Raw genomic sequence first — 56,033 nt, 5'->3', positions numbered from 1 at the left:
CCGTCCTCGCGCTGTTGCACCGGCGCGGAAGCGGGGGGAACCGCGCGAGAGTCAGCGGCCGCCCCGGGCGAAGGCTCGCAGGAGGCGACCACCCACGGCGCGGGGGCGGTCCAGGTGGTCCCACGTCCAGCGAGCGACCTGCCAGCGGTGGTCGCGCAGCTCGTCCTCCCGACGCTTCTCCTGGAAGACGACCTCGCCCGGCTCCTGCCCCGGCCGGTGCAGGCGGCCGTACTTGACCTGACCGTCGAACTCCCCGACCGTGCGGTGCTCCTCCCAGCCGAAGTCGCAGCGCGCCATGATGCTGCCGTCGCGGCGGCGGACCCGTACCTGCAGGTCGGGGACGGCGAGCCCGAGCCGGTGGATGAGCACCCTGCTGCGGCTCTCGCCCACGCTCTCGCTCAACGGGTCGGCGAAGTCGACGACGCGAGCGGCGGCACGGGTCCCGGGGACCCGTCCCATGTCCGCGATGCAGCCGACCAGGTCCTGCCGGGTGGTCCCGCCCATCCGGAGCGCGCGGTCGGCGACCACGACGGCGGACTCGAAGGGCGTAGAACGGGCGACGTCCACCACGGTCCGGGTGACGCTGGTGGCCGCGAGGCCGTCGACCACGGTCAGGTGCTCGTCGGGCACCCGGCCGACGTGCTGGTGCAGGCGCCTGCTGCCTGAGCCGTTCGTCGGCGGGCGACGAGTGACGTGGACCCGGTCGAGACGCACGCCCCAGACGGGCAGCCCGTGCAGGACCGCGGCCGAGAGGTGGCTCACCACGGCCGGTGAGCGGAGTCCCCGGATCGTGGCCAGCACCGTGAGGCGGTGACGCGCGACGGCGTCCGTGGGGAGTTCCGCGGGGCTGTGCGCGTACGTGCCCCGCTGCAGTCGGCGCAGCTCGCCCCGGCGCACCATCCGGGCGAGCTCCGCGTCGTCGAAGCCCCCGGCCAGCGCGTCGGCGCGGCGGAGGAACAGTGGGTCGGGATCCGGGGCCGTCACGCACCCAGACTGGTGGCCGCACCGCGGCCGGGGGAGCGCTCGACCGGATCTGTGGACAGCGGCCACTCCCACGCTGTTCCCCGCGCGATGGCGCTGCTGCACCAGCGCGTGCGCTGCAGGAACCGCGCGAGAGTGGCCGGGGTCAGGGCGCCGCGGGGTCGGGGTCCTCGTCCGCGGGAGCGGGGGAGGCCGACGGGCGGGGGGTGGCCGACGGGCAGGGAGTGGCGGCCCAGCGCAGCAGCGCCACCACACCCCAACCCGCAGCCAGGCACCACGGCAGCCGGGTGACGACGTCGTGCGTGCCCAGGTCGCCGCGGAGCCCCAGGGCGAGCACCGGCAGGGCCAGGAGGAAGGACACCGCCAGCACGTCCCAGCGCAGCGGGCTCATGCCCCCGAGCTCTCCAGCCGCTCGCACAGCAGCGAGGCCCAGCGGTGGGCGGTCGCCCGCGCACCGTCGAGGAGGGCCACGGGGGTCGAGGTGCGGGCGAGCACCGCGGCCGGGTCGGCGGTCAGGTCGGTGTCCTGCACCATGAGCGCGTCCACGCGGGGGAGGGCGTCGAGCCACGGGCCGACGTCCTCGGGCTTGCGGGTGGCCTCGACGACCGCCCACACGCCCACCGGCGCGAAGACCGCGACCATCTGCTCCAGCCAGGCACCGCCACCGGCGCGCAGCGGGACGTCGACGGCGACGATCGTCAGGGCACTCGACCGGTCGGCCTCCTGCTTGCGCTCCAGGGCCGTGTCGATGCTGGTGATCCGGTTGCTGCGCGGAGCCAGCGCGGCCAGGTCGCCGCGGGAGGCCCACTGCAGCTGCTCGGCGTCCAGCCGCAGCGAGGCGGCCAGCGCGCGGGCGGCGGCGAGGGTCTCGACCCCCGGACCGACGACCAGCAGCACCTCGCCCGCCCCGGAGGGCACCTCGGGCGCGGCCGGCAGGCCCGCGGCCAGCGCCCGGGTGAGCGCGGCGTAGGCGCCGAGCCGGGCGACCTGACCGGCGAAGTCCTCGCCGAGCAGCCGCTCGGGCACGCCGAGCTCCAGCAGCTGGCAGATGAGGGCGTCCTCGGCCGCACCCGGCAGCGGGCCGCTGTTCCCACCGGACGTCGACCGCCCGCGCACCGACGGCACCACCATCGGCGCGGACCGGCGCCACGCGGCGGCGCGCTTGTCCACGGGCAGCCGGGTCACGGTGGCCAGTCGGGCCTCCGCGCTCGGCGGCGCCACCCGGGCGACCGACTGCCCCGGAGCGCGGCCGATGGCCGGCGGCACCGGCGGGCGGGACAGCAGCGGCGGGACGGCCAGCCCGGTGCCGGGCGCCGGCGGGGGCAGCAGGGACAGCGGCGGCAGGATCGTGGTGGCGTCGGCGGGCAGCGGCAGCGGCGCCGGGTCGCTGGCGGTCGGGGCCAGGACCTCGGCCTCCACCTCCCACTCGTCGGCCTCGGCGGTCGCGTCGACCCACACCGGGATCTCGGCGGTGTGCGCCTCGGAGAAGGCGTCCCAGGCGTCGTCGGCGGGAGCCTCGGGCTCGACCTCCGGGGAACCGGCCAGCACACCGCGGAGCAGCTGGGTCAGCGCCACGTCCGACGTGTCGTGCGCCAGGGCTGCGCGCAGCACCTCGGCGATCGCCTCCTCGCGGGAGGTGATCGGCCCCGTGTTGAAGTCCGGCTCGTGCACCCACTCGGGCACCGGCGCCGGCTCGGGCTGCGAGGCCGGGGGGACGACGGCCGGGGCGGGCTGCCGCGCCGGGACCGGCACCGGAGGGACGACGGTCGCGATGGGCTGCGGCGCCGGGGGGACGACGGCGGCGGCCGGGGCGGGCGTGGGTGCCGAGCCCCAGAGGATGTCGAGACCCGCGTCGTGCTCGTCGGAGGACCAGTCGGTCTCGGCGGCCACCGCGGGCGCGGCGACGGGTGCCGGCGCCGGTGGGGCCACGGGAGCCGGAGCCGGGGCGGGCGCCGACGCAGCAGCCGCGGGCACCGGAGCAGGAGCCGCGGGCACCGGAGCAGGAGCCGCGGCGACCCGGGCCGGAGCGGGCGCGGGAGCCGGGGCGGGCGCAGCAGCCGGAGCCGCCGCGGCAACGGCGGCGGGCGCGGGAACGGGCGCGGGAGCCGGAGCCGGAGCGGGAGCCGGGGCGGGGGCCGGGGCGCCCGACGCGACGGCGGCGATCGCCTCGTCCACGGCCTCGCGCACGTCGACGTCCCGCGCCACCATCTGCGCCAGCGCCGCGGTGAACGGCGACGGCGGCAGCGGGGCGTCGTCCGCCACGGGAGCAGCCGGGGCCGGGGCCGCCAGGGGAGCAGCCGGCGCCGGAGGCGCACTGGGCGCCGCGGCCGGGGCCCTGCGGAAGCCCTTCGCCGCGGCCGGGAGGGCGGCGCGCGGCGCGGAGGTCCGCGAGTACAGCCCCACGGACGGCTGGCCGGTGCCGCCGCCGAGCAGGTCGGCGACCTCGTCGACCGGGTCGGGCAGCACCGGGTCGCGGCGCAGCGCGGCCTCGATGCGGGCCATCGACTCGGCCCTCGACGCGGGCCGGCGTTCGACGACGAGCGTCGGGGCGATCTCCTCCACCTCGGCGACGAAGCGCTCGGTGGTGAAGAAGCCCATCACCCCGCCGGTGCGGATGCGGCGGATGCCGACGATCCGGACGGACGAGCCGTACTTCTCCCGCGCGGCGGCGATGGCGCCCTCGCGGGAGGCACTCTCAACGGACGGCAACGGCACCGTTCACCACTCCCAGTGACTCGATCTGGGCCGTGCGGGAGACCTCCGTGTAGGAGATCACCGGCAGGCGGGGGAGGACCTGACGCATCAGACGGGACAGCGCTGCCCGGACCTGGGGCGAGCACACGAGCACGGGGGCCAGGCCGAGTCGCTCGGCGTCGGTCAGCAGGCCGGAGCAGCCGTTGACCAGCGCGTCGACCGTGCCGGCGTCCAGGGCGAGGACCTGACCGCCCTCGCTCTGCCGCACGGCCTCGAGCAGGCGCTGCTCGAAGGCCGGGTCGAGGGTCATGACGTGCAGCCGCTCGTCGGGCGTGACGTACGGGTGGCTGATCGCCGACCCGAGCGCCGCGCGGGCGGCCTCGACCAGGCCGTCGACGTCGGTGGAGACCTTCGCCCGGACCGAGAGCGCCTCGAAGATGCGCACCAGGTCGCGGATGGAGACGTTCTCCCCGAGCAGGCCGTGCAGCACGCGCTGGATCTCGCCCAGCGTGAGCAGCGTCGGGGTGAGCTCCTCGACGACGACCGGGTGGGTCCGCTTGACCATCTCCACCAGCAGCCGCACGTCCTCCCGGCCGAGCAGGTCGGCGGCGTTCTGCCGGACGACCTCGGCCAGGTGCGTGGTGATGACCGAGGAGCGGTCGACGACGGTGGCGCCGGCCATCTCGGCCTGCCGCTGCAGCTCGACCGGAACCCACTTCGCGGGCAGTCCGAACACCGGCTCGCGGGTGGCCCGGCCGGGCAGCCCGTCGAGCATGTCGCCGATGGCCAGGACCGTGCCGGCGGGCGAGGTGCCCTTGGCCGCCGGGACGCCGTTGAGCCAGATGACGTACTGGGAGGCGGGCAGGTCCAGGTTGTCGCGGGTGCGCACCAGCGGGATGACCAGGCCGGTCTCCATGGCGACCTTCCGGCGCAGCGCCTTCACCCGGTCGAGCAGGTCGCCGCCGCGGGAGGCATCGACCAGGTCGACCAGGTCGAAGGCCACCTCGAGCTCCAGCGGATCCACCCGCATCTTCTCGGCGATCGCCTCGGGGGAGTCGGGCTTCGGCTCGTCGTCCACGGCGGCCTGCGGGTCGGCGTCCTCGTCGACGTCCACGGTGTCCTGCATGCGCGCGGCCATCAGCAGGAACAGCCCGCCGATGAGCAGGAACGGCAGCTTGGGCAGGCCGGGGATGAGGCACAGCGCCAGGGCGGCGCCGCCGGCGATCCGCACCGGCTGCTTGAAGCGGCCGAGCTGGGCGATCAGGTCCGAGCCCATGTCCCCGTCGGAGGCCGAGCGGGTGACGATGATGCCGGTCGCGGTGGACAGCAGCAGCGCCGGGATCTGGGAGACCAGGCCGTCGCCGACGGTCAGCAGCGAGTAGGTCGAGACGGCGTCGGCCGGGGGCATGCCCAGCTGCACGACGCCGATGGCCATCCCGCCGATCAGGTTGATCAGCGTGATGATGATGGCGGCGATGGCGTCGCCCTTGACGAACTTCGAGGCACCGTCCATCGAGCCGTAGAAGTCGGCCTCGGCGGTGACCTCCGTGCGCCGCTTGCGGGCCTGCTTCTCGTTGATCAGCCCCGCGTTCAGGTCGGCGTCGATCGCCATCTGCTTGCCGGGCATGGCGTCGAGGGTGAAGCGGGCACCGACCTCGGCGACGCGGCCGGCACCGTTGGTGATGACGACGAACTGGATGATCGTCAGGATCACGAAGATCACCAGGCCGACGATCAGCGAGCCGCCGATCACGAAGTGGCCGAACGCCTCGATGACCTTGCCGGCGTAGCCGTCGGTCAGCACCAGCCGCGTCGAGGAGACGTTGAGCGCCAGCCGGAACAGCGTCGCGATGAGGATCAGCGACGGGAAGACGGCGAAGTCCAGCGGCCGCCTGATCTGCATCGAGACCAGCAGGATCAGCAGGGAGGCGGTGATGTTCAGTCCCAGCAGCAGGTCCAGCACCGCGGCGGGCAGCGGCACGACCAGCATGAGGACGATGGCCACCACGCCGATCGGGACGGCGGCCTTCGACATTCCTCGCACGGAGCCCTCATCGGCAGCGCCCCCACCCCGGGGCACCGTCGTCCGCCCCAGCCGTCCCGCCCGCCCCAGGCGCCCCGTCAGCGACGGGCGCCCGCCCGGGGGAGCCCGTCGACGTCCGGCGCGGCGAAGCCGGGCCGGTGGAAACCGCCGCGCACGCCGCGCGCCGACAGCTGCATCACGAACGCCAGCACCCGCGCGACCGCGGTGAACAGCTGCGCCGGGACCTCCTGGCCGACCTCGCAGGAGGCGTGCAGCGCGCGGGCCAGCGGGACGTCCTGCACCAGCGGCACCCGCGCCTCGGCGGCCCGCTCGCGCAGCGTGGCGGCGACCTCGTCGGCGCCCTTGGCCACCACCCGCGGGGCGCCGCGGTCGGCCTCGTACCTCAGCGCGACCGCGACGTGGGTGGGGTTGACCAGCAGGACGTCGGCGGTGGCGATCTCGGCCATCATCCGGTTGCGCGACATCGCCATCTGGGTGGCCCGGCGCTGGGCCTTGACGTGCGGGTCGCCCTCGGAGTTCTTGTGCTCCTGCTGGATCTCGTACTTGGTCATCTTCAGCTGCTTCATCGTCTGCCGGCGGACGACGACGTAGTCGGCGACGGCGATCACCAGGCCGGTGACCGCCACGACGCGGATCATCAGGACGGCGGAGTCGGTGAAGGTCGCGGTGACCGCCGACAGCGGCAGCGCGCCCGACGCCGACACCAGCTGCTGGGCGTTGTCGCTGGTGACCACGACGACGGTGCCCAGCGCCGCGGTCTTGATGACCGCCTTGGCCGCCTCCCACAGGCCGTGCCCGCCGAACATCCGCTTGATCCCCGGCAGGGGGTTGAGCTTCTTCAGCGTCGGCTTCACCGGCTTACTGCTCACGGTGACCCCGCCCTGCGCGGCCGAGGCGGCGACGCCGACCACCATCAAGGCCACCGCCATCGGCAGCGCGACGGTGACGAAGGTCTCCAGGGCCTGGCCGAGCAGGGCCGTGACCTTCTCGACCTCCGGGTCGTCGACCACCACACCGACCTGCACGAACATCCGGCCGACCTGGTCGAAGGCGTTGCCCACCAGCATCGGCAGCAGGAAGCTCGCCGCCGCGGCGCCGGCCCACGTCCCCAGCTCCTGGGTCCGCGGGATCTGGCCTTCCTTGCGCGCCTTCTTGAGCCGCTGAGGAGTGGGGTCCTCTGTCCGTTCCCCACCCGGTCCGTCCTTGGCCACGACTCACCTCCTCCGGCGGAACGGTGGCGTTCGATGTCCGCGCACCGTCACCCGCTCCGCAGCGAGACCATCGCCCGGGCCGCGTGCTCGAGCAGGGAGTCCAGGGCCGGGGGGAGCAGGGGGAAGGTCAGGCCCAGCAGGGCCATCGTCAGCAGGATCTTCACCGGGAAGCCGAAGGAGAAGATGTTCAGGGCGGGCGCGGCGCGCGACAGCAGCGCGAGCGCGACGTCCGCGAGCAGCAGCACCGCCACCATGGGCCCGGCGATCTGCAGCGCGGCCAGGAACATCATCGACAGCGCCGTGATGAGCACCTGCGCCAGCTCCTCGGTGGGCACCGACCCGCCGACCGGCATCCCCTCGTAGGAGGTGGCGAAGCCGCGCACGATCAGCAGGTGGCCGCCGCTGGTGAACAGCAGCGTCGTCGCCAGCAGGTAGTGCAGCCGGCCGACCGAGGAGCTCGTCGTCATCGACAGCGGGTCGTAGGCCGGCTGCAGGGAGAAGCCGCCGGTGAGGTCGATGAGGTCGCCGGCGTACTGCACGGCGGCGAACAGCACGTGGACGACGAAGCCCAGCGCCGCGCCGATGACCACCTCGGTCACCGCGCCGACCACCAGGAAGCCTGTGGTCGGCTCGGGCAGCCCCGGGGCGATGCGGGTCATCAGCGCGACCGACAGGGCCAGCGCCAGCGCCCCCTTCACCGGGGCCGGGATGCTCTTCGAGTTGAACGGCGGGGCCAGCAGCACGAAGCCGGTGGCGCGCGCGGTGCCCAGCAGCAGCGCCGCCATGGTGCCCGCCGGGACCTCGAGGTCCACGGCCGCTACGTCCGGTCGAGCAGCCGGGGCAGCGAGTCGAACAGGCCCTGGGTGAAGGTCACCAGCTCGGAGAGCACCCAGTTGCCCGTGACCAGCAGCGCGATCGCCACCGCGATCACCTTCGGCACGAAGGAGAGCGTCGGTTCCTGGATCTGCGTCGCCGCCTGGAACAGCGAGATGAGGAAGCCCACCAGCAGCGCGGTCAGCAGCACGGGGGCGGCGACCTTGGCGGCGACCAGCATCGTCGCGACGGCGATCTCGGTGACGTCGGCGTCACTCATCCGTAGCTCCCCACCAGCGCCGTCGTGATCAGCGCCCAGCCGTCGACCACCACGAACAGCAGCAGCTTGAACGGCAGGGAGACGATCACCGGCGGCACCATCATCATGCCCATCGACATGAGCGCGGCGCTGACCAGCATGTCCAGCACCAGGAACGGGATGAAGACGACCAGCCCGATGATGAACGCGCTCTTGAGCTCGGAGAGCACGAACGCCGGCACCAGCGTCGTCATGCTTACCGCGGCGGCGTCGGCCGGGGCCTCCTCGCCGGAGAGCCCGACCATCAGCGCCAGCTCGTCCTCGCGGGTGTTGTCGAGCAGGAACTCCCGCAGCGGGACGACGCCGACGTCGTAGGACTGCGACACCGTCATGGCGCCGTTCAGGTACGGCTGGACGGCGGTCTCGTTGATCTCGGAGATCACCGGGCCCATGACGAACAGCGTCAGGAACAGGGCGATGCCGGTGAGCACGGTGTTGGGCGGGGACATCTGCATGCCCAGCGCGTTCCGGGTCAGCGACAGCACCACGATGATCTTGGTGAAGGAGGTGGCCAGCAGCAGCACCGCCGGCGCGACCGACAGCACGGTGATCGCGAGGATGAGTGTGATCGAGGTGCTGGGGCTGCCGCCGCCGATGGAGATGTCCACGCCGCCGTCGACGGCGGGGACGACGGGCGCGGTCGGGGCCGTCGGCTCGACCGGCGCGGTCGGGGCGGCGGACGCCGGGCAGGCCAGCAGCGCGAGCACGACGCCGAGCAGCGCCGCGAGCAGCAGGACCAGCCCCACGCGCCGGGCGACCGGGACGCCCCGGACGGGAGCGGGGGAGGAGGTCATCAGCGGCGGACCGTCCGCTCCCGCAACGAGGAGACGAACGACGTCCACCCGTTGCGGTCGAACACCGAGCCGGCGAGGACGCCGGGGGCGCCGGCCACGGCCGGCTGCGCGGTGGCCGGCCGCCGCTCGGCGATGGCCTCCTCGACGACCTCGCCGTCCACCTCGGCGAGCAGGGTGACCTGCTCCTCGGTGGAGCCGACCACCAGCACGCGGCCGGCGATGCGGACGACGCTGACGCTGCTGGCCCGGCCCATCCGCTGCCGGGCGACCACCTCGATGAGGCCGTTGCCCTGGCCGAGGCCGCGCTTCTGCGCGACCCGCGCGGCGAACCAGAGCACCAGGGCGATGAACGCCAGTGAGAGGACCAGCCGGACGACCATCCACGTCATGGCGTCACCTCGCTGGCGCTCGGCGACTCCACGACGTACGTCGCTCTGCTCATGGCGGAGCTCGCGAGCTCGCTCACGCTTGCTGCCCCCCGATCTCGGAGGCGGCGGCGTCGGTGACGATCTCGCTGATCCGCAGGCCGAAGTCCTCGTCGACGACGACGACCTCGCCGCGGGCGATGAGCGTGCCGTTGACCAGCAGGTCCGCCGGGGCGCTGGCGGCGCGGTCGAGCTCGACCACCTCGCCGGGGTGCAGCGAGAGCAGCTCGCCGACGGTCATCCGGGTGCGGCCGATCTCGACGGTGACCTCCATGGCCACGTGCCGCAGCAGGTCCAGGCTGCCGCGCTGGGTGCGCGCCTGGGGCAGCGTCACCTGCAGCGCGAGAACCGCCTCGACGGTGCCGCCGGCGCCCATCAGCGGGACGGCGACGAACATGCCCTTGTCGCGCAGCCCGTCCATCGCGGTGTCCGGGTCCTCGGTGCGCTCGGCGTCGACGCGCACCCGGCCCAGCGTGGCCGCGGCGGCCTCGAGCGCCGGGCGCAGCGCGGTGGCGACGTCCATCGGGCCCACGGGGGAGTTGGCGAGCGCGTCGACGACCTCGGCCGAGAGGACGAGGACGACGTCCCCGCTCACCTCGCCGGACAGCCGCGCGGCGACCGCGGCGGCGGCCGTGGCCGGCGCGAGGACGGCGTCGGGGTCGCTGACCGGCGCCCCGGGGACGAGCTCGGCGGTCGCCGGCACCAGCGCGGCCGCGGCCCGGGCGGCGGAGGCCACGACGGCGATCACGGTCTCGGATGCCTGCGAGTGGTCCACGGTGGCGGTCATGCGGTGTCCTTCTGGGCTGGGGTCTGGGTGGCCGGGGTGGGGACGATGGCGGCGGCCAGCCGGCGGCGGTGGTTGCTGGCGATCGCGTACGCGAAGGTCACGTCGTTGGTGGTGACCTCGAGCGGGGCGTCCTGCGGGTGGCGCAGCAGCAGCACGTCACCGACGGCGAGGGAGAGCAGGTCCTCCGACGACACCTCGAGCGGGGCGAACCGCACGCCGACGTCCACCGGGACCTGGGTGAGCCGCTCGTTGAGGGCCTCGAGGGCGCGCCGCCGCTTGGCCTGGGCCGACTCCGACAGCTGCGGGGAGGCGGCGTTGTTCAGCGGCGTCTGGAAGGAGGAGAACGGCAGCACCAGCGTGGCCTCGCCGGTGCGGCCGCCGATCCCGATGGTGTACGAGGCCACCATCACGGTGTCGGAGCCGGCGGCGGCCTGGGCGAGCTGCGGGTTGTACTCGATCTCGCTGAGCTCGGGCTGCAGCTCGAGGATGTGCGCGAAGGAGGCGGCGAACTCCTGCAGCAGCCGGCCGAGCAGGTGGTTGGTGATGGCGGTCTCCATGACCGTCATCGGCCGGTCCGGCTGGTCGGCCGAGCCCGAGCCGCCCAGCATGTGGTCGACGGCGGCCATCGCGATGTCGAGCGGGTAGGCCAGCACGCCCTTGCCGGCCAGCGGCTCGATCGTGAAGGTCGCGAGGAAGCACGGGTCGGGCAACGAGGCGACGTAGTCGTCGTAGGAGTGCTGCTCGATGGTCACCAGCTCCAGCCGCGCGCCGGCCCGGAGCATGGTCGTGAGGACCGTCGTCGTCTGCCGGGCGAACGCCTCCTGGGCGATCTGCAGCACCCGCACGTGCTCCCGGGAGAGCTTGGTAGGGCGGCGGAAGTCGTAGGTGCGGGGTTCGCCGCGGCGGCTGCGCCCGGTGCGGGCGGGTCCGTTCTCGGGGCGGGTCACGCAGTGGTTCATCGGCGGGGAACGGGTCCGCCCTGACCGGCGGCGCGGGGCGCTGCCGGTCAGGGCGGACGGGTGTGGCGGGTGGTGCGGGTGGGGCTCCCCGGAGGGCGCCCCCGGGTCACTGGGTGACGTACTCGGTGAGGTAGACGTGCATGACCATCGGGACGCCGTCCTCGGTGTAGGCCTCGATGATCTTCTGCTCCAGGGCCTCCTTGAGCGCGTCGCGGGCGCCCACGACGTCGGCCGGCTGGGCCTGCGAGTAGGTCGAGATCAGCAGGTCGAGGGCCTTGGACCCGTCGACGCCGCCGCTGCCGTGCCCGCCGGCGGCGGCGTCCGCGGTGTACTCGAGGGTGATGCCGATCTTGAGGTAGCCGCCGCCCGCGAGGTTCACCGCGACCGGCTCCAGCGCGGTGTACCCACCGTGCACGGGCTCCGCGGCCGCCTCGGCCTCGCCACTGCCGGCGAACAGGAAGAAGTACGCCGCACCGGCGACGGCGAGCAGTGCGACGACGCCGATGATCAGCAGCTTCTTCTTGCCGCCGCCCTTCGCCTCGTCGTCCTCGGGGGTCTCGCCCTTCGTGTTCTTCTTGTCAGCCATGGGTCTCCTCCTGGGGGGTGCCGGCGGCGGTCGCCCCGGCGTCCAGGCCGGGGAGCAGTTCCTTGGCCTCGGCCGAGGCGTCGGAGAGGACCACCACGTCGACGCGGCGGTTCACGGAGATGGAGTTCGGGTCCGTCGGCGGGACCAGGGGCCGCGTGTCGGAGTAGCCGTTGGCGACCATCCGGGTGCCCGGGACGCCGTCGGTCGTCAGGTACCGGACGACGGTGGTCGCGCGGTAGGCCGACAGCTCCCAGTTGGACGGCCACGGCCCGCCCGGGGTGACCGGCAGGTGGTTGGCGTGGCCCTCGACGCCGAGGGAGTTGGGCAGCTCGCGCAGGATGGGGGCGAGCGCGCCGAGCAGCTGCCGGCCCTCGGGCCGCAGCACCGCCTCCTCGGCGTCGAACAGCACCTGGTCGGCCACGATGTGCACGACCAGCCCGCGCTCGTCGATCTCGAAGCGGGCCGCACCGGCGTGGCCGGCGGCGGCGAGCGCGGCCTCGATCCGCTCCCGTACCTCCGACAGGTCCTCGTACTCGGCGCGGGCCTCGGCGGCGACCTGCTGGGCCTCGGCGAGCGCGGCCTGCGCGGCGGCGGCGTCGACCGCCGCCTGCGCGACGGTCTCCTCCGGGGCGATGGCCGAGGCGATGTCGATCGCCCCGGGGAGCCCGTCGAGCGGCTCGCCCTCCGGCGTGGCCGCCGGGATGACCGACACCGGCGTGCCGAAGGCGTCGGAGAGGCCGCTGGCGAGCTGGGCGAACTTCTCCTTGTCCACCTGGCTCATCGCGTACAGCACCACGAAGAGCACGAGGAGCAGCGTCATCATGTCCGCGTAGGACACCAGCCACCGCTCGTGGTTCTCGTGTTCCTCCTCTTCGTGTTTCTTGCCGCGCCGCCGGCCGCCGTGGCCGCCGGAACTCACGGCGCCCCCCCGGCCGAGGTCCCCAGCCCGCTCACGCGGCCACCTTGGCCAGCTCGCTGGGCGGGATGAGGGAGGTGAGCTTGAGCCGGACGGCGCGCGGGCTGGTGCCGGCCTGGATCTCGGTGATGCCCTCGACCAGCAGTTCCATCTGGGCGGCCTGCAGCTCGCTGACCCGCAGGATCTTGGCGCCCATCGGCAGGAACCAGAAGTTGGCGGCCATGACGCCCCACAGCGTGGCGACGAACGCCGCGGCGATCATCGGGCCCAGTGCCTCCGGGTTGCTGAGGTTCCCCATCACGTTCATCAGGCCGACGATGCAGCCGACGATGCCGATGGTCGGGGCGTAGCCGCCCATCGTGGTCATGAACTTGGCGGCGACCTTGTCCTCGGCCTTCTTGGCGCCGATCTCGCTCTCCAGGACGGCGCGCAGCTCCTCGGGGTCGGTGCCGTCGATGCCCATCTGCAGGCCGCGCTTGAGGAACGGGTCCTCGATCGCCTTGACCTGCGCCTCGAGCGCCAGCAGGCCCTCCTTGCGGGCCTTCTCCGCGAGGGTGACCAGGACCTGGATCTGGTCGGTGGCCGGCGGCACCTTGGCCGGCATGAGGGCCAGCTTGAACCAGCCGGGCATCTTCTTGAGGTCGTCCATCGTCTGGCCGGACATCGCCGCCCCGAAGGTGGCGACGATGACGAGGATGATCGCCGGGATGAAGATCAGGCTCGTCGGGTCGGCGCCCTCCATGACCATGAAGATCAGGAGGGCGACCATCGAGATGACGAACCCGATCAGGGTGGCGGGGTCCACGGGTCAGCGCTCCTCGCGGGCCGGGAAGGGGACGACGGCGGCGTGCGCCTCGGCCTCCTGGCGGGACGGCGAGCGGTAGGTCCCGCGGTCCATCTCGTAGGCGGTGGCCAGGATGCTGGCGCGGTACTCGCGGATCTCCACGAGCACCTCGTCCACGCTCTCCGTGACGACGTACCGGGTGCCGTCGACCAGGAACACGACGGTGTCCGGATGGCCCTCGACCCGCTCGACGAGGTCGGGATTGAGCGCGAACCGCTCTCCGTTCAGGCGCGTCACACGGATCACGGGAGGTCCTCTTGCTCGCTCGGGGAGGGGATGACGGCGACCGCTCGCGCGGGGTGCCGGTCTGCAGTTGTCTTCGGCGTGGCGCGGGCGCGCCTTGAGCCGAACAGGCCGCCTCACCCCGGGGGGTGAGGGTGTGACCTGCGGGGACGCCGGCGCTCCGGACGACGGCGGCCCGGCCCCCGCGAACGAGAGGCCGGGCCGTACGGCGCCCTTCACCGGTGGGGGGCAGGAGGGTCCTTTAGCGCTTGAGGTTCACCAGGTCCTGCAGGACCTCGTCGGAGCTGGAGATGACGCGGCTGTTCGCCTGGAAGCCGCGCTGGGCGACGATCAGCCCGGTGAACTCCTCGGCCAGGTCGACGTTGGACATCTCCAGCGCGCCGGCGACGAGCGTGCCGCGCCCGCCGCCACCGGGCTCGCCGATGGCCGGCTGCCCCGAGTTGTCACCGACCCGGAAGGAGCTGTTGCCGGCCTTGGCCAGGCCGCCGGGGTTGGCGAAGGTGGCCAGCGCCAGCTTGCCGATCGGCTCCCGCAGGTTGTTCGAGTAGACCCCCATCACGGTGCCGTCGCCGCTGAGCGCGATGGACTGCAGGCTGCCCATCGCGTTGCCGTCGACCCGCGCCGGCGTCAGGCCCGAGGGGCCGCCGAACTGGCGCAGGTCGGCCAGGTCGATGGTGATCTGACCGGGCCAGCTGGCGGCCATGGAGGCGTCCGGCGTGATCTGGAAGGTCCGCGAGGCCGGGGGCAGGGTGCCCGTGACCGGGTCGAACGCCAGCGGGCCGGCCGTGCTGGCGAGGACGGCGTTGTTCTCGTCGCGGGCGACGACGCTCCAGTTGTTGTCGCCGGTCTTGGTGAACGACAGGCTGATCTGGTGCGCCTTCCCGAGGGCGTCGTACATGGTCATCTGGGTCTGCACGCCGGTGTTGGTGGCCGCCGCGCTGGACAGGTTGCCCACCACCGCGCCGGTGTCGGTCTCGGTGGGCTGCATGACGTCGCCGAACGGCACGGTCAGCGTGCGGATCGGGGCGTTCGTGTCGACGACGCCGTCGGTCGCCATCCAGCCCTGCAACTGGGCGCCCTCCGGGGTGACCAGGTTGCCCGCGGCGTCGTAGCTGAACGACCCGGCGCGGGTGTAGAGCTGCTCGTTCCCGGCCTGGGTGACGAAGAAGCCGTCACCGCTGATCATGAAGTCGGTCGAGCGGCCGGTGGTCTGGGCCGCGCCCTGCTCGAAGTTCGTGGTGATGCCGGCGACCTTGACGCCGAGACCGATCTGCGCCGGGTTGGTGCCACCGGCCTGCGCCGTCGGCGCCGAGCCGTTGCGCATGACCTGGGACAGCGTGTCCTCGAACACGGTCGTGCTGCTCTTGTAGCCGACGGTGTTGACGTTGGCGATGTTGTTGCCGGTGACGTCGAGCTTGGTCTGGTGGGCGCGCAGACCGGCGATCGCGGAGTTCATGGAACGAAGCACGGGGAGGGCTCCTCAGGAGTGGGACGGCCGGGAGGGGCGGCGGTTTCCGCGGAAACCGCCGGAGGGGAGGGGGGCGGGGCGGGACGGGTCAGCGCGTGCCGGGCAGGGAGACCTCGGTGAGCCGGCCCATCGGGACGTCGACGCCGTCGACGACGGCGCTGGGCTCGTCGCCGGTGATCTTCACCGAGCCGACGGTGCCGGTGACCGTGGCGCCGTCCTCGCCGGTGTAGCTCACCGTGTGGCCGACGAGGGCGCCGGCGGACAGCGAGCGCTGCAGCGCCACCAGGGAGGCGTTCTGCGCGGCGATCTCCTCGAGCTTCTCCACCTGCGTGAAGGTCGCGGTCTGCGACATGAACTCGGTCGTGCTGGCCGGGCTGTTCGGGTCCTGGTACCGCATCTGGGCGACCAGCAGCTGCAGGAACACGTCCTTGCCCATCTGGTCGGTGCGGGTCACCGTGCTGGTGGCGGCGGCGGCGGTGGTGGCGGCGCCGCCCACCCCGCTCACGGGACTGGTCATCGGTCGCTCCTCTCAGACCCGGACGTCCAGGCCGGACGACGGGGTGGCGGTGGTGCGGGGGGTGGGACGACCGGCGTCGGCCTCGGCGCCGCGCAGCCACGGCCGGCCGCGCCCGTCGGACTGCCCCTGCTGGCCGGCCCGGTCGCCGGCGGCGTGCTGCTGGGCCGACGCCCACGACGCACCGGCGTCCCGGTCGACCGAGGCGCTCGTGCAGGTGAGGCCCGCGCCGGCCAGGTCGCGCCGCAGCTCGGGCAGCGCCTCGAGCAGCGCGGCACGGCCGGCCTCGGTGGCGCTCTTCAGCGCGAGGTCGACGGTGCCCTGGCTCAGGGTCACCTGCACCTCGACCGGCCCGAGAGTCTCGGGGGTGAGCACCACGGTCATGGTGTGCGTGCCGTCCGGGGCGGAGCGCAGAACGGCGACCTGCTGCGCCACCTGACCGGCGACCGGCGGTGCCGGGAGGGCCGCCGGCTCGGCCGTCCGGACCGGCGCCGCCGTCGGGACGGCGGGTGCGGCCACCGCGGAGGCCGGTGCGGTGGCCGGTGCGGTGGCCGGTGCGGTGGCCGGGGCTGGGGCGGGCGCTGGGGCGTCCTGGTCGGGCGCCGTCTCGCTGCCGGTGCCGGCGCCGGTGTCTGCGCCCTCGGCCGGAGCCGCGGCGGCTGCCGGCTGGGGGAGCGGGACGACGTCCTCGGGGGTGACGAGCTCCGGGGCCGTCGGGGTCACCGGCGTGTCCGGGCCGGCGAGCACGACGGTGAGCCCCGGGAGCGGGTCGGCCGCGGTGGTCGCAGAGGTCGGGGCGGTCGCGGCGGTCGCCGGGATCGGCACGGGGGCGCCGGTCGGGACGGCGTCGGCTGCCGGCACGCCCGGGACGGGGAGGTCACCGGCCGGGAGCCCGGTCGGGGCCGCCGTCGGGACGCCGGTGGCCGGTGCCGCCGCGGGGGCGGCGTCCGGGACTGTGGGCGGTGCGACCGTGGTGCCGGCCGCGACGGCGTCGGCCACCGTGACCACCGCGGAGCCGGCCGCGGCGTGGGCGACGGCGTTGGCGACGGCGTTGGCCGGTCCCGGCGCGCCGGGTCCGATGCCCGTGAGCAGCGCCCACAGGCCCGGCGGCATGCCCGCGCCGGCGACGGGCGGCCCGGTGACGGGCGGCCCGTCGGCGGCGGGCGGCTCGCCGTCCGGGGTCTCGGCGACCGGTTCGGCGGCGGGATCCTCGGTCTCCACCGCGCGCTCCCGCCCGCGGGCGCCGTCCTGACCGCGCGCCACCGCGTCGTCGAGGGCACTGGCGAAGCGCTCGGCCCCGCCGGGGGCGTCGGTCGCGGCCGGGCTCGGGGAGGGCGCGGGCGCCGGCGCGGCCGCTACCAGGGGTGTCGTCATCGGAGGGCCGCTGCCTTGCTCATCACGTTGCGCACGTAGTCCTGGGTCTCGGGATAGGGCGGGATGCCGCCGTGGCGGCGGACGGTGCCGGGCCCGGCGTTGTAGGCGGCCAGGCCCAGCTCGGTGGAGCCGAACTGCCGCGTCAGGTCGGCGAGGTAGCGGGCCGCGCCGTCGACGGCCGAGGCCGGGTCGAACGGGTCCACGCCCAGGCCGCGGGCGGTGGCGGGCATGAACTGCATGAGGCCCTGCGCGCCGGCGGGGGAGACCGCCGAGGCGTCGAAGCCGGACTCCCGCTGCGCGACCGCGGCGAGCAGGGCCGGGTCGACGCCGTGCCGGTTGCCCGCCCGGGTGAACAGGTCGGCGTACGGGACGCCGGACAGCGACGCGGTCGACGACGCGCCCGCGACGGCGGGAGCGGCCGACTCGGCCGGCAGCACCCGGCGGATCACCGAGGGGTTCCCGACGTCCTGCACCTTGACGACATCGCCGGCCTGCGGGGCGGCGATCATCTTGCCGTCGCCGACGTAGATGCCAACGTGGTCGATGCCGGGGCGGCCGGAGGAGTGGTCGAAGAACACCAGGTCGCCGGGGCGGGCGTCGGCCAGCGACGCGACCGCGGTGCCGGCGGTGGCCTGCTGCGACGAGGTGCGCGGCAGCTCGATGCCGAGGTTGCCGTATACGAGCTTGGTGAAGCCGGAGCAGTCCAGGCCCTTGGCCGGGTCGGTGCCGCCCCACAGGTACGGGACGCCGAGGTACTTGCGCGCCTCGGTGACGACGGCGCTCTCCGAGGCGCTGCCGGCGGTGCCGGTGCCCGTCGCGGCGGCGGCGGTGGTGCCGGTGAGCCCGGCGGCGGTGGCGGCCGCGGTCCAGTCGGCGGAGGCCGACGGGCGCGGCGCGATGAGGAAGCGGGCCTGGATCTCGCTGATCCGGGACTGCACCGCGGTCAGTCCGTCCACGCCGCCTCCCCCTCGGTGCGGGATCGGCGGCCGGAGCGGCCGGTGACGAGGTCGTCCACGGTCCTCTCCTCGGCAGCCTGCTCGGCCAGTCGCACCGCCTGGAGGTGTCGTTCTCGCAGCCGTTCCAGGCCCTTGGTGCGCTGCGCGGCCGCCGTCCACGCCGCCCGGACCAGCTCGGCCTGCTCGGCCGACGCGGTCGCCAGCGCCCGGGCCGCGGCGGCGTCCTCGGCGGCCAGCCGGCCGAGCACCATCGCGGCGGCGAAGGCGCCCGGGGAGACCGGGCCCGTGGGCAGCACCGCGGCGACCGCGGCCTCGGCCTCGGTGGCCCGGCGGTCGGCGTCGGCGGCGGCGCGGGCGGCGTCGGCCGCGGCCAGCGCGGCTGACCGCTCCTCGCTGCGGCGCAGCTCGAGGACCGGTTGCAGCCGGAAGGCGGACCGCTTCACGAGCGGACGATGCGGTTCAGCCAGGCCCAGGACTCAGCGGCCGCCGTGAGCTCGCCGGTGGGCTGCTGCAGGAACGACTCGATGGCCGGCGCCAGCTGGCGGGCGCGGTCGACCAGCGGGTCGGTCCCGGCCTGGTAGGCGCCGATCTCGATGAGCTCCTTGACGTCGCGCAGCGCGCCCATGAGCCGGCGCACCTCGCGGGCGTCGGCCATCTGCGCCGGCGGGACGACCGCGGTGGCCACGCGGGAGATCGACTCCAGCACGTCGATGGCCGGAAAGTGGCCGGCGGTGGCCAGCTTGCGGGTGAGGACGACGTGCCCGTCGAGGATGGAGCGGGCGGTGTCGGCGATCGGCTCGTTGTGGTCGTCGCCGTCCACCAGCACGGTGTACAGGCCGGTGATCGAGCCGACCGCCGCCGTCCCGGCCTTCTCCAGCAGCTTGGGCATCATCGCGAAGACGCTCGGCGGGTAGCCGCGGGTGGCCGGGGGCTCGCCGGCCGACAGGCCGACCTCGCGCTGGGCCATCGCGGTGCGGGTGATGGAGTCCATCATCAGCAGCACGTCGCGGCCCTGGTCGCGGAAGCCCTCGGCGATCCGGGTGGCGACGAAGGCCGCCTTCAGCCGCACCAGCGGCGGCTCGTCGGAGGTGGCGACGACGACGACGGTGCGCGCCATGCCCTCGGCGCCGAGGTTCTCCTCGAGGAACTCGCGCACCTCGCGGCCACGCTCGCCGATCAGGCCGATGACGCGGACGTCGGCGTCGGTGCCGCGGGTGATCTGGGCCAGCAGCGTCGACTTGCCCACGCCGGAGCCGGCGAAGATGCCCAGCCGCTGGCCCTTGCCGAGGGGCGCCATCGTGTCCAGCACGCGGACGCCGGAGATCAGCGGCTCCTCGACGCGGGTGCGGGCCAGCGCGTGCGGCGTCTCGCTGGCCAGGTCGACCCACTCCAGGGACCCGTCCAGCGGCGGGCCGCCGTCCACCGGCCGGCCGAGGCCGTCGAGGACCCGGCCGAGCAGCCCCTCGCCGACCGGCACCTGCAGCGGCATACCGGTGGCGCGGACCCGCGCGCCGGCGTGCACGCCGGACAGCTCGCCGAGCGGCATGCAGGTGAGCCGCTCGCGGGAGACGGCGACGACCTCGGCCAGCAGGCCGCCGCGCGGCGACGGGTCGACCTCGACGAGGTCGCCGACGGCGGCGACGACGCCCTCCACGGAGAGGGTCAGGCCCATCGCGCCGACGACCGAGCCGGTCACCTGGGGCCGGGCCGCCGCGCGGGCGCGGTCGAGGAGCCCGAGCGTCACGTGTCCTCCTCGCTGGCGCTCGTCGGACACGTGCCACGGTGTGCTGTGCTCATGCGTGAGCTCGCTCACGGTGCCAGCACCGCCCGCACGCGCTCCAGCGCGGCACCCAGCTGGGCGTCGACGCGGGTGGCACCGGTCTCCGCGACGGCGCCCGCGCGCTCGACGGAGAGGTCGCCGACGACCCGGACGGTGTCCGGCAGCTCGGCCAGCGCCTCGGCGGGCAGCTCGGCGAGGTCGTCGGGGTGCAGCCGGACGACGGTCGGCGCGTCGGCCGGGCACAGCGTCAGCGCCCGTCGAACGGCGTCCACGACGGGGGAGTCGGCGAGCGCCAGCTCCCGGCACAGGACGTCCTCGACGAGGGTCAGCACGATGGTGACGACCGAGTCGCGGACGTCCTCGGCGACCGGCAGGGCGGCCTGCTCCAGCTGGGTGACCGCCGCGCCGAGCGCCGCGGTGGCCGAGACCATCCGCCGCTCCCAGCGGGCCTGCACCTCCGCCAGGCGTGCCTCGGCGGCCCGCTCGGCCTCGGCGACGACCGCTCCGGCGGCCTGGCTGCCCTCCGCGTGGCCGGCGGCGTAGCCCTCCTGGCGGGCGTGCTCGCGCAGCCGGGCCAGCTCCTCGGCGTACACGTCGCCGAGCCGGATCGACGTCCGGTCGGAGGCGACCGGCACGTCCGCGGCGCGGCGGACCGAGCCTCGCCGGTCGCCGGTGCGCCGGTCCGTGGAGCGCCGCTCGCCGGTGGCCTGCCCTGGGCGGACCCAGGGGGCGGCCCGCTCGGCTGAGGCTCCGCGCAGGAGCGCCGACTCAGGCGACGCCCATGGGCGCGACTCCGCGCGCCGGTCCGCTCCTCGCTCGTTCATCGCTGCGAGGCTCCCGCCGGCCCCGTCCAGGGTCCCGCCCCGAGCTTGCGAGGGGTGGGGGGGACGGGGTCCTTGCTCACGCGACGAAATCGTCCTCACCGCCCCGCGAGATGGTCAGCACGCCCTGCTCCTCCAGGGTGCGGATGACACCGACGACCTTGGCCTGCGCCTCCTCGACCGTGCGGGTGCGGACCGGGCCGAGCAGCTCGATCTCCTCGGCCAGGTTCTCGGCGGCGCGCTCGGAGAGGTTCCGGACGACCTTGTCGCGGACGTCGGGACGCACGCCCTTGAGCGCGGTGGCCAGGTCGTTGGCCTCGACCTCGCGCAGCACCAGCTGCAGCGAGCGGTCGTCGATCGTCACGATGTCCTCGAACACGAACATCTGCGCGCGGACCTGCTCGGCCAGCTCCGGGTCGGTGCTGTCGAGCCACTCGAGGATCGAGCGCTCGGTCGGCCGGGGCGAGCGGTTGATGATCTCGACGAGGGTCTCGACGCCGCCGACGGTGCTCATGTCCTGGTGGGCCAGCAGCGAGCCCATCCGGCGGCCGAGCTCCTCCTCGACCAGCCGCACCATCTCCGGGGAGGTGCGGTCCATGGTCGCGATGCGGTGCGCGACGGCGGCCTGCTGCTCCGGGGCGAAGCCGGACAGGACCTCGGCGGACTGCGCGGCGGTCAGGTGGGCGAGCACCAGCGCGATGACCTGCGGGTGCTCGTCCTTGAGGAAGGTGACCAGCTGGCGGACGTCGGCGTTGCGCAGCGAGGCGAAGGGCACCTCGGTGTAGACGACGTTGAGCCGGGACAGGATGCCGTCGGCCTTGTCCTCGCCGAGGCCGGCCGCGAGGATCTCGCGGGCGAACTCGACCCCGCCGCGCCCCACGAACCGCTGGGCGGTCATGAGGTCGTGGAACTCCTCCAGGACGCCGTCGACGTCGTCGGGCGCGACCGAGCTGATCTTCATCAGCTCGCGCGTCACCAGCTCGACCTCGCGCGGGCGCATCTTGGCCATCAGCGCGCCGGCGTCCTCCTTGGACAGCTGCGCGATGAACACGGCGGCCTTGCGCACACCGGGCATCTCCGGCCGCTGCCGCACGGCCGGGAGGACGGCGGTCTGCTGGGCCGCCGGGGCCATCCCGACCATCTGCTCGACGGAGGCAAGGGTCATCGGGACGCCTCGCTGGCGCTCGGTGTCCCGATGCCCAGGAGTGCCCTGCCATCGCCTGACCTCGCGCGCTCGGTCATGGACTCCTCCTCGCTGACGCTCGTCGGAGCTGTGCCCCGGGGTGCTCTGTCGTCCGATGACCTCGCGAGCTCGGTCACTTCACACCGCTCTCGCTCAACCAGCCGCGCAGCATGGCGGCGACCTCGTCCGGCTTCTCACTCACCATGCTGGAGATCTCGCCGCGGACTCGGGCCCGCTCGGCGGCCTCCAGCTCCAGGGCGGCGTTGTCGACGACCGGCACGGCCCGCGTGCTCTCGATGCGGATCCGGTCGAGCTCGGCCATCACGTCGTCGGCGAGCTCGAGGGCCTCGTAGTCCTCCTCCTCGTCCTCGTCCTTGCGGCGCGAGCGCAGCCAGACGACGAGCACGAGCAGGGCGATGCCGAGGGCGATGCCGCCGGTCTTGATCAGCGACCACATCTGCGCCTGCCGCTCGGCCTCCTCGGCCGCGGCGAGCTCCTCGGCCGCGGCGTCCGCCGCGGTCGTGTCGAACTCCATGGCGGCGACGGTGATGTCGTCGCCGCGGGCGACGTCGAGGCCGACGGCGTTGCCGACGAGCTGCTGGATCTGCGCCTGGTTGAGGTTGCCGGCGACCGCCTCGTCCATGACGACGGAGACGGTGAGCCGGTTGATCCGCCCGGGCGCGCCCTCGACGGTCTCGACCGTCGTGCCGACGGCGTTGTTCGCGGTCGTCGACTCCTTGTTGTACGCGGAGTCCCCGGCCCCGGCGCCGGCGTCGGCCTGGTTCTCCGGGCCGAGGATGCCGCCGACCGCGGCGCCGTTGCCGGTGTACTCCTCGGTCGTCGTGCTCGACGAGATGGGCGGGGTGCCCTCCTCGTAGGTGTGCGTCTCCGAGGTGGTGCTGCGCTGGTCCAGGTCCACGTCGGCGCGGACCGACACCTTGGCGCGGCCGGGGCCGAGGATGGGGTCGAGGACGGCCTGCGCGTTGGCGGCCAGCCGGTCCTCGTAGTCCTGCTCCAGCTGCGACCGGGCGTCGCCGGCGGCGGCGGTCACCCCCTGGCCGGGCGCCGAGAGCACGGTGCCCGCAGCGTCGGCGACGGTGACCTGCTCCGGGTCCATGCCCTCGATGCTCGAGGAGACGAGGTTGGTCACCGCCTGCACCTGGCCGCTGTCGAGCGAGGTGCCCGGTGCCAGGTCCAGCAGCACCGAGGCGGTGGGCTCGGCCTCGTCGGAGGCGAACACCTCCTCCTCGGGCAGCGCCAGGTGGACGACGGCGGTGCGCACGCCCTCGAGCGACTCCAGGGTGGCCGACAGCTCGTCCTGCAGGGCCCGCTGGTAGGTGACCTGCTGCTGGAACTCGCTGGTCGTGATGCCCTGCTCGTCGAGCAGCGCGTAGCCGGTGTCGTTGCCCGCGGGCAGGCCCTTGCCGCTCATCGACAGCCGCAGGTCGTAGACCTGCTCGTTCGGCACCATGATCGTCCCGCCGCCGTCGGCGAGCTCGTAGGCGACACCGGCCGCGTTGAGCTCGTCGACGATCGCCGAGGCGTCGGTCGAGGCCAGGTTCGAGAACAGCGGGGCGTAGGTGGGGGCCGTGATCCACCGGTAGAAGAAGAACCCGCCGAGGACCAGCCCGGTGGCGAGCAGGCCGATGACGACCTTCTGGCCGAGGCTGATCGTGGAGAGCGCGGAGCGGATCCGCTCCAGCGGCCCGGCGAGGGCAGCAGGCATCAGACCGGCATCCTCAGGATCTCGTTGAAGGCCTCGACGGCCTTGTTCTTGATGGTCACGACCATGTCGGTGGCGAGCTTGGCCTCGTTGGCCGCGATCATGTAGTCGTGCACGTCACGCAGGTCGCCGGTGGAGGCCTGGACGGCCAGGCCGTCGGACGTCGCCTGCTTGGCCTGCAGCTCCTCCAGTGAGGACACCAGGACCGAGGCGAAGCCGTTGTCGCCGGCCGCGGTGGTCTGCGCGACGGCGTCGGGGGTGGCGGCCGCCCCGGTGATCCCGGACAGGCCGGTGATCGCAGAGGGGAACGAGACGCCACCGACGGGGGAGGTCATGGTCAGCCCTTCCCGAGCTGGAGTGCGGCCTGGTAGGCGGTGGTGGCGCGCTCGACGACGGCGAGGTTCGCCTGGTAGCCGCGCTGCGCCATGATCAGCTGGGTCATCTGGTCGCCCAGGTCGATGTCCGGGTACCTCACGTAGCCGTTGGCGTCGGCCAGCGGGTGGTCGGGCTCGTAGACCATCCGGCCCTCCGCGCTGCCGTACTCGGCCCGGGCCACGCGGACGCCGCCCTCGCCGGAGCCGTAGTCGACGGCCTGCGCCACGATCAGCCGCTCCTGGAACGCGTCCTGGTCGGTCGAGGTGACGTTGTTGATGTTGGCGATGTTGTCCGAGACGGCGTCCAGCCACTTGCGGTGCACGAGCAGCCCGGAGCCGGAGATCCCGAGCGAGTCGAAGGTGCTCATGCCGTCACGCCGTCCGCAGCGACGTGCGCAGCACGTTGTACTTGCCGTCGAGGGCGTTGAGCGCCAGCTGGTAGCGCAGGCCGGTCTCGGTGGCGATGACGGTCTCGGCGTCGAGGTTCACGTTGTTCCCGTCCATCCGGGTCGGCTCCAGGGAGCGTTGGACCGTGCCGGTGGTGGCGGTCGGCGTCTGGCCACTGGTCAGGGCGCCGCGCAGGCCGGTCTCGAAGTCGACGCGGCCGGCCAGGAAGCCGGGCGTCTGCAGGTTCGCGATGTTGTCGGCGGTGACCCGCTGCCGCTGGGCGAGCCCGGCCAGGGCGGAGTGCAGCGCCGACGAGGTGACGTCGCCGATCACCGGGCGGTTCCTCGGGCAGGGCAGCAGGACACGATCGGCCTCCGGGTACGCAGGAGACACTCGCGAGCGAGTGAGTGGGCCGCCGATCCGTGGCGAGAGGTGCGCTTTCCGTGCTCTGCAGTCATCGGCACCGGCCTGCGGGCCCCTGACCGGCAGGCCCCCACGGGAGTGGTGGGTGTACGCCGGTGGGATGGACGTGCCGACTGTGACTCGCGGTGCGTTGCGGGGTGCCGGGGGACGGCGACGCCGTCCCGCCCACGGGGACGACGAAGCCCCCCGCAGCGCCGGTGCCGGCGCCACGGGGGGCTGTCGAGTGCGGTGGATCCCTCAGAGGGCCCGGTCGATGTAGGAGGCGATGGGGCGGGACGGCCCGTAGGACATCCGGGCGGCGACGTCGCGCTGCCGCCGCGACTGGATGATCCGCTCGACGAGCTCCTCGGCGACGGCCAGCTGGTGCTGCAGCAGCCGCGCGGCACGCTCGCGGAGGTCCTCGGGCACCGGGCCGAGGGCCGACGAGGGCGGCACCCAGTCCTCGGCTCGGCGTCCCCACGCGGCGATCTCGTCTTGGCGGTCGGACCGCAGCGTGGACTCGGCGGCGAGCACCTCGCCCTCGAGCTCGTCGAGGACCGTGGCCCAGTCGCGGGACCCGTCCCCGGCCGCCGCCGGGCGACCGGGTGTCATGCGGGGGAGGCCGTGAGGGTGGCGGCGGCCTGCCGCCACGCGTCCCGGAGCGGCTCGGCTATCTGCCGGCAGGCGGCGACGCGGTTGCGGTCGCGCTTGACGCCGGCCTGCACCAGCTCGGTGATCATCCACGTGTAGAGCGCGGCCAGCCGGGGGCCGCCCTCCCAGGCGTCGACGCGCAGGCTCTCGCGGAGCTCGAACACGATGTCCTGCGCGTGCTGGATCTGCGCGGCGGCCTCGGTGCGGTCCCCGGTGTCCAGGGCGATCTCGGCGCGCTCGAGGTCGAGCACGAGCCGGTCGTACAGCATCACGAGGATCCGCTGGGGGGACGCCGTCGCGACCGAGTCGCCGAGGTAGCGGGAACGGAGGGAGGCGGTGCTCATCAGGTGCGTCTCCTGGGGGAAGCGGGGGTACTGACAGGTTCGGCCGCGCGAGCCTCAGCTTGAGCTGGGCAGCGAACTGAGCTGGCCGGCCAGCCAGGTGGACTGGTTCTTCAGCGAGCTCAGCGCCGTCTCCATGGCGGTGAACTGGCGGGTCAGCGACTCCTTGCGGGCGGCCAGGCGCAGGTCCCAGTCCGCGATCCGCGACTCGAAGTCCTTGACCAGGGTGTCCCGGCCCTGTGCCAGCAGGGTCAGCGTCCCCGTGGTCGCGTTCGTCACCCGCTTGGTCAGGGCCTCCAGGCGCTGGCTGATCCCCTCGACGGCCGGGGTGAGCGGCGTCGTCGTGTTGTCGGCGGACGCTCCGGAGAGCATCCGCTGCACCGTGTCGGGGTCGGAGGCGAGCTTCGCGAGGAAGGTGGTCTCGTCGAAGGTGACGGTGCCGTCGCGGGTCAGTTCGATCCCGACGGCGCCGGGGGAGCCGGCGCCGCTCACCACGTCGGAGACGCTCTGCAGGAGCTGGCTGGTCAGGGCGCGAAGTTGGAAGTCGCCCTTGAGTGCGGCGGTGCTGCCCTTGTCGGAGTTGCCGTGCTTCGTGATGGTGCTCAGCGCGGAGTTCACCGCGTCGACGAACGTCTTGACCTTGGCGGCGACTGACTTCGGGTCCTCGCCCACCTCCACGACGCCGATGGCGTTCTTCTCCGTGACCGTGACCGAGACGCCGGTGATCACCTCGGCGAAGGTGTTCGTTGCCGACCGGACCGTGACGTTGTCCCCGCCCAGCTCCAGCACGGCATCCGCCGCGATGGAGACCTGGGAGAAGGCGTCACCCGCCGTCGGCCGGACGGAGAAGTCGCCGTCTGCGCCGGAGACGGCGCTGGTGAGCTGGAGACGGTAGCCGTCGCCGGTATTCAGGGCCGTGGCGCGGACGCCGGCGCCCTCCAGGCCGTTGATGTACGCGACCGTCTGCGCCAGCGTCGCGCCGGCGGGCGGGGTCAGGACCGTCTCGGTGCCGTCCGGCCGGCTGATCGTCAGCGGCCACGGGTCGGCGACGGTGCCGCCGGAGGTGGTGGCGGTGCGGACCGGCGTGCTCGCCGACTCCCAGGTGACGCCGCTGACGAAACTGGCGGTCGAGGCCAGGGAGCGGACCGTGAAGCTCAACCGGCTGCCGGGGACGGCCGTCGACGTGGCGCTCGCGGTCACCGAGGGGGTGCTGCTCTTCGCCGTCCGGGCCGCGGCGAGACCGTCGGCGGTGAGTGCCGCGGCGGCCGTGCGCACGGCGTCGATCTTGGTGTTGACCTCGCGGTAGGCGGCGGCGGCGTTCTGTGCTGCGGTCATCTGCGTCTTCAGCCGGGTCTGTGGCAGCGCCTCGGCGGCGACGAGCTGGGAGACGAGGGTGGTGGTGTCCAGGCCGGAGATCAGGCCGTCGACGCTCAGGCTGACCATGGGTGCCTCCAGGCGGGGTCAGGGGTGGGGACGCCAGTGAGGGGGGAGGCCGGAACCTCCCCCCTCACCGGGTCGTGCTGTGCTGTCAGGCGCTCAGCGCCCTGGCTCAGCCGAGGAGCTGCAGGACACCCTGCGAGCTCTGGTTGGCCTGGGCGAGCATCGCCGTACCGGCCTGCGACAGGATCTGCGACCGCGTGAAGGACACCATCTCCTGGGCCATGTCGGTGTCGCGGATGCGGCTCTCCGACGCGGTCAGGTTCTCGACGGTGGCGTTCAGGTTGTTGATCTTGTGCTCGAGCCGGTTCTGGACCGCACCGAGCTTGGCGCGCTGCTCGGAGACCTTGCCGATGGCGTCGTTGACCGACGAGATCGCCGCGGAGGCGGTCGCCAGGGACGAGATGCTCCCGCTGGCGCCCAGGGACGAAGCCGCCATGCTGGAGATGCCGACCGACAGCGTCTCGCCGGCGTTCGACCCGACCTGGAACGTCCCCGTGTAGCCACCGCTCAGCAGGCTGGTGCCATTGAACGTGGTGAGCTTGGCGATGTCGTCCAGCTCGGACTTCAGCGCCTGGAACTCCTCGTTGGCCTTGGCCTTGTCGGTGTCCGTCAGGGCACCGTCGTTGGCCGCCTGCACCGCGAGGTCGCGCATGCGCTGCAGGATGGAGTGCGTCTCCGTGAGGGCGCCCTCCGCCGTCTGGACGACGGAGATGCCGTCCTGCGCGTTGCGGACGGCGACCTTGAGGCCACCGATCTGCGCACGCAGGCCCTCGGAGATGGCCAGGCCGGCGGCGTCGTCGGCGGCCCGGTTGATGCGCAGACCGCTGGACAGCTTCTCCAGCGACTTGCTCATCGCACCATCGGTCACGTTCAGGTTGCGGTAGGCGTTGAACGCGGCGATGTTGTTGTTGACGCGCAGACCCATGGTGTTCCTCCTTGGAATCGGGTCGTATCCGGTAACCGCTGCATCCGTGCTGCGGCCTTGCAGGAGTCACTACGGCCGGGGCCGAGGGGATCTTGAGGCGAACCGCCGAGGATTTCTCCTCGACCTCACCCCCACGGGGTCGGGACTGCTGGGGCGGGGCGGGTGACCGGGGCGCATGGGGCGCGGGACGGCGTGTCCACGGTCGGTGGCGGACGGGGACGGCGGCCGGCCGGGATGGTGACCCGGCTGAGGAGTCGCCTCGTGCGACGCCCGCGCCCGACCTGATCCCCCGCCCGGCCTGCGGCTCGGGCGACGTAGCTGGCGCTCTACCGCTGAGTGCCGTGAGGACGTCTGCTGCCATGAACGTGCTCCTGTCCCACACGATGTTCACCGGGTCGCTCTTCCACCGCATCGCCGAGCCCGCGCGCGCCGTCACCGAGGCCGGCCTCAGCATCGAGGTGACCGTCCAGCACGGCCTCAAGACGGTCATGGCCCCCGACCCGGAGAACCCGGCGGGCCCGCTCGTGGTCCGCGACGTCGACGCCCAGGGCGCCGACGTCGTCGTCCTGCAGCTGCCGAAGACCTGGGAGATGCTCGCCTGCCTGCGGCTGCTGCAGGCCCAGGGTGTCGCTGTGGTCGTCGAGGTCGACGACCACCTGACCGCGCTGCCACCCGGCCACCAGGGGCACGACGCCCTGATCCGGAAGGGCGTCGGGCGGATCGCCGAGGCGTGCGTCCGTGAAGCCGACCTGGTGACGGTGTCCACCCCCAACCTGCTCGCGCTGTACGGCAAGGGGGGCCACGGGATGTTGGTCCCCAACGCGATCCCCCGCCGGATCGCCGAGCTGCCGCCTGCCTACGAGCGCGAGCCCGAGCTGGTCACCATCGGCTGGACCGGCACGGTGGGCACCCACCCGTACGACCTGCAGGAGATGGGCAGCGGGCTGCCGCAGGCGCTGGACAGGCACCGGGGGCGGAGCCGGTTCGCGATCATGGGGCAGGGCGGGAACGCGCGCGAGATGCTGCGGCTGGCCGAGGACCCGGTGGAGATCCCCTGGATCCTGGACGTCGACGGCTACGCCGCGGCGATCGGTGAGCGGTTCGACATCGGCGTCGCGCCGCTGCGCATCGACACCTTCAACAACTGCAAGAGCTGGCTGAAGGTGCTCGAGTACTCCGCGCGCGGCGTCTTCGCCGTCCGCTCGCCGAGTGCCGAGTACGAGCGACTCGGCCTGGGCTACCGCGCCAGGCGACCGCGGGACTGGGCCACGGCCCTCACCCGCGCCATCGAGGACGCCGACTGGCGTCGCGAGCAGGCCGCGGCCAACCGGGAGCGGGTGCTGGCGCACCACCTCACCGAGCACACCGCCGAGCTGTGGGCCACCGCGTGGCGGCGGGCCCGTGAGATCCGCAGCCGCGCGGACCGCATCGGCGCCTGACCGCACCGACGTCGAGGGGGCAGGACCACCGGGGAACCGGAGGTCCTGCCCTCTCGACGTCAGGGCTCGTGCAGGTGGCTCACCGCGCGGGAGCCGGCTCCAGCTCGGTACGGGGCGCCGGGATGTCGGCGGGCGTGCCAGGAGCGCGGGAGCGGTCCCAGACCGCCCAGGGAGCCCTGCCTGCGTCCCAGAGCTGGTTGAGCAGGAGGTGCTCACGGGAGGTGTCCATCGGCTGCCAGAACCCGTCGTGACGGTAGGCGGCCAGCTGACCCTCCGCGGCGATGGCCGTCAGGGGCTCCTGCTCGAGCATCAGGTGGTCGCTGTCGCGCAGGTGCCGGAAGACCGAGGGTTCGAAGACGAAGAAGCCTGCGTTGACGCGACCGTCCATTTGCGGCTTCTCGCGGAAGCGGGTCACGACGCCGCTGGCGCTGGTGTCGACCAGACCGAACCGGGACATGGGCCGGACGGTGGTCAGGGTCGCCTCGAGCCCGTGTGCGTCATGGAAGTCGAGCAGCGCCGGGACGTCGATGTCGGCGAGGCCGTCACCGTATGTCACGAGGAACCGTTCGCCGCGCACGAACCGCTCGATGCGTGCCACGCGGCCGGCGGTCATGGTGGTCGGCCCGGTGTCGGCGACCGTGACCGTCCAGTCGCTCTCGTGGTGGGCGTCGTGGAAGGTGATCTCGTCGGGGCGGCCCAGGTTGACCGTGAAGTCGTTGTTGTGGGCGGCGTAGTTGAGGAAGTACTGCTTGATGTGCTCGCCCTTGTACCCCGCGCAGATCACGAAGTCGGTCAGCCCGTGGGACGCGAACACCTTCATGAGGTGCCAGAGCACCGGCTTGCCGCCGACCTCGACCATCGGCTTCGGCCGGAACTCCGTCTCCTCCCTGAGCCGGGTTCCCAGACCGCCGGCGAGCAGCACGACCTTCATGGTGTGGACACCTCTTCCCGAGGGGTGTGGCGACGGAGAGCGGGGAGCCGGGTCGTCTGCCGACCGCGGCGGACCCGTGACGGACTGGTGAGCCCTTGCCACGCAACGTACCGACGCGACGGCGGGACCCCTGGCTCCCGGCCGCATGTCCCACCGCGTCGGCGCCTCGTGCCGCTGTCTGCGTCCCGCTGGTCACGGCAGTCCCTGGGCTCCCGCGGGTCGCGGGTCCGGCAGAAACTCCCGTTATCGTGAGTGGGCAGAGCATCACGCTGCGGTACCAATCCGCCCGTCCGAGCCGCGCTCGGGGTCGAGTCCCATCGCCCACAGCGGCAGGACCCGCCTGCACCGCGGCCGCCGGCCGCCGTGCCGGCGGCCGCCCCGAACCCGAGGAGAACGTTGAGCGTCGACGCACCCGCGAGCAGAGACGACATCCTGGCCGCGGTGCGCGGCTACGCGCAGGGGTCCCTCGTCCCGGCGCCGTTCGTGCCGGGCGAGACCCCCGTCCCCGTGTCGGGCAAGGTACTCGACGCCGAGGACATCGCCTCCCTGGTCGACTCGTCCCTGGACGGGTGGTTGACCTCGGGCCGGTTCACCGCGGAGTTCCAGCGGGCCCTCGCGCAGTACGTCGGAGCCCGGTCGGCGACGTTCGTCAACAGCGGCTCCTCGGCCAACCTGGCGGCCCTGTCGGCGCTCACCAGCCCCAAGATCGGGCCACGGCGGCTGCGTCCTGGGGACGAGGTGCTCACGGTGGCCGCGGGGTTCCCCACGACCGTCAACCCGATCCTGCAGAACGGGCTGAAGCCGGTCTTCGTCGACGTCGAGATCGGCACCTACGACGCCGTCGCCGAGCAACTGCGCGAGGCCGTCGGTCCCCGCACCCGGGCGATCATGATGGCGCACACGCTGGGCAACCCGTTCGACCTCGACACCGTCACGGAGCTCTGCCGCGAGCACGACCTGTGGCTGGTGGAGGACAGCTGCGACGCCCTGGGCTCGACCTACCGAGGCCAGCGGACGGGCAGCTTCGGGGACACCGCGACGGTGTCGTTCTACCCCGCCCACCACATCACGACGGGGGAGGGCGGTGCGGTCTTCACCAAGTCGCCCCTGATCCGGCGACAGGTGGAGTCCTTCCGGGACTGGGGCCGGGACTGCTACTGCGAGACCGGCAAGGACGACACCTGCGGCAAGCGCTTCCAGTGGCAACTCGGGGACCTGCCGGAGGGGTACGACCACAAGTACACGTACAGCCACATCGGCTACAACCTCAAGGCCACCGACATGCAGGCCGCCCTCGGGATGAGCCAGCTGCGCAAGATCGACACGTTCGTCGAACGGCGCCACCAGAACTTCGAGCTGCTGCACAAGCTCCTCGACGGAGTGGAGGGTCTGGTCCTGCCGCGGGCCACGGAGTACTCACAGCCCTCGTGGTTCGGCTTCCCGATCACCCTGGAGCCCGGCTACCCGGTGGACCGCGAGGACCTGCTGCGGTACCTGGACGCGAAGAAGATCGGCACTCGGTTGGTCTTCGCCGGCAACCTGCTGCGGCAGCCGGCCTACCGGGGGATCGACGCACGCGTGGTGGGTGACCTCCGCGCTTCCGACGTCGTGATGACCCGCTCGTTCTGGCTCGGCGTGTACCCCGGGCTCACCGAGCCGATGCTCGAGTACGTCGCCGAGGTCCTCACCGGATACCTGCGCGACCGCGCCGGGAAGGCCTGACGTGCGCTTCCTCGTCACCGGACACACCGGGTTCAAGGGGGCCTGGCTGGCCCTCGGACTCGTGGCCCAGGGGCACGAGGTGCACGGTCTGGCACTGGACCCGGCGCCCGGATCGCTCTACGAGCGGGCGCGGGTCGCCGAGCTCGTGGCCCGCGACGTGCGCGCCGACGTCCGCGACGCGGCAGCGGTCCGGCAGGCCGTCGCCGGCGCCGCGCCGGACGTGGTCCTGCACCTCGCCGCACAGCCGCTGGTCCGCGAGTCCTACCGGGAGCCCCGCTCCACCATCGAGACCAACGTGTTGGGCACGTACAACGTCCTCGAGGCGGCCCAGGCCACCGGCAGCGTCCGGGCGCAGGTCGTGGTGACGACCGACAAGGTCTACCGGGACGTCGCCCAGCCGAGGGGCTACCGCGAGGACGACCCGCTCGGCGGCCGGGACCCCTACTCGGCGTCGAAGGCCGCCGCCGACATCGTCACCCAGTCCTGGATGGCCAGTACACCCGGCGCGGTCCCCACCGCCATCGCGCGGGCCGGCAACGTCGTCGGCGGCGGTGACGTGTGTGCCGACCGGCTCCTAGTCGACCTCGTCGCCGGTTTCTCCGCCGGGGTCCGGCCGCAGCTGCGCAACCCCGGGGCGATCCGCCCGTGGCAGCACGTCCTCGACTGCCTGCACGGCTACCTCGTGCTGGTCGACGCCCTGCTGGACGGCCGAGCCTCCGGCGAGGCGTTCAACTTCGGCCCGCCGCCGTCCAGTGCCGTGCCCGTCGGCACCGTCGCGTCCAAGGTCGCGGCGCTGTGGCAGGGCAGCGCTCCCTGGCAGCAGGATGCGCACACCGACCACCCCGTCGAGACGGCGACCTTGACGCTGGACGCCGGCAAGGCGGAGCAGGACCTCGGCTGGCGGAACCTGCTGGACCTCGACGAGACGTTGGCCTGGACCGTCGACTGGGCTCGGCGCACGGCCGCCGGCGAGCCCGTCCGGGACGTGTCGCTCGAGCAGGTGCTGGCCTTCGCCGAGCGGACCACCCGCGTGGCCGAGGCCGCCTGACCGTGGAGTTCCGAGAGACCGGGATCGCCGGGTGCCACCTCGTCGTGCCCACCGTGCACGCCGACGACCGGGGAGTCCTGGTCAAGACCTACCTGGAGTCGGCGTTCGCGGACCGGGGATTGCCGACGCACTTCCCGGAGCAGTTCTACAGCCGCTCGCGTCAGGGCGTGGTGCGCGGCCTGCACGTCCAGCTGCCGCCGGCCGCCCAGGACAAGCTCGTCTGCTGCATCGCCGGCGAGGTCTTCGACGTCGTCGTCGACCTGCGGGCGGGCTCACCCACGTACGGGCGACACGCCTCCTTCTCGTTGACCGCCGAGAACTGGCAGCTGGTCTACATCCCGGTCGGCCTGGCCCACGGCTTCGCCGCGGTCTCCGAGCAGGCGACCATGGGCTACCTCGCCACTGCGGAGTACGCGCCGGGCACGGACGGCGGGATCCGGTGGGACTCGGCCGGCGTCGACTGGCCGGTCGAGGCCCCCCTCGTCTCCGCCCGCGACGCGGGGCTCCCCCCACTCGCCGAGTATCGCACGCCGTTCACTGCATGAGCCGGCGCGCACTGGTCACCGGGGCGAGCGGGTTCATCGCCCCGCACCTCGTCCGTCGGCTGCTCGCCGACGGGTGGGAGGTCGCCCTCGTCGCGCGGTCGACGTCCCGGGTGCCCGAGGACCTCCTGCCCCGGACGGCGCTCCTCCGAGCGGACGTCGAGGCCGGGGCGTTCAGCGACGCCGTCCAGGCGTTCGCCCCTGGCACCTGCTTCCACCTCGCGACCCACTTCGTCGGCGTGCACGGCCCCGCCGACGTCGACCCGCTGATCGCTGCCAACCTCACGCTGGGCACGCGGCTGGCCGAGGCAGTGTCGGCCCAGGGCGGGGCGGCGTTCGTCAACGTCGGCACCGCCTGGCAGCACCACGAGAGCCGGCGCTACGGTCCGACCTCCTTGTACGCGGCCACCAAACAGGCGTTCGCGGACGTGCTGCAGTTCTATGCCGAGTGCACGCCCCTGCGGGTGGTCACCCTGGAGCTGTCGGACACCTACGGCCCCGACGACCGGCGGACCAAGCTCCTGCAGCTGCTGGTGCGGGCGCACCGGACCGGTGAGCCGCTGTCCCTCTCGCCCGGGGAGCAGTGGATCGACCTCACCCACGTCGCGGACGTGGTGGCCGCGCTGCTCCGGGCTCGTGAGCTGGCGGGCCCGGACGCTCCGGCGTACGCCGTCAGCGGGACGGTCCTGCCGTTGCGGGACCTCGTGGCGCTGGTCGGCGACCTGCTGGGCGCCGCGGTGCCGGTGCAGTGGGGCGCCCGTCCCTACCGGCCGCGGGAGATGATGGCGCCGTGGCGGTACTCGCCGCCGCTGCCGGACTGGCGGCCTGCGGTGGACCTCCGCGAGGGACTGGCCGCCGTCCTCGCGGAGATGGCCTGACCGCTCCGCCGGCCGGTCAGCCGCCGTCGGTGTAGGTGTCCTCGTCGCTCACGACGACGGGGCGGGTGGCGATGAGCGAGTCCTCCGACCAGCGGGCGACCAGCGAAGCGGTCAGCAGGGAGTGCAGGCGCTCGCAGCAGAAGCCGAGGGCGCGTCGCTGGTAGCCCTCGTGCGGCACGGCGACCGTCGCCTCGAACGCGTCCACCACGCTCTCCAGAGCCTCCAGCACCAGCACGAGCCACTCCGCCGGGAACACCCCGGTGGTGGGTGCGGCGATCATGACGTTCTGGCCCAGGAAGTGGGCGACGCTCCGATCGTCGACGACCCCGAGGTCGACGGCGATGCCCATGAAGTGCAGCAGGTCGCGGGTCACGTGTGCGACTCCGTACTGGCTGACGACCGGCATGCCGAGGTCGAACGGGGCCGGCATCAGGATCGTCCTCGGCGGGGGGACGAAGAGCCGGTCGGGGAGTCGCTCGAACTCCTGGGGGGTCACCAGGCCGTAGACGAACGAGGGCTTCCCCACGGGCTCGGTGACCGCGTACCGGCGGTAGTGGGAGATGCCCACCATGGTCTCGTCCTCCGGCGGGGTGCCGTCCGGCCAGGACTCCTGCAGCAGGCGGCGGATCGCGAAGAGCGTGGCGTACTCACTGAGCTCTGGGCCTCGGCCGCGGAGGTGGGGGTACCGCTCGCTGAGGTCCGTCACGCCCTCGCCGACGGGCACCGTGGAGACCCGCTCCATGATCGCGGGCACCGTCCAGTCGACGGGCCGGTGGGTGAGGTTGAAGTACTTCACGTCTGCTGTGGTCCCCTTCGGCGGGTGGTCGGGCCGGGCTCAGGCGCTCCGGCCGGTCGCCGTCAGCCACGGGTTGCGGCGCGGCGGGACCACGCCGGGACGCGGGGAGGACAGCGGGGGCGCCGCGGCCGGCGGGGCGTTGCGGCCGGCGACCCGGTCGACGTAGGACCGCTGCTGGTTGCGCGCGCGCACCCCGCCGTCGGCCGGCACGGTGCGACCCTCCCAGACCTCGCTCATCGCCGCGTGCAGCAGGGTCAGCGCGCGAGCGCGCATCTGCGAGACGCGGGAGAGGGTGACGCCGAGGTCGACGGCGATGTCGGTCAGCGACTCGCCGCCGAAGAAGTTGCGCTCGACGACCTCGTCGAGCCGGTCGGGCAGCTGGCGGATCGCCTCGTGCAGGTACCGGGACCGCTCGCTGCGCATCAGCGCCCGCTCCGGCGACTCGCCCGTGTCGGGCAGGTCCAGCGAGGCGCCGTCCGGGCCGGTCTCGGCGTCGATGCTCACCATAACCGCCCGGTGGACGTCCACCTGCAGCGAGTCGAGGTCGCTGGTCGCCATGCCGAGGCTCGCGGCGAGCTCCTCCCGCGTCGGCGGGCGGCCCAGCTGGATCGCCAGCGCGTCGGCCGCGGCGTCGGTGCGCCGGGCGGCGGCCCGCACCGAGCGGCTGGCCCAGTCGCCGGAGCGCAGCTCGTCGAGGACGGCGCCCTGCAGCCGGGCCAGGGCGTAGGTGGCGAACGAGGCGCCCGCGGACGGGTCGAACCGCCGGGCCACCTCGACCAGCGCCACGCGGGCGCAGGACAGCAGGTCCTCGCGGCTGACGTGCGAGGGCAGCGAGATGCGCGATGCGACCGCGTTGACCGCGAAGGCGGCCAGCGGCAGGTGCTCGGTCACCAGGGCGTCGACGTCCCGCGCGGGGACGTGCGTCGTCGCGGCCGGCCGGGCGGGGACGCCGGCAGCCGGGGCGACGGGGTGTCGCGAGACAGAGGCACGGGACCGCAGGGTCGCCTGGGCACGCGATGGGCTCACGTCCCCCTTCTCGGCAGCCTCGGGCCCGGACGGCACCCCCTTCTCGGCACGGACCCGTCCGGACTTGAGCACCTCGGCTCAAGGCCCCCCGGGGGATGCCGAAGCTGCTGGGGAGAACCCGGCGGGCACCTGCCCCTGGGGAGTACGGGAGGACGGTGGGGGCGTGGACTACCAGCACCTGTCGACGTTGCTGTGGCGCGAGCAGGAGCTGCTGGACCTGCTGCTGTTCAAGGCGGAGGAGAAGCAGTACCTGATCGTCACGGGCAAGACCCGCTGGCTGTCGCGGATCGCGCACGAGATCGAGGTCGTGCTCGACCAGCTGCGCACCCTCGAGGTCGAGCGGGCGGCGGCCACCGAGGTGCTCGCCGAGCGGCTCGGCGTGGGGGTGAACCCCTCGCTGCGCAAGCTGGCCGAGGCCGCGCCGGCCCCGTGGAACGACCTGTACGCCAAGCACCACGAGACGCTGTTGGTGCTCGTGACGGAACTGCGCGGGCTGTCCGACGCCAACCGTGAGCTGATCGAGGGCGGCCTGTCCGCCATCGGCGACGCGCTGCTGTCGGTGAAGGCCCCGTCGGCCGGCACCTACGGGTCCACCGGCCGCAGCGACCAGAGTGCCTACCGCGCGGTCACGCTGGACGGTGCCCTGTGAGTTCGACCTTCGGCGGGCTGAACACGGCCCGGACGGCGCTATGGGCCTCGCAGCGCGGGCTGGACGTCACCGGCCAGAACATCGCCAACGTCAACACCGACGGCTACTCGCGGCAGCGCGTGGAACTGCGTGCCATGGGCGGCACCGCCGTCCCGGCGATCCACTCGGTGAGCAGCCCGGTCGGCAACGGTGTGGACGCCAGCCAGGTCGACCGGATCCGCGACGTGTTCCTGGATCGGCGCGGTCAGGTCGAGACGGCGCGCACCGCGCAGCTGAGCGTCGCCACCGAGGCGCTGGCCCAGGTCGAGGCGGCCTTCCGCGAGCCGGGTGACACCGGCATCCGCAGCATGCTCGACGACGTCTGGAAGAGCTTCGGCGCGCTGGCCAACTCGACCGACCCCACCGAGCCGGCCGCGCGCAGCCAGGTGCTCGAGTCGCTGGACATCCTGGCCTCGGGGATGCGGACGACGCGCGCCACCCTCGACCAGCAGTGGCAGCAGACCCGCGACAACGTCGTGGCTCTCGCCGCCGAGGTCAACACGACGGTGTCCTCCATCGCCGACCTCAACAACCAGATCCGCCAGGCCACCCGGTCGGGGCTGCCCACCAACGAGCTCGCCGACCGCCGCGACCTGCTGGTCCTGCAGCTGTCCGGGACGGTCGGGGCCACCTCCGTGGCCGCGGACGACGGCATGGTCGACGTCCTCGTGGGCGGCACGACGCTGGTCGCGGGGTCGTCCGCCCTCGGCGTGCGCGTGGCCGGGGTCGACGACCCCGGAACGGTCGGCACCGGCAACGACCCCCGGCTGGTCACGGCCCCCGGTGGCACGACGCTCGGGGTGGGGGGCACCGCCGGCGGCCAGCTGACCGTGCTGTCGACGACCCTGCCGAACTACCGCCGGGCGCTCGACGATCTGGCCCGCGACCTGGTGGGGAAGCTCAACGCCGTCCAGGCCCAGGGCTACGACGTCTCCGGCGCGTCGGGGGCGGCCGAGCCGCTGATGGACGACGGCTCGGGCAACCCCGTCGTCGACCTGACCAAGGTGGACGCCGGCACCATCAGCGTCCGCGTCACCAGGCCCGAGCTCATCGCCGCGGCGAAGACCGCTCCCGGCGTCCTCGGGCAGCCCTCGGCGGACGGCGGCAACGCTGATGCCTTCTTCGACCTGAGCCTCGAGGACGGCGGCGTGGACGCCACCTATCGGGCGCTCGTCGTCGCCCTCGGCGTGGAGGCCTCGGTCGCCACCCGGGACGCCGAGGTGCAGAAGGTGATCTCCACACAGGTGGACGCCGCCCGCGATTCCGTGTCCGGCGTCAACCTCGACGAGGAGATGACCAACATGCTGTCCTTCCAGCACGCCTACAGCGCGGCCGCCCGCATGGTGACCGCCATCGACCAGGCACTGGACACGCTGATCAACCGCACCGGCCTCGTGGGGCGGTGACCTGATGCGCATCACGCACCGGGCCGTCACCCAGACCGCGCTCCTCGGCCTGAACAACAACCTGTCGTCCGTGGCGAAGCTGCAGCAGCAGTTGACCTCCGGGAAGCTGATCAGCGCCCCGTCGGACTCGCCCACCGGGGCCAACAAGGCGCTGCAGATCCGGCAGGACCAGAGCGCCGTCCAACAGTTCGCCAAGAACACCACCGACGGGCAGAGCTGGCTCGACGCGACCGACACCGCGCTCACCACGGCCATCGGCCAGGTGCAGCGGGTCCGTGCGCTGACCGTCCAGGCCCTGAACGACGGCGCGGTGTCGACCGACGCGCAGCGGGCCATCGCGGTCGAGGTCGCGGCGCTGCGCGAGAGTCTCCTCGGTGTCGCCAACTCCAGCATCAACGACCGCGCCCTCTTCGGGGGCGTGACCCAGGGCTCGAGCGCGTACGCCAGCGACGGCACCTACGTCGGCGCGCCGCCCGTGGGGGAGGGGATCACCCGACGCGTGTCGAACGCCGACCGGATCCGCATCGACGTGACCGGCCCGGAGGCGTTCGGCCCGGCGAGCCCCGGTGGGCTCGACCTCTTCGCGCTCGTCGGCAAGATCGCCACCGACGTCGAGACTGCCCCTGGCTCGCTCTCCGGTGACCTGGAGGCGCTCGACGTGGCACTCGACCGGCTGCTCGGGGCCACCGCCTCCGTCGGCGCCCGCTCGGCCCGGATGGAGGCAGCCGGCCAGGTCAACACCGACCTGCAGCTGACGCTCGCCTCGCAGCTCGTGAACGTCGAGGACATCGACCTGGCCAAGACGATCATGGAGCTCAACCAGACCGAGGTCGGCTACAAGGCCGCGTTGCAGGCCACCGCCCAGGTGATCCAGCCGACGCTCGTGGACTTCCTCGCATGACGCTCTCCGCCGTCGCGACGCTGCCTCTGCTCTCGATGACCGAGGCGCTGCCCGGCTTCCCGGGGCACCGCGACTACGTGCTGGTGACCGCCGACGGCGACGGCCGGCTGTTCTGGCTGCAGTCGATGGCGCCGGAGGGTCCGCGGTTCCTCGCCGTCGACCCGGGCAGGTACTTCCCGGACTACGCACCGGCCCTGCCCCCGGCCGTGTGCGCGGACCTGGAGCTGGACGACACGGCCCAGGCTCGGCTGTACTGCCTGGTGACGGTGCCGGCCGAGGGTCCGGCCGCGGCGACGGCCAACCTGCGGGCGCCGCTGGTGGTCAACCCGGTGAACTGGAGGTCCACGCAGGTGGTGCTGCTCGACGGGTCGCATCCCATCCGGCGTCCCCTGCGCCGATAACTGAACAGGCGGACACGCGTCCGCCAACCACGGTCCGCTCGGGCCACCGACCCGCCCACCAGCCACGGACGGCCACCCACACACCCATGGAGGGGTTCCTGTGCTCACTCTGACCCGCAGCGTCGGCGAGACCATCCGCATCGGCGACGACATCGAGGTCCACGTCGTGGAGGTCCGCGGCGGCACCGTCCGCCTCGGTTTCAAGGCCCCGCGCGAGGTGACCATCCACCGCGAGGAGGTCTACCGGCAGATCGCCGAGGCCAACCTGCTCGCGGCGCAGGTCACCGCCGACACCCTCGGCGCGCTGGCCGCCTTCGCTCCCTCGACGGCGCCCGACGACGAGGCCGGAGCGGCCGCCCGGCCCGAGCCGGCGCCGGCCGGTCACGGGCAGGTCACGGAGAAGCCCGCGGGCTGACAGGACTGGCCGGGGCACCGCCCCCGGTCGTTGTGGACTCCTGCCGATCACCGCAGACAGCGGGGTCGGGACGCGAGCGACACGGGCAAGACCTGCCGAAGAGATGCCCTGACATTGCGCACGGCACAGCGAGAGTTGTGCCGGTTGCTCGGTCGCTGATGCGCGAGAGTTGCCCCAAGCACGTCACAGGGGGCGATTACGATGCAGCACAGCGTTATCAATGGGTCCGGCGACCAGGTCGCCACGGTCGTCGGCGTGGAGTCCGACACCGTCGTCGTGCACGTGCAGCTGCGGCCGCGCCGCGGGTCGACCCGGCGCTGCCTCGCGGTGCTGGCCGAGCTCGCCGGCGCGCACCCCGCGGTGTCCTTCACGCTGACCGGGCTGAGCAAGGACGACCGGGTCGTGCGCGTGACCGTCGGTGTCGAGCTCGGCCCGCGGGCCGCCGTCGCCAAGTTCTCGCCGCAGGCGCAGGCCGCCTACGCGTTCGTCAGCTCGGTCTTCACCACGCTGTACGACCACATGCCGGTCTACAGCGTGGAGCCGGGCGAGGCCGAGCGTGCCGCGGCCGCCGACCTCGTGGTCCGCCTCGCTGCCGGCTCGACGGCCGATGTCGTCGCCCCCGCTCCCCGTCAGCCCGCCGCGGTCGAGACGATCCCGGCCTGATGCACTCTTGGCCGCCCCGATCCGTCGCGGCCACGTCGTCCGCACAGCGCCGTCTTCCCCACAGCGCCGAGGAGTCCCGGTGAACCACCTCCCCGCCACCCCCGCCGTCGACACCGCTCCCACCCGCTCCCGTGAGCCGCTGGTCTTCGGCGGCGTCCCCGAGGCCGAGGGCTGGGCCCTCGCGCCGATCACGCCCCGCGACCGGGTGCATTTCCGCACCGACCACGAGCTCCCGCTCGAGGAGTTCCGCCGCGAGCTGCCCGACGGCGTGACCGTCAGCTACGACCAGGGCGAGGGCCTGTACCGCGTGGACGGTGCCTGCGGCACCGCTTCGGTGGTCGCCGAGTGGGTTCGGGCCTGGTGCGCGGGGCGCGGGACGGCGACCGTGGGGCTGCGCGCGGAGACCGACGTCCGCCGGCGCGCGCCGCGCGACCTGCCGCCGGCCTTCCTCGACGGGCTGTGCCGGCACTACCTCCCGGTCAGCCTCAAGCGACTGCAGCGCAACTCGAGCACGCTGCGGCTGCACGTGCCGGACCCCGACGACCTCACCCAGCAGGTGAGCGAGTGGATCCTCAAGGCGGTCGAGCAGTTCGACGAGGGGAAGGGCGTGCCCTTCGGGGCCTTCCTCGCCACCCAGCTGTCGAAGTGGGTGCACGACCTGGGCCGCAACGCCCACGGCCGCACCGCCGCCGACACCGAGAACCGGCAGCAGAAGGCCGTCGCCGCGTTCCTCGCCGAGCACCAGCGGCGGCCCAGCGAGAAGGAGCTGGCCGCCTACATGGGGCAGAGCGTGGCGACGCTGCGCCGCAACTCGCAGACCGTGGCGACGCTCAACGGGCTGCGCAACCTGCAGTCCCTGGACGGCGTCGGCCCGGACGGCACCGAGATCATGCTGCCGGACGCCCACGAGGCGCCCGACGAGATCATGGGCGAGGCCGAGCAGACCCTGCTGTCGCACGCGCTGACCGCGGCGTGCGCGCCCGACCCCGACGCCCGCCCCGACCAGCGGGCCGGCCAGCCCAACGTGCTGGGCTGGGCGACGTGGTATCTGACCACGTGGGGCGGCCGGACGAAGACGCAGCTGTCGGGCGACCTGGGCACCTCGGTGCGCAACATGAACGTGCACGCCGACCGCGTCGAGCGGGCGCTCAAGGTCCGCCTGGTCGAGCTCGCGGACTGATCCGCCCGGATCGACGGGAATTCGCGCGCACCCGGGTCCACCACGCCTCCTGCCTGCCGATATCCCAGGTGTGACAGAGCGCAGGGGAGCCCGCCGCAGCCGCGGTGCGGAGCACGCCCCGGCGGCGGGTCCGCGGTGAGCGCCCTCGCCTCGGGCGGGCCCGTGCCCGACGTCCTGGTCCCGCACTGGCTGACCGCCGTCGAGCGCGAGCAGCTGGCCGGTCTCGTGCGCGCCGCCCTGGAGGACCCCTCCGTGCACCCGGTCGCGGCCGTCCACCTCGCCGACGTGCTCACCGAGCTGCACGTGGCCACGGCGCGTGACGCCGTGTGGCCCAGCTCCGCGGCGCGGGTGCGCCGCGTGACCGGTTGGGGCGCCGACGTGCTGCCGGTGCGGCTGTCCTCGCGGGAGCTCTCCAGCGTGCTGACCCTGCCCGAGCTGGCGTCGGCGCTGCGCACCGCGCTGTGCCAGGACCGCCCGTGAGCGGGGGCTTCTTCGCCGGCTCCGGGCTGCTTCAGCGGCTGCGGTCGGTCCCGGTGACGGTGGCCGACCTGCGCCGGGTCGCCGACGAGGTGCTGCCGGGGCTGGCGACCGGGCGGCTGCGCATCACGCTCGCCGACGACCGGGCCGACGGCGCGGTGGTGGTCCTCGAGGAGGACGAGCGGCGGGTCCGCACCCCGCTGCGGGACCTGGCCGAGGACATGACCGACGCCCGCGTCGGCTCGACCCCCGAGGAGCTCGCCGCCGCGCTGACGGCGTGGGTGCGCGACCGGCCGGTGCCCGACGGGGTGGCCGCCGAGACCGGCGTCGCGGTGCTCGACTGGACCGACCGCACCGAGACCGCCGTCGGCTGGCGGGTCGTCGTCCGTCGCGGGGACCGTGCCCTGCCGTGGACGCCGTCGTCGGCCCTGGACCGGCGCGCCGTCGACCGGGTGCGCGAGGCCGCCGCCGAGCGGTCCGCCGCCGTCGGCGGGCAGCTGCGGGTCGAGGGCCCGGTGGCGCTGTGGTCGCACCCCGAGGTGCCGGTGCTCGCCTCCGCTGTGCTCGTGGCCCCGGACCTGCTGCTCGACCGGATGGCCGCAGCCGGGCTCGACCCGCACGACCCCCAGGTCGTCGTCACGCCGCACTCGCCGCTGGCCTGCGCCGGCGCCGCGGTCGCCGCGCGGCTCGCCGGGGAGACCGGTGAGGCGTGCCAGCGGCTGCCCTGGCGGCAGATCGCCCGCCTGCGCTGGACCTGAGGGCCGACGCCCCCTTCGCCCGCCTCCCAGATCGGGGCGGCGGGACCCCGGAGCGGTCCGCCCGGTCCTGATCACCCTCGTGGTCGTCGTCCTCGCTCGATCGTCGGCGCTGCTCTTCGCCCTTAGAACGGCGGTGGGTCGGCGGTGTGCGGGGTCGACCCCGCTGGGGCGGTCGACCGGTCGGGCGGCTGGTCGTCGTCGGTGCCGTACGCCGGTGGGTGGGTGGTGACCTGGTGGCCGCCGGGCAGCGTCCAGCGGACGCCACCGCCGGCCACGGGCGTCATGGCCCAGCCGGGGGCGAGGGTCTTGAGGCGGTGGTGGTACTCGCACAGGCAGCACAGGTTGCAGGGGCTGGTGGGCCCGCCCCGGTCGTAGGGCACCTGGTGGTCGAGGTCGCACCGTCGGGGTCGGGCGCGGCAGCCGGGGAAGCGGCAGCGCCGGTCGCGGGCACGGACGAAGCGGTCCATGGCCGCGTCGGCCCGGTAGGCGAGCGTCCGCCCCGGCCGGCCGATCGGGTCGCCCCGGCGGATCGCGGTGGCGTCGGTGAGCGCGAGCAGCGCGCCGGTGAGGGGATGGGTGACAGCGACCTGTGGCCGGGCGGCCAAGGTGGTTCCGGTGACCCGCCTGGCGAGCAGCAGGTCGGCCACCGCAGCGCGTCTCTCCTCGACGGACGACGAGGTGTCCTCGGGATCGGCCGCAGCGCGGTCGCTGCCCGGCGCATCGACCGCTCCGTCGCGTCGGGTGCCGGCGTATCCGGCGTCCGCACCTCTGGGCCGCGGAACGCCTTCGGTCTGGGTGTCGGCACTCGGCGGGACCGCGCCGGTGTCTGTCCCGCCGGGGGAGATGCTGCTCGTCGCCACGGTGGGTCGGGGGAGCAGGCCCAGGGCGTAGGCGATCTCTCGGATGACCTCGGCCGGCAGTGGCTCGCCGTCGACCTCGCCGGGCTCGTCGCCGCCCAGGAGCGTCGCCGCGGCCGCGGTGATGGTGAGCTGGGCCTGCACCGGCGGCAGGCCGTGCTCGCCGGGCCGCAGGACCAGGTCGGCGAGGCAGTCGGCCATCCGCTGCTGCTTGGTGCGCGAGTCGCCCTCGGTCCGACACGCCTCGGCGTACCGCTCGAGCGCGTCGTAGCAGGCCCGGGCGACCGGGCTGGCGTGGGCGAGCGAGAGCGTGTCGGTCCCGTCCTTGCCCGGGTAGAGCCGCACCCCACGCTCCCGCACCGCTGCCGCGGCCCGGCGCAGTGCGGCGTTCGCGTCCGCGCTCAGGACCGCCCGGCGGGCGGCGACCCGCAGCTGGCTGGGTGTCTTCGACCCGACCCGTGCGAGCAGCCGAGCCTCCACCTGGGAGCGCACCGCCGGGTCGGTGAGCAGGGGCAACAGCTCGGCGAGCACCTCGGCGTGCCTGCGTCCAATCCGCCCTTCCTCCAGCGCGGTCAGGGTCGCCGGCAGCTGCTCGTCCAGCGTCACGGCCAGCGCCAGCAGATCCTGGGCGGCATGGCCGGTCAGGTGCAGTCGGGTGGCCACCTCGTCGACTGCCCACTCGCTCACGGCGGTCAGGACCTCCGGCCGCGCCGCACGGGAGGCCGCCGACGCCGCCCCGGGCTCGCCAGGGGCCCGGTCGAAGGAGCCGGCCGGTCGGTGCCGGGTGAACTCGGCCAGCGCCCGCAGCTGCCGCGCCGCGGCCCGACCGGAGGCGTGGTGCGCGGCCACCGCGACGTCCAGCAGTGCAGCGCCGTCGTCGATCAACCGGCCGAGCACCGTCGGCGCCCGCTCGGTCGTCAGGTCCCGGAACGACGTGTGCCCAGGCACCACGGTCACCGGTGTACGGAGCCTGTGGCGGGCGTGCGCGGCCGCCTGGTCGAGCACGCCGCGCAGCAGTCGCGACTCGACCAGCGAGTCGCTCCACTGCACCCACCGACGTCCGTACACGTGTTCGATTAAAGTGCCATGTTGAGGTCCTGAACAGCGGAGATGTCTCCTGTGGACAGTCGCTCCTGCTGGGGACGAACGCGATGGGCCTGTAGGTGCGGAGGGCGAGTTCCCACTCAGGCCAGGTGGCCGAACTCCCAGTGCCACGGCTCCGGCTTCTCGCCGCCCTGCCGCGCCCAGTCGGGCTGCACGAACCCGAACCGGCCGGCGTTGGCCGCCATCCAGGCCGACTGCGCGGTGCCGGCGACGTTGATGCCGCCGCAGAGGTCCACCGCCAGCGCCCACCCGTGGTTGGACGTCCCGGGCACCGCGGCCAGGCCCGGCTTGGCGCGGAAGGCGCCGGCCTGCGCGCTCAACGACCGGTACGAGTCGGTGATGCACAGCGGGTTGTCGAAGGCCGCGCGGTAGGCGTCGGCCATGGCCCCGTAACCGGCGGCGGCGTCGCAGCGCAGGGCGTGGCCGCGGGCGATCCCGCACAGCGCGGTGGCCGGGATCCGGCCGTTCGCCCAGCCACCCCAGGCGGGGCTCACCGGGCCGGCCGGCGCCGGCGGGGCGCCGCACGCCCCCCGCCCGGCGGCGCCGGCCGGCAGTGCGGCGTTCGGCTGCGGGGGGGCGGGCAGGGTGACCCGGACCGCGGCGGCGCCGTCGGCGACCGGACGCACGCCGACCTGGTAGCCGGCCGCCGACGCGGCCACGACCTGGCCCTCGCCGAGGTAGATGCCCACGTCGCTGCCGCCGTCGGCGAAGACGAGGTCGCCGACCTGCAGCTGCGACAGCGGGACGGCGGCGCCGTGGGTCCACTGGTCGGCCGAGGCGGTGGGGATGGCATACCCGGCCAGCAGCCACGAGGTGGCCGCCAGGCCGCCGCAGTCGTAGACGTCGGGGCCGGCGCCGCCGGGCGCGTAGGGCTTGCCCAGCTGAGCCAGCGCGGAGCTGACCGCGGCCACCGTCTCGGCCGACAGCACCGTGACCGGGCGGTTGCCGGCCACGGCCCAGGCGACGCCCGGGACGGGCTGCCCGGCGCCGTCGAGCGCGGGTGAGAGCCCCGCCGGCAGTGCTGTCGGGTCGGCGAGGTCCGCCGCGGGCGGCGGCACGATGCCCGCGAGCGCCAGCCCGGTGAGGTGGTCCTGCCAGCGGCGCAGCGCCAGCTCGTTGGCCTCCTGCTGGGCGGCCGCCGACCGGCCGGTGCCCAGCGCGGCCAGCTGCGCGGCCACGTCGGTCCGCAGTCCGCCCACCTCGGCACGCACCTCGTCGAGGACGGCGGCGGCCCGCGCCTGCACGGTCGCCAGGGCGGCCTCGGCCACCGCCACGCGGCGGGTGGCGAGCGTCAGGTCGACCGCGGCGCGCTCGGCCCGGACGACGTCGACCTCGAGGTCCTGGGCGGCGCGCTCGGCGATCGCGGTGAGGTGGAGGACGTCGGCGGTGGTGTCGTCAGCGTGCACGTCCAGCTCGAGCAGCGGGGTGCGCGCCTCGACCGGCGACCGGTAGAGCGCGGCGGCGCCCGTGCCCACCGTCGTGCGGGTGGCGGCCAGCTGCTGCTGCGCGGACTGCTCCGCGGCGCGGGCCGCCGCCAACTCCGCCTGCCGGGCGGCGAGGGATCGCTTGAAGCCGCGGTAGCGCGTCGCGGCGTCGAGCATCGTGCTCTGCGCGGCGAGGGCCAGGCCCGTGGCGTCGGTCGGCTCGGCCGCGGTCCCTGGCACCTGGGCGCCCGGCGCCACCAGGCCGGCCAGCACCGGCAGCACGAGGCCGAGGGCGGCCACCGACAGCCGCAGCTGCCAGCGGCGGCCGTCGGCGGCCGGCAGCCGGCGTCGGGCGGGCACGCGGCCCCGGGCGGTCGCCTTCCCCCGTCGCTGCGTCGTGCGGCCTGCGGGAGCGGCCGGACGGCGACCGGCGGCGGGGCGGCCGGGGGAGGTGCGTCGGGCCGGCGCAGCGCCGTCGGCCGAGGCGGCCGCGCGGGCGGCGAGCACGGCGCGCAGCGCCTGGGCCTCCTGCGGCGTGAACGGCGGGCGGCCGGCGGCGCCGCGGGTCGTGGCGGTCGGGCTGCCGTTGTGGCGGGCGCCGGTGGGACGGGGGCCGGTGCGGGCAGCGGCGGTGCGGGGGACCGACGTGCGTGGTGCGGGCACTGCGGTCCCCCCGGGTGTCTCGTCGGAACTGGCCGGCTCCGCGGGGTTCCGCGGTGCGCTCAGACCTCGTATCGACGGGGCGGGGGAGGGCCCGGAGGGAGGGGAGAGGCGGTCTCACCCCTCCGGGTGAGGGTGATCCGCAGGTGGCACCCGATCGGCGTACACGCCCGCCGGCGGTGCGCCGCGCTCGGCCGGCGGCCACCAGGCGCCGTGGTGGTGCTCGAGGGGGATGCGCAGCTCCCCGCCGTCCTCGGTGGAGACGACCAGCTCCACCGAGCTCACCCGACGGCCGGTGCCGCCGACCCGGACCACGCTGCCCGTGGCGAGCGGCACGGGGGGCAGCACGAGGTCGTCCTCGGGAGACGGCTCGGCCATGGGACTCCCTTTCCGGGACCTGGTGCGGGCGGACGTGGCGGGCCCCATGCTGCCCGAGACGCCGAGGTCCCGTCGTCCGGGGGCGGACGACGGGACCTCGGCTGCATGGTCAGGGGGAGGACCCCGCTGCCCCCACCGCTCGCAGGCTCGCGGCGGGCCCGTGCAGCGGGGCCGGGATCTAGCGCTGGTCGACCGGCACGAAGGTGCGCTCGGTGGCCCCGGTGTAGACCTGCCGCGGCCGCCCGATCTTGGTGGCCGGGTCGTTGATCATCTCGCGCCACTGGGCGATCCAGCCGGGCAGCCGGCCGAGGGCGAACAGCACGGTGAACATCCGCGTCGGGAAGCCCATCGCCCGGTAGATCAGCCCGGTGTAGAAGTCGACGTTCGGGTAGAGCTTGCGCTCGACGAAGTAGTCGTCCGACAGCGCGATCTCCTCCAGCTGCTGGGCCAGGTCCAGCAGCTCGTTGTTGCCGCCGAGCTTGGCGAGCACCTGGTCGGCCGTCTGCTTCACGATCGCCGCGCGCGGGTCGTAGTTCTTGTAGACCCGGTGCCCGAAGCCCATCAGCTTGACGCCGGGCTCCCGCTTCTTCACCCGCTCGACGAACGCTGGGATGTCCCCGCCCTCGCGTTGGATCGACTCGAGCATCTCCAGCACCGACTGGTTGGCCCCGCCGTGCAGCGGGCCGAACAGCGCGTTGATGCCGGCCGACACCGAGGCGAACAGGTTGGCCTGCGAGGAGCCGACCAGCCGCACCGTCGACGTCGAGCAGTTCTGCTCGTGGTCGGCGTGCAGCACGAACAGCATGTCCAGCGCCGCGGCGAGGTCCGGGTCGACCTCGTAGGGCTCGGCGGGGAAGCCGAACGTCATCCGCAGGAAGTTCTCCACCAGGCCCAGGGAGTTGTCCGGGTAGAGGAACGGCTGGCCGACCGACTTCTTGTACGCGTAGGCGGCGATCGTCGGCAGCTTGGCCAGCAGGCGCACCGTGGAGATCTCGACCTGCCGCGGGTCGAACGGGTCCAGGGAGTCCTGGTAGAAGGTCGACAGGGCGCTGACCGCGGAGGAGAGCACCGGCATCGGGTGCGCGTCGCGGGGGAAGCCGTTGAAGAACTGCTTGAGGTCCTCGTGCAGCAGCGTGTGCCGCCGCAGCCGGGCCTCGAACTCGGCCAGCTGGTCGGCCGTGGGCAGCTCGCCGTAGATCAGCAGGTAGCTGACCTCGCCGAAGCTGGCCTTGCCGGCGAGCTGGTCGATCGGGTAGCCGCGGTAGCGCAGGATCCCGGCGTCACCGTCGATGTAGGTGATCGCCGAGGTGCACGCGGCGGTGTTGACGAAGCCGATGTCCAGCGCGACCTGTCCGGTCGTCGCCAACAGCTTGCTCGTGTCGAGTCCGCTCGCCCCTTCTGTGGCCGGGACCACTGGCAGGGGCAGTTCTCCACCGGGATAGCGCAGGGATGCGTCGGGGTTGCCGGCTGCAGGTGCGCTCGCTGTCTCGCTCATCGGTGGGAACGCTACTCAGGTTCGGGGGGGTACCACCACGCCCCCACCGGACGGCGGGGCGGATCCGTCGTCGGGACCCGCCCCGCCGAGCGTCACGGATGGGTCATCGAGAGCACGTCGAGGGCCTCGTCGAGCTGCTGCTCGGTGAGCTTGCCCTGCTCGACGTAGCCGCGTTCGACCACGACCTGGCGGATGGTCTTCTGCTCGGCCAGCGACTGCTTGGCGACCTTCGCCGCCTCCTCATAGCCGATGTATTTGTTGAGCGGGGTCACGATCGACGGCGAGGACTCCGCGTACTCGCGGCACCGGTCGACGTTGGCGACGATCCCGTCGACGCAGCGGTCGGCGAGGATCCGGCTGACGTTGGCCAGCAGCCGGATCGACTCCAGCACGTTGCGGGCCATCAGCGGCAGCGTCACGTTGAGCTCGAAGACACCCGTGGTGCCGGCGTAGGTCACCGCGGCGTCGTTGCCGATGACCTGCGCGCCGACCTGGATCACCGCCTCGGGGATCACCGGGTTCACCTTGCCCGGCATGATGGAGCTGCCCGGCTGCAGGTCGGGGAGCTGGATCTCGCCCAGGCCGGTGCGCGGGCCCGAGCCCATCCAGCGCAGGTCGTTGGCGATCTTCACCAGGCCGACGGCGATGGTCTTGAGCTGCCCGGAGGCCTCGACCAGCCCGTCGCGCGAGCTCTGCGCCTCGAAGTGGTCGCGTGCCTCGGACAGCGGCAGGTCCAGCTCCGCCGCGAGCCGCTCGATGATCGCGGCGGCGAAGCCGGGCGGGGTGTTGATGCCCGTGCCGACCGCGGTGCCGCCCAGCGGCAGCTCGCCGATCCTCGGCAGCGAGGCCTCCAGCCGCTCGACGCCGTAGCGGACCGCCGCGGCGTACCCGCCGAACTCCTGGCCGAGGGTGACCGGGGTGGCGTCCATGAGGTGGGTGCGCCCGCTCTTCACGACCTCGGCGAACTCCTGCGCCTTGCGCTCCAGCGAGCCGGCCAGGTGCTCCAGTGCGGGGACGAGGTCACGGACGACGGCCTTCGTCGCAGCCACATGGATCGCCGACGGAAAGACGTCGTTGGACGACTGCGAGGCGTTGACGTGGTCGTTGGGGTGCACCGGCGAGCCCAGCGCCTCGGTGGCGAGGGACGCGATCACCTCGTTGGTGTTCATGTTGCTCGACGTCCCGGAGCCGGTCTGGAAGACGTCGATGGGGAAGTGCTCGTCCCACTCGCCGCGGGCCACCGAGCCGGCGGCGGTGCCGATGGCGTCGGCGGTCTCCTGCGGCAGGACGCCGAGGGAGGCGTTGACGGCGGCGGCCGCGCCCTTGATGGCGGCCAGCGCGGCGATCAGCTCCCGCTCGATGGGCGTCCCGGAGATCGGGAAGTTCTCGACGGCACGCTGCGTCTGCGCCCGCCACTTCGCCCACGCGGGGACCCGGACCTCGCCCATGGAGTCGTGCTCGATGCGGTAGTCGGCGCCGTCCTGCGAGGCGGCCTGGGTCTCAGCGGGCATTGCTGCGGCTCCGTGTGGTCGTTGGTGACAGTGCTCCGACAGGGACCCTAGATGCCCGCGAGGTCCCGGCCCGGACCGCTCCGACGTGGGAGCAGCCGGCAGCGGACCGGCGGCTCCGGCATGGGGCGTCCACCCAGGTCAGAGGAATGCGCACGTCCCGGCAGCGGCCGTCCGACGCCGTCCCGCTCGCGGCGGGGAGGCCGACGCCGGCCTGGGCACCCGCGCCAGAGTGGGCGGCGCACACGCGGCCTCGTCGTCCTCAGCGGTGACCGGCTCCACTACGGTCGGCCGCGTGGACCCCGATGCCGTCCCGCCCCGGCCCGTCGTCCGCGCCTCGGACGCCGATCGGGAGGCGACCGTGACCCGGCTGCAGCGGGCGGTCGCGGAGGGGCGGATCGACCTCTCCGAGTTCGGCGACCGGGTCGAGGCCGCCTACGCGGCCGGCACGCACGACGACCTGGCCGCGCTCGTCGCCGACCTGCCCCCGGACGCCCCGCCGCCGGTCGAGATCGTCGGCACCCGCGCCCCGGCGGAGCTCAGCACGGTGTTCGGTGACGTGAAGCTCGCCGGCCCCGACGCGCCGCACCGGGTGAGCACCGTCTTCGGCGACGTGCGGCTGGACCTGCGCGGGCTGCGCACCGACGCCGAGCGCATCGAGATCACCCTCGGCACGGTGTTCGGCGACGTCGACGTGGTGGTCGCCGAGGGGGTGGACGCCGAGCTGCGCGGCCGGACCGTCTTCGGCGACCGGAAGACCCAGCTGGCCCCGGTGCCGCGGCTGGTCGGCACGCCGCGCATCGTCGTCCACGCGCGCAGCGTCTTCGGCGACCTGCGGCTGCGGAGCCTGGCGCCGGGGGAGTCGGCCAGCCGGTGGCGGGCGATGGTCGACCGCCTCGCCGCGCGGCACCTGGCCCCGCCGCCGACCCCGCCACTCCCGCCGCTGCCACCGCCCCCGCCACCTCCGCCGCTGCCTCCTCGCTGAGGACCCACCGGTCGTGAGGAGTCGGGGCCCGGAGGGTCCCCGCAATCGAACGACGCAGCGGCTCAGCTCGCCGGGGGACGGCCCCTGGCCGCCGTGCGGTCCGGAGGACCGCGGTGTCTCAGCGGTGCGGTCCAGAGGACCGCGGTGACTCAGCCCTCCGAGAGGTCGAGGGGCACCGTCGAGTAGGCGCGGAGCTTCTCCAGCGAGTGCTGGCTCTCGATCAGCCGGATGGTGCCCGACTTCGACCGCATGACCAGCGACTGCGTGGTGCACCCTCCGGACCGGTACTGGACGCCGCGCAGCAGTTCGCCGTCGGTGATGCCCGTGGCCACGAAGAAGACGTCGCCGCGGACCAGGTCGTCGATGGCCAGCACCCGGTCGAGGTCGTGGCCGGCGTCGAGGGCCTTCTGCCGCTCCGCGTCGTTGCGCGGCATGAGCCGACCCTGCAGCGCCCCGCCCATGCACTTCAAGGCGCAGGCGGTGATGATGCCCTCCGGCGTGCCGCCGACGCCCATGAGCAGGTCGACGCCGGTGCCCTCGCGGGCCGCCGCGATGGCCCCGGCGACGTCGCCGTCGCTGATGAACTTGATCCGCGCGCCGGCCTCCCGCACCTCCTGCACCAGCTTCTCATGGCGCGGTCGGTCGAGGATGCAGACGGTCACGCCGGCGACGGAGCTGTGCTTGGCCTTGGCGACCCGGCGGATGTTTTCGGCGACCGGGGCGGTGATGTCGATGACGTCGGCCGCGGCGGGGCCGGTGGCGATCTTGTCCATGTAGAAGACCGCGGACGGGTCGTACATGGCGCCCCGGTTGGCAACCGCCATCACCGCGATCGCGTTGGGCATGCCCTTGGCCATCAGCGTGGTGCCGTCGACCGGGTCCACGGCGACGTCGCACTCCGGACCCGTCCCGTCGCCGACCTCCTCGCCGTTGAACAGCATCGGGGCCTCGTCCTTCTCGCCCTCCCCGATGACGACGACGCCGCGCATGCTCACCGTGCCGATCAGCGAGCGCATCGCGTCGACCGCCGCGCCGTCGCCACCGTTCTTGTCGCCCCGGCCGACCCAGAGACCGGCGGCCATGGCGCCGGCCTCGGTGACCCGCACCAGCTCGAGGGCGAGGTTGCGGTCGGGAGCCGGGCGGTCGACGCGCAAGCCGGCCCCGCCGTGGGTCGGAGGGCCGTCGGGCAGGGGCAGGGACACGCGGACCTCCTCGTTCCGCCGCACGGACGTCGGGCAGCGGGGTGGGGCGATGAGTCCTGTCATCCTAGGGGGGTGAGCTCCGCCGGTCCGACCCGTCAGCCTCCCGCGCAGGCGCCCTCGCCGGCGGTCGAGCGGGCCAACCGCCTGAGCGCGGCCAACATGCTGCGCTCGCTGGGCCCGCTGGTTCTGATCTGCCTGGCGCTGGTGGGCTGGATGTCGTTCAAGCAGTCCGACGTCGACCCCGTCCGCGAGGTCGACCCGAGCAGCACGGTGCAGCTGGCCGCCGCTCGGGCCGGCTACCCGGTGCCGGCCCCGGCCGGCCTGCCCGACGGCTACCGCCCGACCAGCGCCCGCACCGACGCCGGCGGCGCCGCGGCCGGCGACCCGGTCACCCTGGAGATCGGCTACCTCACGCCGTCCGTGGAGTACGCCGGCTTCGTGGTCAGCGACGACGCCCGGGCGGCGGCGGTGGAGGACGTCCTGGACGGCGCACAGGAGGAGGGCACCGTCGACCTGGGCGGGCAGTCCTGGACCCGGGGGACGACGGAGCGCGGCGAGACCGTGCTGTCCCGCACCGACGGCGACGTCACCGTGCTGGTCACCGGCTCGGCGACCGACGAGGAGCTGGCGACCGTCGCCGGGGCGGTGCCGCCCTACTCGGGCTGATCGCGGGGGGTCGCGGCGGCGAGGCGCTCGCGGGCCCGGTCCAGCCAGTGCTGGCACAGCTCGGCCAGCTGCTCGCCGCGCTCCCACAGGGCGAGCGACTCCTCGAGGGTCAGTCCGCCGGCCTCCAGCCGCCGGACGACGTCGGCGAGCTCCTCGCGGGCCTGCTCGTAGGTGGTCGTCGGCTGCTCGTCGGTCACGGCTCCCCATCCTCCCTGCTCACGCGGACCGCCAACCGGCCACCCGCCACCCGCACCGACAGCAGCTCGCCGTCGGCGACCTCGCCGGGCTCCCGCACCAGGGCGCCGTCGGCCCGCTGGACGACGGCGTAGCCGCGCTGCAGCGTCGCGGCGGGGGAGAGCGCGGCGACCCGGGCGCGGGCGTGCTCGAGGTCGCGCTCGGCGCCCTCCAGCCGGTGCACCAGGGTCCGCCGCGCGCGGGTGCGCAGCTGCTCGACGTCGTCGGCCCGGCCGTGCAGCAGCCGCTGGGGGTCGGCCAGGGCCGGGCGACTGCGGACGCTCTCCAGCCACCGCTCCTGCTGCTCCAGCCGGACGCCGACCAGGTGCCGGGCGCGGGCGCGCAGCCCGTCGACCAGCCGGCGCTGCTCGCCGATCTCGGGCACCACGCGGTGCGCGGCGTCGGTGGGGGTGGCCGCGCGGACGTCGGCGGCGTGGTCGACCAGCGTCGTGTCGGTCTCGTGGCCCACGGCGGTCACCACCGGCGTCCGGCAGGCGGCGATCGCGCGCACCAGGCCCTCGTCGGAGAAGGGCAGCAGGTCCTCGACCGAACCGCCGCCGCGGGCGACGACGATGACCTCGACGGCCGGGTCCCGATCGAGCCGCTGCAGCCCCTCGATCACCGAGGCCGCCGCCATGGGCCCCTGCACCAGGCTGTGGTGGACCGCGAATCGGACGGCCGGCCAGCGGCGGCGGGCGGTGACCAGGACGTCGCGCTCGGCGGCGCTGTCGCGGCCGGTGACCACCCCGACCACGGCCGGGGCGAACGGCAGCGGCCGCTTGCGGGCGGCGTCGAAGAGCCCCTCGGCGGCCAGCAGGCGGCGGATCCGCTCGATGCGGGCCAGCAGCTCACCGAGGCCGACGGCGCGGATCTCGGTGGCCCGCAGCGAGAAGGACCCGCGCGCGATGTAGTAGTCCGGCCGCGCCCGCACCACGACGCGAGCGCCCTCGGCCAGCTCCAGACCCGGCCGGTCGGCGACGTCCCGGCTGCACGTGACCGGCACCGACAGGTCCGCGGCGGGGTCGCGCAGGGTGAGGAAGACCGTCGCCGCGCCGCGCCGGGACAGCTGGGCGACCTGCCCCTCGACCCAGACTTCACCCAGCCGGCCGATCCACTCGGCGACCTTGCGGGCCACCGTGCGGACCGGCCAGGGGGCTTCCGGCGTGGAGGGTGAGGTCACTCCCCGAGCGTGCCAAACGGTGCCGGCGCTCCGTCAGGAGCCCGGGGCGACCCCGTCTCGGGTCCCGGCTCGAGCTCGCGGAGGGTGCGACGGACGGGATCCCCTCAGGCGCGTTATGTGGGTTGACCTATGCAGCCCCGAGATCGGCGTGGTGAACGCGTAGCAGGGTGTGGGCGGCAATGGTGGCGGCGGTGCGGGTCAGCAAGCCCCAGAAGGTATGCGCGCCGTGGCGGGCCAGCTCCATCCGGTCGGTGAGCTCACCGAAGGTGACCTCGATGTAGTTGCGCCAACAGGCGATCACCTTGCGCAGGGCGCTGGGCATGCCGGCGCGCTGGGTCTTGGTGGGCGGGATCAGCACGGCGGTGCCGCGGGCGGCGCAGGCCGCGGCGAACGCCCGCCCGGCGAAGCCCTTATCCAGCAGGACGTCGCGCGGTGCCGGCCCGGTCTCGAGCAGATCGACCGCCACCTCCCGCTCGTTGACCGCGGCCGGCACGATGCTCCAGGCGCGCACCAGCCGGGATCCCAGGTCGGTGGTGACCGCCAGCCGGAAGCCGTAGAACCACTCGCCGTGCGCCCCGTCGCGGCCGAAGCGGGCGACCAACTCGTTTGGGCCGACCCAGCCATCGGGGCCGCGCACCCGGGAGGGGTGCTTGACCGGCAGCGCGGTGGTGTCGACCTGGGCGCAGTGATCGACCGGGCACCGAGCCGCGAGCGCGGCCCGCAGCTGCTCAAAGGCCGCCCACAGCCAGCGGATCCGCCGGTTGGCCTCGGACTGGTGCGGCAGCCGGGGAAACAGCTGCGCCCAGTTCCGGGCCACCTCGGCCACGAACCCGGCCTCGCTGCGCCGGCCCAGCAGATGACGGACCAGCGCGATGGTCAGCAGTTCGGCGTCGCTGCAGGCCGGGGCCGGACCCGGCCGCGCCGGGATGGTGACCTCCCCGGCGGTGATGGCGTCGTCGACGAGCACGTAGACGTGGACGAACAGGTCCTCGGTGGGCAGCATGATGGGCGCCTCTGCGGGCGAGGGGTCTTCGACAACCGCCACGTTCCGCAGAGGCGCCCCCATGTCAAGCGATCAGTTGACGTGGGCAACCCACATAACCCGCCTCAGGCG

Annotated in this window: 59 protein-coding genes; 16 read left to right on the top strand and 43 right to left on the bottom strand. The window is 73.9% G+C overall.

The annotated features are described in order from the left end of the window. Positions 1–51: 51 nt before the first annotated feature. The 31 genes from BLW63_RS08045 to BLW63_RS07895 form a co-directional block, all read right to left on the bottom strand. Entirely contained in the window at positions 52–984 is a 933-nt protein-coding gene (locus BLW63_RS08045) for a type IV toxin-antitoxin system AbiEi family antitoxin domain-containing protein (protein ID WP_211517049.1), read from the bottom strand. 142 nt (positions 985–1,126) lie between these two features. Further along, the gene (locus tag BLW63_RS08040; protein WP_091153441.1) at positions 1,127–1,372 is read right to left on the bottom strand and encodes a hypothetical protein; all 246 of its coding nucleotides are present in this window, start codon (positions 1,370–1,372) and stop codon (positions 1,127–1,129) included. Beyond that, the gene (locus BLW63_RS27300; RefSeq protein ID WP_211517048.1) at positions 1,369–3,696 is read right to left on the bottom strand and encodes a hypothetical protein; all 2,328 of its coding nucleotides are present in this window, start codon (positions 3,694–3,696) and stop codon (positions 1,369–1,371) included. Before BLW63_RS27300 ends, BLW63_RS08040 begins: the two co-directional genes overlap by 4 nt. Next, positions 3,677–5,710, bottom strand: a complete 2,034-nt coding sequence (gene flhA, locus BLW63_RS08030) for a flagellar biosynthesis protein FlhA (protein ID WP_091153439.1) — start codon at positions 5,708–5,710, stop codon at positions 3,677–3,679. Before flhA ends, BLW63_RS27300 begins: the two co-directional genes overlap by 20 nt. Positions 5,711–5,796: 86 nt before the next feature. Continuing rightward, positions 5,797–6,930 (bottom strand): EscU/YscU/HrcU family type III secretion system export apparatus switch protein, encoded by a 1,134-nt coding sequence (locus BLW63_RS08025; RefSeq protein WP_091153436.1) that lies wholly within the window; start codon positions 6,928–6,930, stop codon positions 5,797–5,799. A gap of 47 nt (positions 6,931–6,977) precedes the next feature. Continuing rightward, positions 6,978–7,742, bottom strand: a complete 765-nt coding sequence (gene fliR / locus BLW63_RS08020; RefSeq protein ID WP_091153432.1) for a flagellar biosynthetic protein FliR — start codon at positions 7,740–7,742, stop codon at positions 6,978–6,980. Positions 7,743–7,747: 5 nt separating this feature from the next. Continuing rightward, a complete protein-coding gene (gene fliQ / locus BLW63_RS08015) occupies positions 7,748–8,023 on the bottom strand; it encodes a flagellar biosynthesis protein FliQ (protein WP_012947163.1) in 276 nt (91 codons plus the stop codon). Continuing rightward, positions 8,020–8,856 carry a flagellar type III secretion system pore protein FliP gene (gene fliP, locus BLW63_RS08010; RefSeq protein ID WP_091153428.1) on the bottom strand — a complete coding sequence of 279 codons (837 nt, stop codon included), beginning with the start codon at positions 8,854–8,856 and terminating at the stop codon, positions 8,020–8,022. Before fliP ends, fliQ begins: the two co-directional genes overlap by 4 nt. After that, a complete protein-coding gene (locus BLW63_RS08005; protein WP_091153425.1) occupies positions 8,856–9,245 on the bottom strand; it encodes a FliO/MopB family protein in 390 nt (129 codons plus the stop codon). The genes fliP and BLW63_RS08005 overlap by 1 nt, the downstream gene beginning before the upstream one ends. A 73-nt stretch (positions 9,246–9,318) precedes the next feature. Next, positions 9,319–10,068 carry a flagellar motor switch protein FliN gene (fliN, locus tag BLW63_RS08000; RefSeq protein ID WP_091153421.1) on the bottom strand — a complete coding sequence of 250 codons (750 nt, stop codon included), beginning with the start codon at positions 10,066–10,068 and terminating at the stop codon, positions 9,319–9,321. Further along, positions 10,065–11,015, bottom strand: coding sequence for a flagellar motor switch protein FliM (locus BLW63_RS07995; RefSeq protein ID WP_244522434.1), 951 nt, complete (start codon positions 11,013–11,015; stop codon positions 10,065–10,067). The genes fliN and BLW63_RS07995 overlap by 4 nt, the downstream gene beginning before the upstream one ends. Positions 11,016–11,133: 118 nt before the next feature. Then, a complete protein-coding gene (locus BLW63_RS07990) occupies positions 11,134–11,613 on the bottom strand; it encodes a flagellar basal body-associated FliL family protein (protein WP_091153413.1) in 480 nt (159 codons plus the stop codon). Beyond that, positions 11,606–12,532 (bottom strand): OmpA/MotB family protein, encoded by a 927-nt coding sequence (locus tag BLW63_RS07985; protein WP_091153409.1) that lies wholly within the window; start codon positions 12,530–12,532, stop codon positions 11,606–11,608. The genes BLW63_RS07990 and BLW63_RS07985 overlap by 8 nt, the downstream gene beginning before the upstream one ends. A 31-nt stretch (positions 12,533–12,563) precedes the next feature. Continuing rightward, positions 12,564–13,334: a motility protein A gene (locus BLW63_RS07980; RefSeq protein WP_091153406.1), complete on the bottom strand. Its 771-nt coding sequence runs from the start codon at positions 13,332–13,334 to the stop codon at positions 12,564–12,566. Positions 13,335–13,337: 3 nt separating this feature from the next. Further along, on the bottom strand, positions 13,338–13,610 hold the full coding sequence (locus BLW63_RS07975) for a flagellar FlbD family protein (RefSeq protein ID WP_244522433.1): 273 nt from the start codon (positions 13,608–13,610) through the stop codon (positions 13,338–13,340). A 247-nt stretch (positions 13,611–13,857) separates the two neighbouring features. Continuing rightward, positions 13,858–15,084: a flagellar hook protein FlgE gene (locus BLW63_RS07970; protein ID WP_091153399.1), complete on the bottom strand. Its 1,227-nt coding sequence runs from the start codon at positions 15,082–15,084 to the stop codon at positions 13,858–13,860. A gap of 88 nt (positions 15,085–15,172) precedes the next feature. Then, positions 15,173–15,601, bottom strand: a complete 429-nt coding sequence (locus BLW63_RS07965; protein WP_091153396.1) for a flagellar hook capping FlgD N-terminal domain-containing protein — start codon at positions 15,599–15,601, stop codon at positions 15,173–15,175. A 12-nt stretch (positions 15,602–15,613) separates the two neighbouring features. Continuing rightward, a complete protein-coding gene (locus tag BLW63_RS07960) occupies positions 15,614–16,972 on the bottom strand; it encodes a flagellar hook-length control protein FliK (RefSeq protein ID WP_091153393.1) in 1,359 nt (452 codons plus the stop codon). Further along, positions 16,969–17,928, bottom strand: coding sequence for a transglycosylase SLT domain-containing protein (locus BLW63_RS07955; RefSeq protein WP_091153389.1), 960 nt, complete (start codon positions 17,926–17,928; stop codon positions 16,969–16,971). Before BLW63_RS07955 ends, BLW63_RS07960 begins: the two co-directional genes overlap by 4 nt. Then, complete coding sequence (locus BLW63_RS07950; protein WP_091153385.1) at positions 17,916–18,371, bottom strand: flagellar export protein FliJ; 456 nt, start codon at positions 18,369–18,371, stop codon at positions 17,916–17,918. The genes BLW63_RS07955 and BLW63_RS07950 overlap by 13 nt, the downstream gene beginning before the upstream one ends. Next, positions 18,368–19,672, bottom strand: a complete 1,305-nt coding sequence (locus BLW63_RS07945; protein ID WP_091153382.1) for a FliI/YscN family ATPase — start codon at positions 19,670–19,672, stop codon at positions 18,368–18,370. The genes BLW63_RS07950 and BLW63_RS07945 overlap by 4 nt, the downstream gene beginning before the upstream one ends. Positions 19,673–19,737: 65 nt before the next feature. After that, entirely contained in the window at positions 19,738–20,343 is a 606-nt protein-coding gene (locus BLW63_RS07940; RefSeq protein ID WP_091154726.1) for a FliH/SctL family protein, read from the bottom strand. Between the two features lie 265 nt (positions 20,344–20,608). Beyond that, entirely contained in the window at positions 20,609–21,694 is a 1,086-nt protein-coding gene (gene fliG, locus BLW63_RS07935; RefSeq protein ID WP_170856696.1) for a flagellar motor switch protein FliG, read from the bottom strand. Between the two features lie 151 nt (positions 21,695–21,845). Beyond that, positions 21,846–23,438 (bottom strand): flagellar basal-body MS-ring/collar protein FliF, encoded by a 1,593-nt coding sequence (fliF, locus tag BLW63_RS07930; protein WP_091153379.1) that lies wholly within the window; start codon positions 23,436–23,438, stop codon positions 21,846–21,848. Then, positions 23,438–23,770, bottom strand: coding sequence for a flagellar hook-basal body complex protein FliE (gene fliE / locus BLW63_RS07925; protein WP_091153376.1), 333 nt, complete (start codon positions 23,768–23,770; stop codon positions 23,438–23,440). Before fliE ends, fliF begins: the two co-directional genes overlap by 1 nt. Before the next feature lie 2 nt (positions 23,771–23,772). Beyond that, a complete protein-coding gene (locus tag BLW63_RS07920; protein WP_091153373.1) occupies positions 23,773–24,177 on the bottom strand; it encodes a flagellar basal body rod protein FlgC in 405 nt (134 codons plus the stop codon). Between the two features lie 4 nt (positions 24,178–24,181). Then, a complete protein-coding gene (gene flgB / locus BLW63_RS07915) occupies positions 24,182–24,529 on the bottom strand; it encodes a flagellar basal body rod protein FlgB (RefSeq protein ID WP_091153369.1) in 348 nt (115 codons plus the stop codon). Positions 24,530–24,856: 327 nt separating this feature from the next. Beyond that, entirely contained in the window at positions 24,857–25,210 is a 354-nt protein-coding gene (locus BLW63_RS07910) for a hypothetical protein (RefSeq protein WP_091154719.1), read from the bottom strand. Next, complete coding sequence (gene fliS / locus BLW63_RS07905; protein ID WP_091153367.1) at positions 25,207–25,593, bottom strand: flagellar export chaperone FliS; 387 nt, start codon at positions 25,591–25,593, stop codon at positions 25,207–25,209. Before fliS ends, BLW63_RS07910 begins: the two co-directional genes overlap by 4 nt. A gap of 54 nt (positions 25,594–25,647) precedes the next feature. Then, positions 25,648–27,033, bottom strand: a complete 1,386-nt coding sequence (gene fliD, locus BLW63_RS07900; RefSeq protein ID WP_091153363.1) for a flagellar filament capping protein FliD — start codon at positions 27,031–27,033, stop codon at positions 25,648–25,650. A 106-nt stretch (positions 27,034–27,139) separates the two neighbouring features. After that, positions 27,140–27,955 (bottom strand): flagellin N-terminal helical domain-containing protein, encoded by an 816-nt coding sequence (locus tag BLW63_RS07895; RefSeq protein WP_091153360.1) that lies wholly within the window; start codon positions 27,953–27,955, stop codon positions 27,140–27,142. Positions 27,956–28,314: 359 nt separating this feature from the next. Here BLW63_RS07895 and BLW63_RS07890 point away from each other — a divergent pair, with 359 nt between their 5' ends. Continuing rightward, the gene (locus BLW63_RS07890; protein WP_091153357.1) at positions 28,315–29,394 is read left to right on the top strand and encodes a glycosyltransferase family protein; all 1,080 of its coding nucleotides are present in this window, start codon (positions 28,315–28,317) and stop codon (positions 29,392–29,394) included. A gap of 79 nt (positions 29,395–29,473) precedes the next feature. Here the strand turns inward: BLW63_RS07890 and rfbF are convergent, their stop codons facing one another. Beyond that, positions 29,474–30,325, bottom strand: a complete 852-nt coding sequence (rfbF, locus tag BLW63_RS07885) for a glucose-1-phosphate cytidylyltransferase (RefSeq protein WP_091153353.1) — start codon at positions 30,323–30,325, stop codon at positions 29,474–29,476. Between the two features lie 396 nt (positions 30,326–30,721). Between rfbF and rfbH the strand changes: the two genes are divergently transcribed. From rfbH to BLW63_RS07865, 4 genes are read left to right on the top strand one after another with little or no spacing between them, the layout of a single operon-like run. Further along, positions 30,722–32,047 (top strand): lipopolysaccharide biosynthesis protein RfbH, encoded by a 1,326-nt coding sequence (gene rfbH / locus BLW63_RS07880; RefSeq protein ID WP_091153350.1) that lies wholly within the window; start codon positions 30,722–30,724, stop codon positions 32,045–32,047. 1 nt (position 32,048) lies between these two features. Continuing rightward, positions 32,049–33,095 carry a CDP-glucose 4,6-dehydratase gene (rfbG, locus tag BLW63_RS07875; protein ID WP_091153347.1) on the top strand — a complete coding sequence of 349 codons (1,047 nt, stop codon included), beginning with the start codon at positions 32,049–32,051 and terminating at the stop codon, positions 33,093–33,095. 2 nt (positions 33,096–33,097) lie between these two features. Beyond that, complete coding sequence (rfbC, locus tag BLW63_RS07870; protein WP_091153345.1) at positions 33,098–33,640, top strand: dTDP-4-dehydrorhamnose 3,5-epimerase; 543 nt, start codon at positions 33,098–33,100, stop codon at positions 33,638–33,640. Continuing rightward, a complete protein-coding gene (locus BLW63_RS07865; RefSeq protein WP_091153341.1) occupies positions 33,637–34,515 on the top strand; it encodes an NAD-dependent epimerase/dehydratase family protein in 879 nt (292 codons plus the stop codon). Before rfbC ends, BLW63_RS07865 begins: the two co-directional genes overlap by 4 nt. Before the next feature lie 16 nt (positions 34,516–34,531). On the opposite strand, the gene BLW63_RS07860 is transcribed toward BLW63_RS07865, so the two are convergent. Together BLW63_RS07860 and BLW63_RS07855 are read right to left on the bottom strand one after the other, a co-directional pair. Next, positions 34,532–35,311, bottom strand: coding sequence for a hypothetical protein (locus BLW63_RS07860; RefSeq protein WP_091153331.1), 780 nt, complete (start codon positions 35,309–35,311; stop codon positions 34,532–34,534). 39 nt (positions 35,312–35,350) lie between these two features. Beyond that, positions 35,351–36,337: a sigma-70 family RNA polymerase sigma factor gene (locus BLW63_RS07855; RefSeq protein WP_091154716.1), complete on the bottom strand. Its 987-nt coding sequence runs from the start codon at positions 36,335–36,337 to the stop codon at positions 35,351–35,353. A 163-nt stretch (positions 36,338–36,500) separates the two neighbouring features. Between BLW63_RS07855 and BLW63_RS07850 the strand changes: the two genes are divergently transcribed. The 9 genes from BLW63_RS07850 (at position 36,501) to BLW63_RS07810 (ending at position 43,226) form a co-directional block, all read left to right on the top strand. After that, the gene (locus BLW63_RS07850) at positions 36,501–36,986 is read left to right on the top strand and encodes a flagellar protein FlgN (protein ID WP_091153324.1); all 486 of its coding nucleotides are present in this window, start codon (positions 36,501–36,503) and stop codon (positions 36,984–36,986) included. Then, entirely contained in the window at positions 36,983–38,431 is a 1,449-nt protein-coding gene (flgK, locus tag BLW63_RS07845) for a flagellar hook-associated protein FlgK (protein ID WP_091153320.1), read from the top strand. The genes BLW63_RS07850 and flgK overlap by 4 nt, the downstream gene beginning before the upstream one ends. 4 nt (positions 38,432–38,435) lie before the next feature. Continuing rightward, positions 38,436–39,332, top strand: coding sequence for a flagellar hook-associated protein FlgL (flgL, locus tag BLW63_RS07840; protein ID WP_091153316.1), 897 nt, complete (start codon positions 38,436–38,438; stop codon positions 39,330–39,332). Next, positions 39,329–39,733, top strand: coding sequence for a flagellar assembly protein FliW (gene fliW, locus BLW63_RS07835; RefSeq protein ID WP_091153312.1), 405 nt, complete (start codon positions 39,329–39,331; stop codon positions 39,731–39,733). Before flgL ends, fliW begins: the two co-directional genes overlap by 4 nt. A 100-nt stretch (positions 39,734–39,833) precedes the next feature. Then, positions 39,834–40,148 carry a carbon storage regulator CsrA gene (gene csrA, locus BLW63_RS28505; RefSeq protein WP_091153309.1) on the top strand — a complete coding sequence of 105 codons (315 nt, stop codon included), beginning with the start codon at positions 39,834–39,836 and terminating at the stop codon, positions 40,146–40,148. 201 nt (positions 40,149–40,349) lie between these two features. Then, positions 40,350–40,811, top strand: coding sequence for a hypothetical protein (locus tag BLW63_RS07825; protein ID WP_091153304.1), 462 nt, complete (start codon positions 40,350–40,352; stop codon positions 40,809–40,811). A 79-nt stretch (positions 40,812–40,890) separates the two neighbouring features. Beyond that, positions 40,891–41,991, top strand: a complete 1,101-nt coding sequence (locus BLW63_RS07820; protein WP_091153301.1) for a sigma-70 family RNA polymerase sigma factor — start codon at positions 40,891–40,893, stop codon at positions 41,989–41,991. A 135-nt stretch (positions 41,992–42,126) separates the two neighbouring features. Next, on the top strand, positions 42,127–42,471 hold the full coding sequence (locus BLW63_RS07815; protein WP_091153298.1) for a hypothetical protein: 345 nt from the start codon (positions 42,127–42,129) through the stop codon (positions 42,469–42,471). Then, positions 42,468–43,226, top strand: a complete 759-nt coding sequence (locus tag BLW63_RS07810) for a hypothetical protein (RefSeq protein ID WP_091153294.1) — start codon at positions 42,468–42,470, stop codon at positions 43,224–43,226. The genes BLW63_RS07815 and BLW63_RS07810 overlap by 4 nt, the downstream gene beginning before the upstream one ends. Before the next feature lie 122 nt (positions 43,227–43,348). On the opposite strand, the gene BLW63_RS07805 is transcribed toward BLW63_RS07810, so the two are convergent. From BLW63_RS07805 to BLW63_RS07785, 5 genes are all read right to left on the bottom strand, one after another. Then, positions 43,349–45,151: an HNH endonuclease signature motif containing protein gene (locus BLW63_RS07805; protein WP_091153290.1), complete on the bottom strand. Its 1,803-nt coding sequence runs from the start codon at positions 45,149–45,151 to the stop codon at positions 43,349–43,351. Positions 45,152–45,267: 116 nt separating this feature from the next. Further along, a complete protein-coding gene (locus BLW63_RS07800) occupies positions 45,268–47,274 on the bottom strand; it encodes an NlpC/P60 family protein (RefSeq protein WP_091153286.1) in 2,007 nt (668 codons plus the stop codon). 114 nt (positions 47,275–47,388) lie between these two features. Then, positions 47,389–47,649 carry a hypothetical protein gene (locus tag BLW63_RS07795; RefSeq protein WP_091153282.1) on the bottom strand — a complete coding sequence of 87 codons (261 nt, stop codon included), beginning with the start codon at positions 47,647–47,649 and terminating at the stop codon, positions 47,389–47,391. A gap of 178 nt (positions 47,650–47,827) precedes the next feature. Further along, the gene (locus BLW63_RS07790) at positions 47,828–49,144 is read right to left on the bottom strand and encodes a citrate synthase (RefSeq protein WP_091153278.1); all 1,317 of its coding nucleotides are present in this window, start codon (positions 49,142–49,144) and stop codon (positions 47,828–47,830) included. A 92-nt stretch (positions 49,145–49,236) separates the two neighbouring features. Then, the gene (locus BLW63_RS07785; RefSeq protein WP_091153275.1) at positions 49,237–50,655 is read right to left on the bottom strand and encodes a class II fumarate hydratase; all 1,419 of its coding nucleotides are present in this window, start codon (positions 50,653–50,655) and stop codon (positions 49,237–49,239) included. A gap of 292 nt (positions 50,656–50,947) precedes the next feature. On the opposite strand from BLW63_RS07785, the gene BLW63_RS07780 reads away from it, so the two are divergent. Continuing rightward, positions 50,948–51,637, top strand: coding sequence for a DUF1707 SHOCT-like domain-containing protein (locus BLW63_RS07780; RefSeq protein ID WP_091153268.1), 690 nt, complete (start codon positions 50,948–50,950; stop codon positions 51,635–51,637). 149 nt (positions 51,638–51,786) lie between these two features. On the opposite strand, the gene glpX is transcribed toward BLW63_RS07780, so the two are convergent. After that, positions 51,787–52,839, bottom strand: coding sequence for a class II fructose-bisphosphatase (gene glpX / locus BLW63_RS07775; protein ID WP_211517047.1), 1,053 nt, complete (start codon positions 52,837–52,839; stop codon positions 51,787–51,789). A 72-nt stretch (positions 52,840–52,911) separates the two neighbouring features. Between glpX and BLW63_RS07770 the strand changes: the two genes are divergently transcribed. Next, complete coding sequence (locus BLW63_RS07770) at positions 52,912–53,505, top strand: DUF4245 domain-containing protein (protein WP_091153264.1); 594 nt, start codon at positions 52,912–52,914, stop codon at positions 53,503–53,505. Here the strand turns inward: BLW63_RS07770 and BLW63_RS07765 are convergent. The 3 genes from BLW63_RS07765 to BLW63_RS07755 form a co-directional block, all read right to left on the bottom strand. After that, positions 53,493–53,702 (bottom strand): exodeoxyribonuclease VII small subunit, encoded by a 210-nt coding sequence (locus tag BLW63_RS07765; protein WP_091153262.1) that lies wholly within the window; start codon positions 53,700–53,702, stop codon positions 53,493–53,495. The two genes, BLW63_RS07770 and BLW63_RS07765, sit on opposite strands and share 13 nt — an antisense overlap. Beyond that, positions 53,699–54,919: an exodeoxyribonuclease VII large subunit gene (gene xseA / locus BLW63_RS07760; RefSeq protein ID WP_091153259.1), complete on the bottom strand. Its 1,221-nt coding sequence runs from the start codon at positions 54,917–54,919 to the stop codon at positions 53,699–53,701. Before xseA ends, BLW63_RS07765 begins: the two co-directional genes overlap by 4 nt. 127 nt (positions 54,920–55,046) lie before the next feature. Continuing rightward, on the bottom strand, positions 55,047–55,922 hold the full coding sequence (locus BLW63_RS07755) for an IS982 family transposase (RefSeq protein WP_139263503.1): 876 nt from the start codon (positions 55,920–55,922) through the stop codon (positions 55,047–55,049). Positions 55,923–56,033: the final 111 nt, after the last annotated feature.

Origin of the sequence: Geodermatophilus africanus (genome assembly GCF_900107105.1) — a bacterium.
Lineage (GTDB): Bacteria > Actinomycetota > Actinomycetes > Mycobacteriales > Geodermatophilaceae > Geodermatophilus > Geodermatophilus africanus.
Note: the sequence above shows the minus strand (reverse complement) of the source record. Positions and strands in the feature narration are given on the sequence as shown.

What these genes read in the sequence shown, in the direction of transcription:
- BLW63_RS07795 (WP_091153282.1), bottom strand. Translation starts at nt 47,649, where the DNA reads ATGGCCGAGCCGTCTCCCGAGGACGACCTCGTGCTGCCCCCCGTGCCG.
- fliE (WP_091153376.1), bottom strand. Translation starts at nt 23,770, where the DNA reads ATGACCTCCCCCGTCGGTGGCGTCTCGTTCCCCTCTGCGATCACCGGC.
- BLW63_RS07890 (WP_091153357.1), top strand. Translation starts at nt 28,315, where the DNA reads ATGAACGTGCTCCTGTCCCACACGATGTTCACCGGGTCGCTCTTCCAC.
- flgL (WP_091153316.1), top strand. Translation starts at nt 38,436, where the DNA reads ATGCGCATCACGCACCGGGCCGTCACCCAGACCGCGCTCCTCGGCCTG.
- fliF (WP_091153379.1), bottom strand. Translation starts at nt 23,438, where the DNA reads ATGCCTGCTGCCCTCGCCGGGCCGCTGGAGCGGATCCGCTCCGCGCTC.
- fliS (WP_091153367.1), bottom strand. Translation starts at nt 25,593, where the DNA reads ATGAGCACCGCCTCCCTCCGTTCCCGCTACCTCGGCGACTCGGTCGCG.
- BLW63_RS07910 (WP_091154719.1), bottom strand. Translation starts at nt 25,210, where the DNA reads ATGACACCCGGTCGCCCGGCGGCGGCCGGGGACGGGTCCCGCGACTGG.
- BLW63_RS07895 (WP_091153360.1), bottom strand. Translation starts at nt 27,955, where the DNA reads ATGGGTCTGCGCGTCAACAACAACATCGCCGCGTTCAACGCCTACCGC.
- fliQ (WP_012947163.1), bottom strand. Translation starts at nt 8,023, where the DNA reads ATGAGTGACGCCGACGTCACCGAGATCGCCGTCGCGACGATGCTGGTC.
- BLW63_RS07755 (WP_139263503.1), bottom strand. Translation starts at nt 55,922, where the DNA reads ATGCTGCCCACCGAGGACCTGTTCGTCCACGTCTACGTGCTCGTCGAC.
- BLW63_RS08005 (WP_091153425.1), bottom strand. Translation starts at nt 9,245, where the DNA reads ATGACGTGGATGGTCGTCCGGCTGGTCCTCTCACTGGCGTTCATCGCC.
- BLW63_RS07825 (WP_091153304.1), top strand. Translation starts at nt 40,350, where the DNA reads ATGCAGCACAGCGTTATCAATGGGTCCGGCGACCAGGTCGCCACGGTC.
- fliD (WP_091153363.1), bottom strand. Translation starts at nt 27,033, where the DNA reads ATGGTCAGCCTGAGCGTCGACGGCCTGATCTCCGGCCTGGACACCACC.
- BLW63_RS07790 (WP_091153278.1), bottom strand. Translation starts at nt 49,144, where the DNA reads ATGAGCGAGACAGCGAGCGCACCTGCAGCCGGCAACCCCGACGCATCC.
- BLW63_RS08040 (WP_091153441.1), bottom strand. Translation starts at nt 1,372, where the DNA reads ATGAGCCCGCTGCGCTGGGACGTGCTGGCGGTGTCCTTCCTCCTGGCC.
- BLW63_RS07990 (WP_091153413.1), bottom strand. Translation starts at nt 11,613, where the DNA reads ATGGCTGACAAGAAGAACACGAAGGGCGAGACCCCCGAGGACGACGAG.
- fliG (WP_170856696.1), bottom strand. Translation starts at nt 21,694, where the DNA reads ATGACCCTTGCCTCCGTCGAGCAGATGGTCGGGATGGCCCCGGCGGCC.
- BLW63_RS07785 (WP_091153275.1), bottom strand. Translation starts at nt 50,655, where the DNA reads ATGCCCGCTGAGACCCAGGCCGCCTCGCAGGACGGCGCCGACTACCGC.
- BLW63_RS07960 (WP_091153393.1), bottom strand. Translation starts at nt 16,972, where the DNA reads ATGACGACACCCCTGGTAGCGGCCGCGCCGGCGCCCGCGCCCTCCCCG.
- BLW63_RS07965 (WP_091153396.1), bottom strand. Translation starts at nt 15,601, where the DNA reads ATGACCAGTCCCGTGAGCGGGGTGGGCGGCGCCGCCACCACCGCCGCC.
- fliP (WP_091153428.1), bottom strand. Translation starts at nt 8,856, where the DNA reads ATGACCTCCTCCCCCGCTCCCGTCCGGGGCGTCCCGGTCGCCCGGCGC.
- rfbF (WP_091153353.1), bottom strand. Translation starts at nt 30,325, where the DNA reads ATGAAGGTCGTGCTGCTCGCCGGCGGTCTGGGAACCCGGCTCAGGGAG.
- BLW63_RS07865 (WP_091153341.1), top strand. Translation starts at nt 33,637, where the DNA reads ATGAGCCGGCGCGCACTGGTCACCGGGGCGAGCGGGTTCATCGCCCCG.
- fliW (WP_091153312.1), top strand. Translation starts at nt 39,329, where the DNA reads ATGACGCTCTCCGCCGTCGCGACGCTGCCTCTGCTCTCGATGACCGAG.
- BLW63_RS07920 (WP_091153373.1), bottom strand. Translation starts at nt 24,177, where the DNA reads ATGAGCACCTTCGACTCGCTCGGGATCTCCGGCTCCGGGCTGCTCGTG.
- flhA (WP_091153439.1), bottom strand. Translation starts at nt 5,710, where the DNA reads ATGTCGAAGGCCGCCGTCCCGATCGGCGTGGTGGCCATCGTCCTCATG.
- fliN (WP_091153421.1), bottom strand. Translation starts at nt 10,068, where the DNA reads ATGACCGCCACCGTGGACCACTCGCAGGCATCCGAGACCGTGATCGCC.